The sequence below is a fragment of the Streptomyces sp. JW3 genome (assembly GCF_052216785.1).
Lineage (GTDB): Bacteria > Actinomycetota > Actinomycetes > Streptomycetales > Streptomycetaceae > Streptomyces.
The window spans coordinates 1-56,891 of the sequence record NZ_JBQOUX010000029.1 but is presented as its reverse complement, the minus strand read 5'-3'; the positions used below and the strand labels follow the sequence as shown (position 1 = coordinate 56,891).

The following is a 56,891-nucleotide window of genomic DNA, read 5'->3' as shown; positions in this document are numbered from 1 at the left end:
CGGCGGTGCGAGTGCGAGATGTTGTTGCCGAAGCCCGGCCCCTTGCCGCAGACGTCGCAGTTGGCAGCCACGGGTCACTCCAAAGACTTCAGATGCACTTACGGTTGATCCCGGCATGCCGGGATCAAGGTCTCGGAGCTCTTGCGAGCGGCCGTGATCTGAGTGGCGGTGCCAGGGGGAATGGCCCGATCGGGATCGGGCAACCGGAGCAGCATACAACGACTGCGTCCGTACAACGAAACTACCACGGCAGCTCACGGCCCTGTCCCCGGCCCTGTTCCCGGCCCTGTCCCCGGCCCTGCTCAGGCCCTGTTCCGGCGGGTACCGCCCCGGGGTCTACGCTGCGTGCCACGTCCAGCAGCTCAGGGAGGCGCAGGTGCCGCAGGAGTTCTTCGACGCGGTGGCGGTGCGCACCTGGTGCGGCCTGGCGCTCGGCGCGCTGGGGCGGGCCCGCGAGGAGATCGACGCGATCAACGTGTACCCGGTCGCCGACGGGGACACCGGCACCAACCTGTATCTGACGGTGGAGTCGGCGGCGGCGGCGGTGGAGGCGGTGTTCTCGGCGCATGAGGCGGGCGGCGCCGGTGCCGGACCCTCGCTCGCCGAGGCGGTACGGGCGATGGCGCACGGCGCGCTGATCGGCGCCCGGGGCAACTCCGGGACGATTTTGGCGCAGCTGCTGCGCGGCATGGCCCAGGTGCTCGCCGAGCAGGGAGAGGGCGTGCCCGTCGAGGGACTCGGGCTGCGGCGCGCGCTGCGCCGCGCGGCCGACTCCGCGCGGCAGGCCGTCGCCCACCCGGTCGAGGGCACCGTGCTGACCGTCGCCGCGGCCGCCGCCGACGCGGCGCACCGCGCGGAGGGCGGTTGCGCCGCCGTCGCCCGCGCGGCGCACGAGGGCGCCCGGACGGCGCTGGCCGCGACCCCGGGACAACTGCCCGCCCTGAAGCGCGCCGGAGTGGTGGACGCGGGCGGGCACGGCCTGGTGACGGTCCTCGCGGCGCTGGTGGAGACGCTCACGGGGGAGGTGCCGTCGGCGGCACCGGGGTCGTACACACGTGTGGGGGGCACGGCGGGCGAGGAGGTGTGCCCGCCGGACGCGGGCGGACCCGCCTTCGAGGTGATCTATCTCCTGGAGGCCGACGACACGGCCGTCGCCCGGCTGCGGCAGCGGCTGGACGCCCTCGGGGACTCCCTGGTGGTGGTCGGCGGCGACGGCCTGTGGAACGTCCATGTGCACGTCGACGACGCGGGGGCCGCCGTGGAGGCGGGCGTCGAGGCGGGCCGGCCGTACCGGATCCGGATCACCCACTTCGGGCAGGGCGACGCGCACACCGGCGGAGCCGGCCGGCCGGCCCGGGAGCGGGTCCAGCGGGCCGTGGTGGCGGTGGTGCCCGGCGAGGGGCTGGCCGGGCTCTGTGCCCAGGCCGGCGCGACGGCCGTGCTGGCCCGCCCCGGGGAGCCGCCCGCCAGCGCGGAACTGGCCGAGGCGGTGCGCCGCGCGCACGCGCACGAGGTGGTGCTGCTGCCGAACGACGCCGAACTGCGGCACACCGCCGCCGCGGCCGCCGACCAGGCCCGGGCGGCGGGCGTGCGGGTCGCCCTCATCCCGACCCGCTCCGCGGTCCAGGGCCTCGCCGCGCTCGCCGTGCACGAACCCGGACGGCGCTTCGACGAGGACGTCGTGGCGATGACCTCGGCGGCCGGCGCCACCCGGTACGCCGAGGTCGCCGTCGCCGAACGCCAGTCCTGGACCACGGCCGGCATCTGCCAGGCCGGCGACGTCCTCGGCCTGGTCGACGGCGACGTGGCGGTGATCGGCTCCGACGTCACCGCCACCGCGACGACCGTGCTGGACCGGATGCTCGCGGCCGGCGGCGAACTGGTCACCCTGGTCCTCGGCGACGACGCCCCCGAGGACGTCGCCGAGCACCTGGCGGCCCGGGTCAGGGAGGCGTACCTCGCCGTGGACACCGTGGTCTACCGGGGCGGCCGGCAGGGCGCGCTGCTGCTGATCGGCGTCGAGTAGCGGGGTTCCGCCGGGCCGCGCGCGGCCATTGTCAGTGCCGTGGTGTGCAATGGATCTCGTGCCCGGACTGCGAGAACCCCTGCATCAGCCGCTGAAGTCGGTGCTCGGCCCCGCCACCGCGAAGGTGATGGCCGAGCACCTCGGCCTGCACACGGTCGGCGACCTGCTCCACCACTACCCGCGCAGATACGAGGAGCGCGGGCAGCTCACCCACCTCGCCGACCTGCCGATGGACGAGCACGTCACGGTGGTCGCCCAGGTCGCCGACGCCCGGCTGCACACCTTCGCCTCGGCCAAGGCCCCGCGCGGCAAGGGACAGCGCCTGGAGGTGACCATCACCGACGGCAGCGGCCGGCTCACCCTGGTCTTCTTCGGCCACGGCGTCCACAAACCCCACAAGGACCTGCTGCCGGGCACCCGCGCGATGTTCGCCGGCAAGGTCTCCGTCTTCAACCGACGGCTGCAACTGGCCCATCCGGCCTACGAGTTGCTGCGCGGCGACGCCGAGGAGACGGTGGAGAGCTGGGCCGGCGCCCTCATCCCGCTCTACCCCGCCACCGCCAAGCTGGAGTCCTGGAAGCTGGCCAAGGCGATCCAGACGGTGCTGCCCGCCGCCGAGGAGGCCGTCGACCCGCTCCCCGCGTCCCTGCGCGAGGGACGCGGACTGCTCTCCCTCCCCGAGGCCCTGCGCAAGATCCACCGCCCGCACACCCAGGCCGACATCGCCGCCGCCCGCGCCCGGCTGAAGTGGGACGAGGCGTTCGTCCTCCAGGTCGCCCTGGCCCGCCGCCGGCACGCCGAGACCCAGCTGCCCGCGGTCCCGCGCCGGCCCCGGCCCGACGGCCTGCTGACCGCCTTCGACGACCGTCTCCCCTTCACCCTCACCGAGGGCCAGCAAAAGGTCTCCCGCGAGATCTTCGACGACCTGGCCACCGAGCACCCGATGCACCGGCTGCTGCAGGGCGAGGTCGGCTCGGGCAAGACGATGGTCGCCCTGCGCGCCATGCTCGCCGTGGTCGACGCCGGCGGCCAGGCCGCGATGCTCGCGCCCACCGAGGTGCTCGCCCAGCAGCACCACCGGTCGGTCACGGAGATGATGGGCGAACTGGCCGAGGGCGGCATGCTCGGCGGCTCCGAGCACGCCACCAAAGTGGTGCTGCTCACCGGCTCGATGGGCACCGCCGCCCGCCGCCAGGCCATGCTCGACCTGGCCACCGGCGAGGCCGGCATCGTCATCGGCACCCACGCGCTGATCGAGGACAAGGTCCAGTTCCACGACCTCGGCCTGGTCGTCGTCGACGAACAGCACCGGTTCGGCGTCGAGCAGCGCGACGCCCTGCGCGGCAAGGGAAAGCAGCCCCCGCACCTGCTCGTCATGACCGCCACGCCCATCCCGCGCACGGTCGCCATGACCGTCTTCGGCGACCTGGAGACCTCCGTCCTGGACCAACTCCCGGCCGGCCGCTCCCCGATCGCCAGCCATGTCGTCCCGGCCGCCGACAAACCGCACTTCCTGGCCCGCGCCTGGGAGCGGGTGCGCGAGGAGGTGGAGAACGGCCACCAGGCGTACGTGGTCTGCCCCCGCATCGGCGACGAGGACGAGACACCGAAGAAGAAGGGCAGACCGGCCGAGGGCGAGGGCGACAAACGGCCCCCGCTCGCCGTCCTGGACGTCGCCGACCAGCTCGCCAAGGGCCCGCTGAGCGGCCTCGGGGTCGAGGTCCTGCACGGCCGGATGCAGCCCGACGGCAAGGACGCCGTGATGCGCCGCTACGCCGCCGGCGAGACCGACGTCCTGGTCGCCACCACTGTCATCGAGGTCGGCGTCAACGTCCCCAACGCCACCGCCATGGTGATCATGGACGCGGACCGCTTCGGCGTCTCCCAGCTGCACCAGCTGCGCGGCCGGGTCGGCCGCGGCTCGGCCCCCGGTCTGTGCCTGCTGGTCTCCGAGATGCCGGAGGCCAGTGCGGCCCGTCAGCGGCTCAACGCCGTGGCCGCCACCCTGGACGGCTTCGAGCTCTCCCGCATCGACCTCGAACAGCGCCGCGAGGGCGACGTCCTGGGCCAGGCCCAGTCCGGCGCCCGCACCTCCCTCAAGGTCCTCGCCGTCATCGAGGACGAGGAGATCATCGCGGAGGCGAGAGCGGAGGCGACGGCGGTGGTGGCAGCGGACCCGGAGCTGACCGGGTTGCCCGGCCTACGAACGGCTTTGGACGCCCTCTTGGACGAGGAACGGGAACAGTACTTGGAAAAGGGGTGAGGGAAGTTACCCAGGGGCGCGAGGAACTGCGCGACCAGCCACACTGAAACCTGAAGCCGCCCACCACCAAGGACCCAAGATGACCCGCGTAATCGCCGGCGAAGCCGGCGGACGACGCCTCGCGGTGCCGCCAGGCAACGGCACCCGCCCCACCTCCGACCGCGCCCGCGAGGGCCTCCTCTCCACCTGGCAGTCCCTCCTCGGCGGCCCCCTGGACGGCGAACGCGTCCTCGACCTGTACGCCGGCTCCGGCGCCGTCGGCCTGGAAGCCCTCTCCCGGGGCGCCGGCCACGTCCTCCTCGTGGAGGCCGACGCGCGCGCCGCCCGCACCGTCCGGGAGAACGTGCGGACCCTCCGGCTGCCCGGCGCCGAGGTCCGCGCGGGCAAGGCCCAGCAGATCATCCAGACCCCGCCGGACGACCCGTACGACCTGGTCTTCCTGGACCCGCCGTACGCCGTCACCGACGACGATCTTCGGGAGATCCTGCTCACACTCCGCACTCAGGGCTGGCTCGCGGACGATGCCCTCGTCACCGTGGAGCGCAGCACCAGAGGCGGGGAGTTCCGGTGGCCGGAGGGTTTCGACGCGCTCCGGGCCCGTCGCTACGGCGAGGGAACGTTTTGGTACGGTCGCGCCGCCTCTACGTGCGAAGACGCACGATGACCGGACTCGAGAGCGAGGGATCTCAAGTGCGCCGCGCCGTCTGTCCCGGGTCGTTCGACCCGATCACCAATGGCCATCTGGACATCATCTCCCGTGCCTCCAGGCTGTACGACGAGGTCTACGTCGCGGTGATGATCAACCAGTCGAAGAAGGGCCTGTTCGCCGTCGAGGAGCGCATCGACCTCATCGGCCGGGTCACCGCCGAGTACGGCAACGTCCGCGTCGAGTCCTTCCACGGCCTCCTCGTCGACTTCTGCAAGGAGCGCGAGATCCCGGCCATCGTCAAGGGCCTGCGCGCGGTCAGCGACTTCGACTACGAACTGCAGATGGCCCAGATGAACAACGGCCTCTCGGGCGTGGAGACCCTCTTCATGCCCACCAACCCGACCTACAGCTTCCTGTCCTCCTCGCTGGTCAAGGAGGTCGCCACCTGGGGCGGCGACGTCTCCCACCTGGTGCCCCCGATGGTCCACGACGCGCTCACCGAGCGGCTGCGCAAGGACTGAGCGCCGGGCGGTGTCCGGCGCCCGCCCCGGAGCCGTACAGTCGTCCCGTCCGTCTCCAACACAGCTGTAGAGAGTGGCGAGCACACGGTGGACGTGCAGAAGAAGCTGGACGAGATCGTCTCGACGGTCTCCGGCGCCCGGTCCATGCCCATGTCGGCCTCCTGCGTGGTCAACCGCGCGGACCTGCTCTCCCTGCTGGAAGAGGTGCGGGCCGCGTTGCCCGGCTCCCTCGCCCAGGCCCAGGAGCTGATCGGCGACCGCGAGCAGATGGTGGAGCAGGCCCGCCAGGAGGCGACGCGGATCATCGAGACCGCGCACGCCGAGCGCGGCTCGCTGATCTCCGACATGGAGGTCGTGCGCCGCTCCCAGGCCGAGGCCGACCGCATCCTCACCGAGGCCCGCCGGGAGGCCGAGGAGATCCGCGCCGAGGCCGACGACTACGTCGACTCCAAGCTCGCCAACTTCGAGGTCGTCCTCACCAAGACGCTCGGCTCGGTCGGCCGCGGCCGCGAGAAACTGCTCGGCACCGGCCCCGGCATCGACGAGAACGGCTACGAGGACGAGGACGCCCCCGAGCGCAGCCACGACCCCGAGACCCTGCGCCGCGACGCCGACGCCTACGTCGACGTCAAGCTGGGCGCCTTCGAGGCGGTGCTGGCCAAGACCCTGGAGGCGGTCGGCCGCGGCCGGCAGAAGCTGCACGGCCGGATCGCCTCCGACGACCTCGGCGCCCTCGCCGACGACACCACCACCCGGCAGCACTCCAGCGACGCCGACTACCTCGCCGACCTGGCCGCCCTCGCCGACAGTGACGCCGCCGCCGAGCAGTCCCGGCAGCGGGACTACACCGAGCAGCAGCAGCAGCAGCAACAACAGCAGCAGCCGCAGCCGGCGGTGGCCCAGGCGGCACCGGCCGACCAGACCGCGTACGGCTACGCCCAGCAGCAGCCCGACCCGTACGGCGGCTACCCGCAGCAGACCTACGCCGGCCAGCGGGACGCGTACGGCTACCAGCAGGCCGACCCCTACGCCTACCAGGGCTACGACGCCCAGCAGCAGGGGTACGAGGGGCAGCAGCCCGCCTACGACCCCCAGCAGCTGGCATACGACCCGCAGCAGCAGGCCCAGGGCCTCGACGAGACCAGCCTCTTCGACACCAGCATGATCAGCGCGGAGCAGCTGAAGGCCTACGAACAGGGCCGGGGACTGTAGTTTCCACCGGCTCCGGCACCGGATTGGGCCGTGCGGGAAAGCTCCAGTATCCTGGCTCTTCGGTCGTGTGTAACCGCACGATCAGCGCTGCCCGCAGTACGAAGTACGACGCTCGAAGACCGAAAGTTGGAATGGCCCTGAACGCCCACCTCGACCACCGCAACCCCCTCGTGTTCGACACACACGAGCTGGGCCGGCGGCCCGGTGCGCAACAGCGCCTGACCCGCACGGTCGACGCTCCCCAGGACCTCGGTATCAAGGGAGTCATCGGAGTGCCGGAAGGCGCCCCGGTGGAGCTGGCGCTCCGGCTGGAGTCGGTCATGGAAGGGGTGCTCGTCACAGGCACCGCCCGTGCCGCGGCCGAGGGGGAGTGCGTAAGGTGTCTGGAGCCGGTCGAGCTCGAGCTCGAAGCGGACTTCCAGGAGATGTTCTCGTACCCTGACGCCGACGACCGGGGCCGTGTGAAAGCGGAACCGGCCGACGACGCCGAGGAAGACGAGGACCAGCTCTTTCTCGAGGACGGCCTGTTCGACCTCGAACCCGTGCTGCGCGATGCGGTGGTGCTCGCACTGCCGATGCAGCCGGTGTGCCGGGAGGACTGTCCGGGACTGTGCGTCGAGTGCGGCGTACGCCTGGCGGACGACCCGGACCACCACCATGACGCCGTCGACATCCGTTGGGCGGCACTGCAGGGACTCGCCGGTTCACTCGGAGACGGCGAGAAGGACGAGATGAGCGGCGCCGAAGCAGGCGCCGACGAGAAGCAGGAGAAGTAGCCGTGGCTGTTCCGAAGCGGAAGATGTCGCGCAGCAACACGCGCCACCGCCGGTCGCAGTGGAAGGCTGCGGTCCCCACCCTGGTTGCGTGCGAGCGCTGCCACGAGCCCAAGCAGCAGCACATCGCGTGCCCGTCGTGCGGCACTTACAACAAGCGCCAGGTCCTCGAGGTCTGAGCGGCTGGTGAGAGGCACTGTGTCCACGCCGAAGAAAAACGCTGCGGAGCACCAGGCCTCGTCCCACACGCTTCTGGAAGGGCGGCTCGGGTATCAGCTCGAGTCCGCCCTTCTGGTGCGCGCGCTGACCCACCGTTCCTACGCGTACGAGAACGGCGGTCTGCCGACGAACGAGCGGCTGGAGTTCCTCGGGGACTCCGTGCTCGGTCTCGTCGTCACCGACACGCTGTACCGCATCCACCCCGACCTGCCCGAAGGCCAGCTGGCCAAGTTGCGGGCCGCGGTGGTCAACTCGCGTGCGCTGGCGGAGGTCGGTCGCGGGCTGGAACTGGGCTCCTTCATCCGGCTCGGCCGCGGTGAAGAGGGCACGGGCGGCCGGGACAAGGCATCCATCCTCGCCGACACCCTCGAAGCGGTGATCGGCGCCGTCTATCTCGACCAGGGCCTGGACGCGGCGGCGGAGCTGGTGCACCGCCTGTTCGATCCCCTGATCGAAAAGTCCTCCAATCTCGGTGCCGGCCTGGACTGGAAGACCAGTCTCCAGGAGCTGACCGCGACCGAAGGGCTCGGTGTCCCCGAGTACCTGGTCACGGAGACCGGCCCCGACCACGAGAAGACCTTCACTGCTGCCGCCCGCGTCGGAGGCGTCTCGTACGGCACCGGCACCGGCCGCAGCAAGAAGGAAGCGGAGCAGCAGGCCGCGGAATCCGCGTGGCGGTCCATCCGGGCCGCGGCGGACGAGCGCGCCGAGGCGGCCGAGGCCGCCGCGGAGACCGCCGACATACCGTCGGCCTCCGCCTGATCCGCTTCATCCCGCTCTTCGCAGAGAGGCGCTCCGAGCGCCCGCCCCTGCCCGGGGCGGGCGCTCGTCGTCGTCACACCGTCCCGCAGTGGGGGAACGCATGCCCGAGTTGCCCGAAGTAGAGGTCGTCCGGCGCGGTCTGGAGCGGTGGGTCGCCCACCGGAGCGTCGCCGACGCCGAGGTCCTGCACCCCCGCGCGGTACGCCGGCACCCGGCCGGTGCCGACGACTTCGCCCAGCGGCTCAAGGACCACCGGATCGGGGTGCCGAGCAGGCGCGGCAAGTACCTGTGGCTGCCGTTGGCGGACAGCGGGCAGGCGGTCCTCGCCCACCTCGGGATGAGCGGCCAGCTGCTGGTCCAGCCGCACGAGGCGCCGGTCGAGAAGCATCTGCGGGTCCGGGTCCGCTTCGCCGACGCCCTCGGCACCGAGCTGCGCTTCGTCGACCAGCGCACCTTCGGCGGGCTGTCGCTGCACGACACCTCGCCCGACGGGCTGCCCGACGTCATCGCGCACATCGCCCGCGACCCGCTCGACCCGCTCTTCGACGACGAGGCGTTCCACCAGGCCCTGCGCCGCAAGCGCACCACCATCAAACGGGCCCTGCTCGACCAGTCCCTGATCAGCGGCGTCGGCAACATCTACGCGGACGAGGCGCTGTGGCGCGCCCGCCTGCACTACGAGCGCCCCACCGCCACCCTCACCCGTCCGCGCACCCAGGAACTCCTCGGCCATGTACGGGACGTGCTGAACGCGGCCCTCTCGGTCGGCGGCACCAGCTTCGACAGCCTGTACGTCAACGTCAACGGGGAGTCGGGCTACTTCGACCGGTCGCTGGACGCGTACGGCCGCGAGGGACTGCCCTGCGGCCGCTGTGCCACGCCGATGCGCCGCCGGCCGTGGATGAACCGGTCCAGCTACTTCTGCCCGAAGTGCCAGCGCCCGCCGCGCGTCACGCCCTAGCCGGCTGCCCGGTGCCGGTCCGCTCGGCGTCGTAGCGCTCGCGGGCCGCCAGCACCTCGTCCATGCTGCCTTCGAGGTACTCGATGAGGGCGAGCAGCCGCCGGGCCGTCTCCCGGCCGAGCGGGGTCAGTTCGTAGTCGACCCGGGGCGGGTTGGTCGGCTGGGCCTCGCGGTGCACCAGGCCATCGCGCTCCAGCGCGTGCAGCGTCTGGGAGAGCATCTTCTCGCTGACGCCGTCCACCCGGCGGCGCAGTTCGTTGAAGCGGAACGAGTGCTCGTACAGGGCGCCGAGCGTGAGCGCGCCCCAGCGTCCGGTGACATGCTCCAGCGTGCCTCGCGAGGGGCAGTCCCGGGAGAACACGTCGTACGGAAGGTCCCGCTCTTCCGTGCACTCCTGCGTGGTCGACATGTCTCCAGCGTACGTGAGCACAGCGCGGTCCCGCAGGCCGCGCGGAGCGGTGGAAAGCCCGCGCGGGGTGCGGTCCCCAGCAGTTTCTAGTAGCCGAAGTCCTGGGTCCACCAGGGGCCGCCGGAGCCGAAGTGCACGCCGACGCCCAGGGTCTTGAAGTCGCAGTTCAGGATGTTGGCCCGGTGGCCCTCGCTGTTCATCCAGGCGTCCATCACCGCCGCCGCGTCCGCCTGGCCGCGGGCTATGTTCTCGCCGCCGAGGTTGGTTATCCCGGCCGCCTCGGCCCGGTCCCAGGGGGTCGCGCCGCTGGGGTCGGTGTGGTCGAAGAAGTCCTGCGCGGCCATGGCCGCGCTGAAGTCCTCGGCCAGTGAGGTCAGCGCGCTGTTGGCGGCGACGGGGGTGCAGCCCACCTTGGCCCGCTCCTCGTTGACGAGCGTGAGCACCTGGGCCTCGGCGGCGGCCGCCTCGGAGACCGCGACGGACCCGCCGGCCGGCTCCTTCGTCTGCGCCGGCTCCTCGGTGGCCGTGCGCGACGGGGTGGGCTCGGTCTTCTCGCTGGGGGTGGCCGCCGGCTTCTTCTTCTCCTGCTTGCCCGGCGTCTTCGACGGCGCGGAGGAGGAGGGTGACGCGGACGGCTTCTTCGACGCCGACGCGGACGCGGAGGGCGAGGCCGAACCGTCGTCGGCGGACTCGTCGGCGCCGCCGTCGACGGCGCCCGAGGTGCCGCCCTGCGCGCTGGGCGTGCCGGACGGCGAGTCCGCCGCCTGCACGTTGTCGCCGCCGCCCGGGCCCCCGCCGATCCGCAGGCCGTCCAGGCCGGGCACCGCGCCCGTGGCCACCGCGACCGCGCCGAGGGCGACGGCGGCCGAGGCCCCCAGCAGGCCGGTACGGACCGGCACGGAGGCCGTCTTCTTGCGGCGGCGGGACCCGGACCGCCGGGGAGCGGCCACGGGAGGGCCGGCCGGGGTGTCCGTGCCGCCCGTCCCGCCCGTCCCGTACAGGTACGCCTCGCTCCTCGCCTGCGCCTCCGCGTACGCCTCGGGGTTCAGATAGGGCGCGGTCCCGGTGACGGGACCGCTGGCGGGGCCGGCGGCGGAGCGTCGGTGGCGTCCCATGTACTGGCCTTCCTCGTCCTCGCGGTGCGAACTCGTCTCTTGATCAACAAGGCAACGCTTGATCAACACGAAACCCACACGATCGAGTGAGTTTCGTATGAGATTCGTTGGACCGGGACGGTACCGCATGGCGCCAGGGGAGGAAGTGCCCGCAGGGACATCGGCCCGTTAGGTTGCCCCCATGAACGAGGATGTACGGCTGGTCGCCTGGGTGCGCGGACATGTGCAGGGCGTGGGATTCCGCTGGTTCACCCGGGCGCGGGCACTGGAGCTGGGCGAGCTGAGTGGTTTTGCTCTCAATCTGGGCGACGGGCGGGTGCAGGTGGTCGCGGAGGGGCCCAAGGAGCGGTGCGCGGCACTCCTCGACTGGCTGCACGGCGACGACACGCCCGGCCGCGTGGACGGTGTCACCGAGATCTGGGACACACCCCGCGGCGGCTACGACGGCTTCGCCATCCGCTGACCCGGGGTCGCCGGCGGCCCGGCGAAGGGCCGCCCGGCCCGCCGGCCGGACGCCGCCCGGAACGGAAACGAGCAGGTGGTTGCCGAGAATCGCTTGCCATAACGGGTCCCGCACGGCAGGATCGGCGCCACGCCCCGAGGGGCCCGCAGGAGTCGCAGCGCCGCCGTTTCCCGGCCGCGCGCCCCGGGCCGTGCGCCAATACGGGGCGTGATCGTGTTGACCGTCAAACATTTTGGTGAGACTCTGAAAGCCCCGCGCACCTTAGCTGTTTGGCATGGTTGAACGGCAGCAAAAACTCCAAAGTGCCAAGCACCGCGGGTGCGAATCCCTCACGACCCACACCGCATCGGTCGGTCACTCATTGTGGAGGACCATCCATCATGGCAAAGGCGCTTCTCGGTTACGTCGGCGGCTCCGACCCTCGACTCCTCGCCGAGATGCGACGGCTCCAGCAGCGCGTCCAGGACCTGGAATCCGAGCTCGGACGAATCCAGGCGGAGAACGACGCGCTCGCGGCTGCCGCTTCTCACGACAGGATCATGGAGAGCGTTGACGCACACCAGGCGGAGCCTGCGCTGACCTGATCACTGCATCGCTCCACGCACAGCCCACGCACAGCACCACCGCAGTGGAGCAGCACCAGCAGTGGTCGGGCCGCCTGTACAGCCGCTCGGTTGCTCAGAGTTGCAAGGGACGCTTCGGCGTCCCTTCTTTCTTGCCTCCCCCGCGGACCCCTCAGCTTCTTTAACGTCTGATGTGCCCTGCACGTTCAACGGCGAAACCGCAGGGGTCCAAGCGTTCATGGAGTGAGACCGCACCGGGAGGTAAAGTCCGGCGGCGTGCACCTGAAGGCCCTGACCCTGCGCGGGTTCAAGTCGTTCGCCTCGGCGACCACGCTCCGGTTCGAGCCGGGCATCACCTGCGTCGTCGGACCGAACGGCTCGGGCAAGTCCAACGTCGTGGACGCGCTCAGCTGGGTCATGGGCGAGCAGGGCGCCAAGTCGCTGCGCGGCGGCAAAATGGAGGACGTCATCTTCGCCGGCACCACCGGCCGCCCGCCGCTGGGCCGCGCCGAGGTGTCGCTGACCATCGACAACTCCGACGGCGCGCTGCCCATCGAGTACGCCGAGGTCACCATCACGCGGATCATGTTCCGCAACGGCGGCAGCGAGTACCAGATCAACGGCGACACCTGCCGCCTCCTCGACATCCAGGAACTGCTCTCCGACTCCGGCATCGGCCGCGAGATGCACGTCATCGTCGGCCAGGGCCAGCTCGACTCCGTGCTGCACGCCGACCCGATGGGCCGCCGCGCCTTCATCGAGGAGGCGGCCGGCGTCCTCAAGCACCGCAAGCGCAAGGAGAAGGCGCTGCGCAAGCTGGAGGCGATGAAGGCCAACCTGGCCCGCGTCCAGGACCTCACCGACGAGCTGCGCCGCCAGCTCAAGCCGCTGGGCCGGCAGGCGGCGGTGGCGCGCCGGGCCGCCGTCATCCAGGCCGATCTGCGCGACGCCCGCCTCCGTCTGCTCGCCGACGACCTGGTGCGGCTGCGCGAGGCGCTGGCCGTCGAGATCGCCGACGAGGCCGCCCTGAAGGAACGCAAGGAGGCCGCCGAACGGGACCTCGGCAAGGCCCTGCGGCGCGAGGCGGACCTGGAGGACGAGGTGCGCCGGCTCACCCCGCGGCTCCAGCGCGCCCAGCAGACCTGGTACGAGCTGTCCCAGCTGGCCGAACGGGTGCGCGGCACGATCTCGCTGGCCGAGGCCCGGGTGAAGAGCGCCACCGCCGCGCCCGAGGAGGAGCGCCGCGGCCGGGACCCCGAGGACCTGGAGCGCGAGGCCGCCCGGGTCCGCGAGCAGGAGGCCGAACTGGAAGCCGCCCTGGAAGCGGCCCAGCGCGCACTGGAGGACACGGCCGCGCACCGCGCGGAGCTGGAACGCGAGCTGGCCGAAGAGGAACGCCGCCTCAAGGACGCCGCCCGCGCCATCGCCGACCGCCGTGAGGGGCTGGCCCGGCTCAGCGGCCAGGCCGGCGCCGCCCGCTCCCGGGCCGCCGCCGCGCAGTCGGAGACCGAGCGCCTGGCCGCCGCCCGCGACGAGTCCCAGGACCGCGCCGTCGCCGCCCAGGAGGAGTACGAGGCGCTGAAGGCCGAGGTCGACGGCCTCGACGCCGACGACCACGAACTCGCCGAGCGGCACGAGGCGGCCAAGCGACAGCTCGCCGCCGCCGAGACCGCCCTGACCACCGCCCGCGAGGCGGCCACCGCGGCCGAGCGGGCCCGGGCCGCCACCCGGGCCCGGCACGACGCCCTCGCCCTGGGCCTGCGCCGCAAGGACGGCACCGGCGCGCTGCTCGCCGCCCGGGACCGGCTGGCCGGACTGCTCGGCCCGGCCGCCGAACTGCTGACCATCACCCCGGGCCACGAGGTGCCGCTCGCCGCCGCGCTCGGCGCCGCCGCCGACGCCCTCGCCGTGACCTCCCCGTCCGCCGCCGCCGACGCCATCCGCCTGCTGCGCAAACAGGACGCCGGCCGGGCCGCGCTGCTGATCGACGGCGCCGGTGACGACGTACCGCTCGCACCGCGCGGGGACGGGCCGCCGTACGCCGCCGATCTGGTGCGCGGGCCGGCCGGACTGCTGCCCGCGGTGCGGCGGCTGCTGCGCGGGATGGTCGTCGTGGAGAGCCTGGAGGACGCCGAGGAACTGGTCTACGCGCGGCCGGAGCTGACCGCCGTCACCGCCGACGGCGACCTGCTCGGCGCGCACCTCGCGCACGGCGGTTCGGCCGGCGCGCCCAGCCTCATCGAAGTACAGGCGTCCGTCGACGAGGCCGCCGCCGAGCTGACGGAGCTGGACACGCGGTGCGCGGAGCTGGCGAGCGCCCAGCAGGCCGCCGGGGAGCGGCGCCGGGAGTGCGCGGCACTGGTGGAGCGGCTGGGGGAGCGGCGCCGGGCCGCCGACCGGGAGAAGTCGGCCGTCGCCCAGCAGCTCGGGCGGCTCGCCGGGCAGGCCCGGGGCGCGGCCGGCGAGGCCGAGCGGGCCGCCGCCGCGGCCGGCCGGGCGCAGGAGGCGCTGGACAAGGCGCTGCTGGACGCCGAGGAACTGGCCGAGCGGCTGGCCGTCGCCGAAGAGATGCCGGTCGACGAGGAGCCCGACACCGCCCGGCGGGACCGGCTGGCCGCCGACGGGGCCAACGCCCGGCAGACCGAGATGGAGGCCCGCCTCCAGGCCCGTACCCACGAGGAACGGGTCAAGGGACTGGCCGGACGGGCCGACTCGCTGGACCGGGCCGCCCGGGTGGAACGTGAGGCACGCGCGCGTGCCGAGCAGCGGCGGGCCCGGCTGCGCCACGAGGCGTCGGTCGCCGGGGCGGTCGCCGCCGGCGCCCGGCAGCTACTGGCGCACGTCGAGGTCTCCGTGACCCGCGCGGCGGCGGAGCGCACCGCCGCCGAGGCCGCCAAGGCACTGCGGGAACAGGAGCTGGCCGCCGCCCGCACCGCGGGACGTGATCTCAAGGCCGAGCTCGACAAACTCACGGATTCAGTTCACCGGGGTGAGGTACTCGGCGCCGAGAAACGGCTGCGGATCGAGCAGCTGGAGACCAAGGCGCTGGAGGAACTCGGTGTGGAACCGACAGCACTGGTGGACGAGTACGGGCCGCACCAGACGGTGCCGCCCTCGCCCCCCGCCCAGGGCGAGGAGCTGCCCGACGACCCGGACCACCCGCGCAACCGGCCCCGGCCGTTCCAGCGGGCCGAGCAGGAGAAGCGGCTGAAGGCGGCCGAGCGGGCCTACCAGCAGCTCGGCAAGGTCAATCCGCTGGCCCTTGAGGAGTTCGCGGCGCTGGAGGAGCGGCACCAGTTCCTCAGCGAGCAACTGGAAGACCTGAAGAAGACCCGGGCCGATCTGCTCCAGGTCGTCCGAGAGGTCGACGAGCGCGTCGAGCAGGTCTTCACCGAGGCGTTCCGGGACACCGCCCGCGAGTTCGAGGGCGTGTTCGGCCGGCTGTTCCCCGGCGGGGAGGGGCGGCTGCTGCTGACCGATCCCGACCACATGCTCACCACGGGCGTGGACGTCGAGGCCCGGCCGCCGGGCAAGAAGGTCAAGCGGCTGTCGCTGCTGTCCGGCGGGGAGCGGTCGCTGACCGCCGTCGCGCTACTGGTGTCGATCTTCAAGGCGCGGCCGAGCCCGTTCTATGTGATGGACGAGGTCGAGGCGGCGCTGGACGACACCAACCTGCAACGGCTGATCCGGATCATGCAGGAGCTCCAGGAGGCGTCCCAGCTGATCGTGATCACGCACCAGAAGCGGACGATGGAGGTCGCGGACGCGTTGTACGGCGTGTCCATGCAGGGCGATGGCGTGTCGAAGGTCATCAGCCAGCGGCTGCGGTGACTTCATTTCTTGAATGCAGGAGAAGGCGCGTAGGGGTGGCGTGGAGGTATATCTAGTCATCGACGTCTTGTACGTCACACTTCTGTCTCTTTGACTTCGAAACTTGAAGGCATAGTCTCTGCAACGTTGCTTTTACCTTCAGGAACCTTGAGATGGTCCTAGAAGGGTGAACCACCCCGGCGGCGTTGCCGGTGGCCCGAGGAGTACACGTGACCAGCACTGCTGAGGCACCCAAGTCAGGAGCCAGAACGGCTCACCCCGATCATCTCGGGCACGTCATCTTCATCGCGGCGGCGGCCGCGATGGGCGGCTTCCTGTTCGGCTACGACAGTTCCGTGATCAACGGCGCCGTCGAGGCGATCCGGGACCGCTACGACGTCGGTTCCGCGCTGCTGGCCCAGGTCATCGCGATCGCGCTGATCGGGTGCGCGATCGGCGCCGCGACCGCCGGCCGGATCGCCGACCGGATCGGCCGGATCCGCTGCATGCAGATCGCCGCGGTGCTGTTCACCATCAGCGCGGTCGGCTCGGCGCTGCCGTTCGCGCTGTGGGACCTGGCCATGTGGCGGGTCATCGGCGGCTTCGCCATCGGCATGGCCTCGGTGATCGGGCCGGCCTACATCGCCGAGGTCTCCCCGCCCGCCTACCGCGGCCGGCTCGGCTCCTTCCAGCAGGCCGCGATCGTCGTCGGCATCGCGGTCTCCCAGCTGGTCAACTGGGGTCTGCTGAACGCCGCCGGCGGCGACCAGCGCGGCAAGCTGATGGGCCTGGAAGCCTGGCAGGTCATGCTCGGCGTCATGGTCGTCCCGGCCGTCCTCTACGGCCTGCTGTCCTTCGCCATCCCCGAGTCCCCCCGCTTCCTGATCTCGGTCGGCAAGCGCGACAAGGCCCGCAGGATCCTCGAAGAGGTCGAGGGCCGCAACGTCGACTTCGACGCCCGCATCAACGAGATCGAAACCGCGATGCACCGCGAGGAGAAGGCCAGCTTCAAGGAGCTGCTCGGCGGCAGCTTCTTCTTCAAGCCGATCGTCTGGATCGGCATCGGTCTCTCCGTCTTCCAGCAGTTCGTCGGCATCAACGTCGCGTTCTACTACTCCTCGACGCTGTGGCAGTCGGTCGGCGTCGACCCCACCGACTCGTTCTTCTACTCGTTCACCACGTCGATCATCAACATCATCGGCACCGTGATCGCGATGATCTTCGTGGACCGGATCGGCCGCAAGCCGCTCGCCATCATCGGCTCGGTCGGCATGGTGGTCGGCCTGGCCCTGGAGGCGTGGGCGTTCTCCGCCCACCTGGTCGACGGCAAGCTGCCGGCCACGCAGGGCTGGGTCGCGCTGATCGCCGCCCACGTCTTCGTCCTCTTCTTCGCCCTGTCCTGGGGCGTCATCGTCTGGGTCATGCTCGGCGAGATGTTCCCCAACCGGCTGCGCGCCGCGGCTCTGGGCGTCGCCGCCTGTGCGCAGTGGATCGCCAACTGGGCCATCACCGCGAGCTTCCCGTCGCTGGCCGACTGGAACCTCTCCGGCACGTACGTGATCTACACGGTCTTCGCCGCGCTCTCCATCCCGTTCGTCCTGAAGTTCGTCAAGGAGACGAAGGGCAAGGCGCTGGAGGAGATGGGCTGAGCCTCGCACCGAGGCCCCTGAACTCGAGGAGCCGGGCCAAGTCCCCGCTGCCCGCTCCTCGATACCCCCACAGACGTACCGCCCCGGTCCGCCGCGTCGCCCGAAGACGCGCGCACCGGGGCGGTACGTCGTTCCTGGCGGGGTCCGCGCCCCGCTCCGCCGGGACGGTCTTTGCCGGCTTCGGCAGTACCGCGTGCGGCAGGCCGGACAGCACGATCGTCGCCACCCAGCCGAGGCCGTACTCGCCGACGACGTTGTCGCCGGCCGGCGGGCCGGTGAACCAGTCGGACGTGGTGAACAGCAGGCCCGCCGCCGGACCCACCGCCCAGGCGGTCACCGCGGCGGGGGAGAAGCCGCCCCGGTACCAGTACGCGCTGGTGCGCCCCGTGTCGGCCAGGGCCGCGCCGTCGTACTCCCGCCCGGTGCAGCATGTCCGCGCCGAAGACGCCCACCCAGGACGGGAAGGCCACCGCCGGCAGCGACAGGAACGCGCTCGTGCGGGGGTCCGGCGCCAAGACAGGTGTGCCGCCGGACCGTGCCCGGCGGGCCCCATGACTGATACTGGAGCCGTTATGGACATCGTCATCCTTGCTGTAGTCATCGCCGTGGTCGTGATCGGCGCGATCGGCGGGCTGGTCGTCGGCAGCCGCCGCCAGAAGCAGCTGCCGAAGCCGCCGCCCGCCGCCCCCGACATCACCGCCCCTCCGGCCGAACCGCACGTCGGCGACGAGGCCGAGACATCGCGCGACGAAACGCGCCGGACGATAGAGGAGGTCGACCTCCCGGACGGGGGCGGCGCCACCATCGCCGAGCCGCCCGTCGTCGAAGAGCTCGAAGTACCTCAGCTGGAGGTGCCCGAGCCCACCGCCGGCCGGCTGGTCCGGCTCCGCTCCCGCCTCTCCCGTTCGCAGAGCACGCTCGGCAAGGGCCTGCTCACGCTGCTCTCCCGGGAGCACCTCGACGACGACACCTGGGAGGAGATCGAGGACACCCTCCTCACCGCCGACGTCGGCGTGCAGCCCACCCAGGAACTGGTCGAGCGGCTGCGCGAGCGGGTCCGCGTGCTGGGCACCCGCACCCCCGAGGAACTGCGCGGCCTGCTGCGCGACGAGCTGATCACGCTGGTCGGCCCCGAGATGGACCGTGCGGTCAAGACCGAGCCGCCCGCCGGCAAGCCCGGCATCGTCATGGTCGTCGGCGTCAACGGCACCGGCAAGACCACCACCACCGGCAAGCTGGCCCGGGTCCTGGTCGCCGACGGCCGCAGCGTGGTGCTGGGCGCCGCCGACACCTTCCGCGCCGCCGCCGCCGACCAGCTCCAGACCTGGGGCGAGCGGGTCGGCGCCCACACCGTGCGCGGCCCCGAGGGCGGCGACCCGGCCTCGGTCGCCTTCGACGCGGTCAAGGAGGGCAAGGAGACCGGCTCCGACGTCGTCCTCATCGACACCGCCGGCCGGCTGCACACCAAGACCGGCCTGATGGACGAGCTGGGCAAGGTCAAGCGGGTGGTGGAGAAGCACGCCCCGCTGGACGAGGTGCTGCTCGTGCTCGACGCCACCACCGGACAGAACGGCCTCATCCAGGCCCGGGTCTTCGCCGAGGTCGTGGACATCACCGGCATCGTCCTCACCAAGCTGGACGGCACCGCCAAGGGCGGCATCGTCGTCGCCGTCCAGCGCGAGCTGGGCGTACCGGTCAAGCTGATCGGTCTGGGCGAGGGCGCCGACGACCTGGCGCCGTTCGAGCCCGAGGCGTTCGTGGACGCGCTCATCGGTGACTGAACGGTTATCGGTGACTGAACGGTTCCTCACCACCCGCGCGGAAGCGCCCGACCCCCTCGGGGACGGGCGCTTCCGGCGTTCGGGACCCTGCTGCGGGCTGCGGGCCTACGCCCGCGACCGGTGCGCCACATACGCCAGCGTGCCCAGCAGCAAGCGGGCCTCGGGCGGGCGGACCGCCGAGTCCAGGGCCGGCGGACGCAGCCAGCGCACCGGGCCCCGGCCGCCGCGGTCGGAGGGCGGGGCGGTGATGTACGTACCCCGGCCCAGGCCCCGCAGGTCCAGGGCGGACGGCGCGTCCCAGCCCATCCGGTAGAGCAGCCGGGGCAGTTCGGCGGCGGCGCCGGGGGCGACGAAGAAGTGGGCGCGGCCCTGCGGGGTGGCGGTGACCGGGCCGACCGGCAGCCCCATGCGCTCCAGCCGGGCCAGCGCCCGGCAGCCCACCGGCTCGGCCACCTCGATCACGTCGAAGGTCCGGCCGGCCGGCAGCAGCACCGCGGCACCCGGGAACCGCGCCCACGCCTCGCTCACCTCGCCCAGCGTCGACCCGGCGGGCAGCTCCGGCGCGAAGTCCAGCGGGTGCGCGCCCGGTGCCGGGCAGTCGCCGCGTCCGCAGGAGCAGGCACCCGCGGCGGCCCGCGCCCCCGGCACCACGTCCCATCCGCACAGGCCGGTGAACTCGGCCACCGCCGTGCACTCCGACGAGCGGCCGCGGCGCCGCGCTGCGGACCGGAGGTCGCGGATCCCCCGACTGCTGCCGAGACTGCTGCCGATCGTGAAGCCCATGCCCCCTCCAACGGGTTCGGCGCACCGATGGTTACGAAGCGGGCGCGCGCGGTGACTCTGTGTTTCCACCTCCCCAGTGCCGAGCGTTTCAGACGGCGCCTGGAAGCCCGCGGGGTGGTGTGTCCGGCGGCACACGCCCCTGTCGTGCTCCGTCACACCCACTCTCAAGTGGCTTATGTCAAGTGAATCGCGAGTGTGACGCCCTGTGTTCATCCGAAGGGGTGGCGAATGGTGGCGCTTCTGGAATCGCCATGGCCGCACGCGTGATCGTAGGATTACTTTGTGTGCATGAACTCGGCGGGCGCATGCGCGTGTGGGTATGCCGGAGGCAACTCGGCTTTCCGTTCGAAGAGTGACAAGCGTGGGACGGACGGTCCGAACACCGGCATTCTGATAGGGCTTGGCGCACTCGGCGGCAAGCGGTCTTGAGGGATGGGGGCGTTCCAGTGAGCGGCAACGGTGGTGGCGGAACGAGCGCTGGACACGTCGGACCCCCCGGCCCCGCCGACAAGCGCCCCAACGAGCTGCTCACCTCCTGGTTCGTACGCAGCGGCTGGTCCAAGGGCGAGCTGGCCCGCCAGGTCAACCGCCGGGCCCGCCGGCTGGGCGCCAACCACATCTCCACCGACACCTCCCGGGTGCGCCGCTGGCTGGACGGCGAGAACCCGCGCGAGCCGATCCCGAAGATCCTCTCGGAGCTGTTCTCCGAGCGCTTCGGCCTCGTCGTCTCCGTCGAGGACCTGGGCCTGCGGGCCGGCCGGCCGGTCCCCTCCGCGACCGGCGTCGACCTGCCCTGGACGGGCCCGCAGACGGTGGCCCTGCTCAGCGAGTTCTCGCGCAGCGACCTGATGCTGGCGCGGCGCGGCTTCCTCGGGACCTCGCTGGCGCTGTCCGCGGGCCCGTCCCTCATCGAGCCCATGCAGCGCTGGCTGGTGCCCACGCCCCCGCCCGCGCCGGAGCCCGAGCCGCTGCCCGCCGGGCGGGCGCGCGGGCGGCTGTCCCAGCCCGAGCTGGACCTGCTGGAGTCCACCACCGTGATGTTCCGGCGCTGGGACGCCCAGTGCGGCGGCGGCCTGCGCCGCAAGGCGGTCGTCGGCCAGTTGCACGAGGTGACCGACCTGCTCCAGGAGCCCCACCCCGGAGCCACCCGGGCCAGGCTGTTCAAGGTCGCCGCCGAGCTGGCCGAGCTGGCCGGCTGGATGTCGTACGACGTCGGGCTCCAGCCCACCGCGCAGAAGTACTTCGTGCTCGCCCTGCACGCCGCCAAGGAGGCCGGGGACCGGCCGCTCGGCTCCTATGTGCTGTCCAGCATGAGCCGCCAGATGATCCACCTCGGGCGGCCCGACGACGCGCTGGAACTGATCCATCTCGCGCAGTACGGCAGCCGGGACTGCGCGAGCCCGCGCACCCAGTCCATGCTGTATGCGATGGAGGCCCGCGCCTACGCCAACATGGGGCAGCCGGGCCGGACCAAACGGGCGGTGCGGATGGCCGAGGACATCTTCGCCGAGGCCACCGAGTGGGACGAACCGGACCCCGACTGGATCCGCTTCTTCTCCGAGGCCGAACTGCACGGCGAGAACAGCCACTCCTTCCGCGACCTCGCCTACGTGGCCGGCCGCAGCCCCGCCTACGCCTCGCTGGCCGAGCCGCTGATGAGCCGGGCCGTCGAGCTGTTCGCCGCGGACGACGAGCACCAGCGGTCGTACGCGCTCAACCTGATCGGTCTGGCCACCGTGCACCTGCTGCGGCGCGCGCCCGAGCAGAGCACCGCCCTGGCCACCGAAGCCATCCGCACCGCCAAGAAGGTCCGCTCCGAACGCGTCAACACCCGCATCCGCAAAACCGTCGACACGGCCGTACGCGATTTCGGCGAACTGGCCGAGGTCGTCGACCTCACCGAACTGCTCGCCACCGAACTCCCGGAGTCCGCCGAGGCGGTCTGAGACCCAGGAACCCCCCCCAGAACCCCGGCCGCGGCCGGCCCTCCCGAACTGCCCGACTCGGCTCCCCCCACGCCAGGTCACCGGAGGACCGGTCGCGGTCGGCCTGTACAGGTTGCGTCACGATAACGATCGTCCTCGCGGAGATCAGGCAGTTCATCGACGCGTAACACGCACGGTGTCTTCGTCACGGCGGCGAAACAACGAGGGGCGTCCAACGAAACCGCGCTGCGCCAGTCTCTGGCGCATAACCGGCCCACCCCTCATTCCGCTCAGGCTTCCGCCCGCACGGGGCCGTACCAACGACGAGGAGACGCCGATGGCACCAGCCATCACCCTTGCCGCAGATGCGCCGACGCTGTCTGCCGCCAACACAGGGTTCATGCTCATCTGTTCCGCCCTGGTGATGCTCATGACGCCGGGCCTGGCCTTCTTCTACGGAGGCATGGTCCGGGTCAAGAGCACCCTGAACATGCTGATGATGAGCTTCATCAGCCTCGGGATCGTCACCGTCCTGTGGGTGCTGTACGGCTTCTCCATGGCGTTCGGCACGGACTCCGGCTCGATCGTCGGCTGGAACTCCGACTGGCTGGGCCTGAGCAACATCGGCCTGACCGAGCTGTGGGACGGGTACACGATCCCGGTCTTCGTCTTCCTGGTCTTCCAGCTGATGTTCGCGATCATCACCCCGGCCCTGATCAGCGGCGCCCTCGCGGACCGGGTGAAGTTCTCGGCGTGGGCGCTGTTCATCGCCCTGTGGGTCACGATCGTGTACTTCCCGGTCGCCCACTGGGTCTGGGGCGCGGGCGGCTGGGCCTTCGAACTGGGCGTGATCGACTTCGCCGGCGGCACGGCCGTGCACATCAACGCCGGTGCCGCGGCGCTCGGCGTGATCCTCGTCATCGGCAAGCGGGTCGGCTTCAAGAAGGACCCGATGCGCCCGCACAGCCTGCCGCTGGTCATGCTCGGCGCCGGTCTGCTGTGGTTCGGCTGGTTCGGGTTCAACGCCGGCTCCTGGCTCGGCAACGACGACGGCGTCGGCGCGCTGATGTTCCTCAACACCCAGGTCGCCACCGCCGCCGCGATCCTCGGCTGGCTCGCCTACGAGAAGATCCGGCACGGCGCCTTCACCACCCTCGGCGCCGCCTCCGGCGCGGTCTCCGGCCTGGTCGCCATCACCCCGTCCGGCGGCGCCATCTCCCCGCTCGGCGCCATCGCCATCGGCCTGATCGCCGGTGTGGTCTGCGCCATGGCGGTCGGCCTCAAGTACAAGTTCGGCTACGACGACTCCCTGGACGTGGTCGGCGTCCACCTCGTCGGCGGTGTCCTCGGCTCCCTGCTGATCGGCTTCTTCGCCACCGGCAAGGGCCAGTCCGACGTCGCGGGCCTCTTCTACGGCGGCGGCCTCGACCAGTTCTGGAAGCAGTGCGCCGGTGTCTTCGGCGTCCTCGCCTACTCCCTGGTGGTCTCCGCGGTCCTCGCCTTCCTGCTCGACAAGACCATCGGCATGCGGGTCTCCGAGGACGCCGAGGTGGCCGGCATCGACCAGGCCGAGCACGCCGAGACCGCATACGACTTCAGCGGCGCCGGCGGCGGTGCCGCCCGCACGACCGCCGCCCCCGCCCCCGTCGCCGGCGCCGAGAGCAAGAAGGTGGACGCATGAAGCTCATCACCGCCGTCGTCAAGCCGCACCGGCTCGACGAGATCAAGGAAGCCCTCCAGACCTTCGGAGTGCAGGGCCTGACCGTCACCGAGGCCAGCGGCTACGGCCGGCAGCGCGGCCACACCGAGGTCTACCGGGGCGCCGAGTACACCGTCGACCTGGTGCCCAAGATCCGTATCGAGGTGCTGGTCGAGGACGACGACGCCGAACAGCTCATCGAGGTCGTCGTCAAGGCGGCCCGGACCGGCAAGATCGGTGACGGCAAGGTCTGGGCGGTCCCCGTCGAGACGGCCGTCCGGGTCCGCACCGGCGAGCGCGGCCCGGACGCCCTCTGACACGACAGACGAACAGGAGTCGCTGGGTGACGAGTACGGACGTGACGAAAGAAGCAGAGGACTCGGGACCCAGCGGCTACGCGGCGGCCCGGCTGCGCCTCCTCACCGAGGGGGCGCGGTCCGGGCCGCCGCGCCGTTCCGCCCTCTCCGAACTGACGGACGACTGGCTCACCGGCCTCTTCGACTCCGGCGCCGAGGGACTGCGGCTCAGAGGCGTGGCGCTGGTCGCCGTCGGCGGCTACGGCCGCGGCGAACTCTCCCCGCGCAGCGACCTCGACCTGCTCCTGCTGCACGACGGCGGCGACGACAAGGCGGTCGCCGCCCTCGCCGACCGCCTCTGGTACCCGGTCTGGGACCTCGGCCTCGCCCTCGACCACTCGGTCCGTACGCCCGCCGAGGCCCGCAAGACCGCGGGCGAGGACCTCAAGGTGCACCTCGGCCTGCTGGACGCCCGGCACCTCGCCGGCGACCTCGGCCTGACCGCCGCCCTGCGCACCACCGTCCTCGCCGACTGGCGCAACCAGGCCCCCAAGCGCCTGCCCGAACTCCAGGAACTCTGCGCCGAGCGCGCCGAACGCCAGGGCGAGCTCCAGTACCTCCTGGAACCCGACCTCAAGGAGGCCCGCGGCGGACTGCGCGACGCCACCGCGCTCCGTGCCGTCGCCGCCTCCTGGCTCGCCGACGCCCCCCGCGAGGGCCTCGCCGACGCCCGCCGCCGGCTCCTCGACGTCCGCGACGCCCTGCACCTGGCGACCGGCCGCGCCACCGACCGGCTCGCCCTCCAGGAACAGGACCAGGTCGCCGCCGAACTCGGCCTGCTCGACGCCGACACCCTGCTCCGCCAGGTCTACGAGGCCGCCCGCCTCGTCTCCTACGCCAGCGACGTCACCTGGCGCGAGGTGGGGCGGGTGCTGCGGGCGCGGTCGGTACGGCCGAGGCTGCGCGCCATGCTGGGCGGCGGCAAACCGGCCCCCGAGCGCTCCCCGCTCGCCGAGGGCGTCGTCGAGCAGGACGGCGAGGTGGTGCTCGCCCGCGCCGCCCGCCCCGAACGCGACCCCGTCCTCCCGCTGCGCGCCGCGGCCGCCGCCGCGCAGGCCGGTCTCCCGCTCTCCCTGCACGCCGTGCGCCGCCTCGCCGCCACCGTGCGCCCGCTGCCCTCGCCCTGGCCCGCCGAGGCCCGCGAGCAGCTCGTCACCCTGCTCGGCTCCGGCCGGCCCACCGTCGAGGTCTGGGAGGCGCTGGAGGCCGAGGGGCTGATCACCCGGCTGCTGCCCGACTGGGAGCGGGTGCGCTGCCGCCCGCAGCGCAACGCCGTGCACGTGTGGACCGTCGACCGGCACCTCATCGAGACGGCGGTGCGGGCCGCCTCGTTCACCCGCCGCGTGCACCGCCCCGACCTGCTGCTGGTCGCCGCCCTGCTGCACGACATCGGCAAGGGCTGGCCCGGCGACCACTCGGTGGCCGGCGAGATCATCGCCAAGGACGTGGCCGTCCGCATCGGCTTCGACCACGCCGACGCCGCCGTCCTCGCCACCCTGGTCCGCCACCACCTGCTGCTCGTCGAGACCGCCACCCGGCGCGACCTGGACGACCCGGCCACCGTGCGCGCGGTCGCCGAGGCGGTCGGCGGCCAGAGCACCCTGGAACTGCTGCACGCCCTCACCGAGGCGGACGCCCTGGCCACCGGGCCCGCCGCCTGGTCCGCCTGGCGCGGCTCACTCGTCGCCGACCTGGTCGGGCGGGTCTCGGCGGTGCTCTCCGGGGACCTGATGGAGGACCCGGAGGCCGCCGCGCCCACCGCCGAGCAGGAGCGGCTCGCCCTGGAGGCGTTCCGCACCGGCGGCCCGGTGCTGTCGCTGCGCGCGCAGACCGAGGCGCCGGCCGAGACGGCGGACGAACAGCCGGACGCGCAAGAGCCACTCGGTGTCGAGCTGCTGATCGCCGTCCCCGACCAGACCGGCGTGCTGCCCGCCGTGGCCGGCATCCTGGCCATGCACCGGCTGACCGTCCGCACCGCCGAGCTGCGCTCCCTGCCGCTGCCGGACGGCGTCGACGGCTCCGCGCTGCTGCTGGACTGGCGGGTCGCCGCCGAGTACGGCTCGCTGCCGCAGGCCGCCCGGCTCCGCGCCGACCTGGTCCGCGCACTGGACGGCTCACTGGACATCGCCGCCCGGCTCGCCGAACGCGACGCCGCCTACCCGCGCCGCCGGGGCGTGATCGCGCCCCCGCCCCGGGTCACGGTCGCCCCGGCCGCCTCCCGCTCCGCGACGGTCATCGAGGTCCGCGCCCAGGACGCCCCCGGGCTGCTGTTCCGCATCGGCCGGGCCCTGGAGGAGGCGGGCGTACGGGTCCGCAGCGCCCACGCGTCGACCCTCGGGTCGAACGCCGTCGACGCCTTCTACGTCACCGGGGCGACGGGCGCCCCGCTGCCGGAGGGCGAGGCGGTGGCGGTGGCACGGAAGCTGGAGGAGTTGCTGCGGGGGTGACTTTCCGGTCGCGTTGTGCGTTGACCGGGTGTGCTCCCTGCCCATGCGGGGATGGCCCGCCCGCTCAGCACATCCTGAAGATGGTCAATGCGTGCTCCCCGCCGCAGCGGGGATGATCCGCCCCCGCCCGCTGGCTCAGCAGGCGGGGGCGGATCGCTTGCCGGGCCGGATACCCTGGAGGGCGACCCACACCACCGCCGACGCGAGGACCTACGCCGCCGTGTTCGATACTCTCTCCGATCGCCTCTCAGCGACTTTCAAGAACCTGCGTGGCAAGGGGCGGCTCTCCGAAGCTGATATCGACGCCACGGCCCGCGAGATCCGCATCGCGCTCCTCGAAGCGGACGTGGCCCTCCCTGTCGTCCGCGCGTTCATCAAGAAGGTCAAGGAGCGTGCCCTCGGCGCCGAAGTGTCGAAGGCGCTCAACCCTGCCCAGCAAGTGGTCAAAATCGTTCATGACGAGTTGGTCACGATCCTCGGCGGCGAGACCCGCCGGCTCCGGTTCGCCAAGAACCCGCCCACCGTGATCATGCTGGCCGGTCTCCAGGGCGCCGGCAAGACCACCCTCGCGGGCAAGCTCGGCCACTGGCTGAAGGGGCAGGGCCACTCGCCGCTGCTGGTCGCCGCCGACCTCCAGCGCCCCAACGCCGTCAACCAGCTCAGCGTCGTCGCCGAGCGGGCCGCCGTCGCGGTCTACGCCCCCGAGCCGGGCAACGGCGTCGGTGACCCGGTCAAGGTCGCCAAGGACTCCATCGAGTTCGCCAAGGCCAAGGTCCACGACATCGTCATCGTCGACACCGCCGGCCGCCTCGGCATCGACGCCGAGCTGATGCGGCAGGCCGCCGACATCCGCGACGCGGTCAGCCCCGACGAGATTCTCTTCGTCGTCGACGCGATGATCGGCCAGGACGCCGTCAACACCGCCGAGGCGTTCCGCGACGGCGTCGGCTTCGACGGCGTGGTCCTCTCCAAGCTGGACGGCGACGCCCGCGGCGGCGCGGCCCTGTCGATCGCCTCGGTGACCGGCAAGCCGATCATGTTCGCCTCCAACGGCGAGAAGCTCGACGACTTCGACGCCTTCCACCCGGACCGGATGGCTTCCCGCATCCTCGACATGGGTGACCTGCTCACCCTGATCGAGCAGGCGGAGAAGACGTTCAGTCAGGAAGAGGCCGAGAAGATGGCCTCCAAGCTGGCGTCCAAGAAGGGCCAGGACTTCACCCTGGACGACTTCCTGGCCCAGATGGAGCAGGTCCGGAAGATGGGCAGCATCTCCAAGCTGCTCGGCATGCTGCCCGGCATGGGCCAGATCAAGGACCAGATCAACAACCTGGACGAGCGGGACGTCGACCGCACGGCCGCCATCATCAAGTCGATGACCCCGGCCGAGCGCCAGGAGCCGACGATCATCAACGGCTCGCGCCGGGCCCGGATCGCCAAGGGGTCCGGGGTCGACGTCAGCGCGGTGAAGAACCTGGTCGAGCGGTTCTTCGAGGCCCGCAAGATGATGTCCCGGATGGCTCAGGGCGGCGGGATGCCCGGCATGCCGGGGATGCCGGGCATGGGCGGCGGTCCGGGCCGGCAGAAGAAGCAGCAGAAGAAGGCCAAGGGCAAGCAGCGCTCCGGCAACCCGATGAAGCGCAAGCAGCAGGAGCAGGAGGAGGCCGCCCGCCGCGCCGCCGCCGCGGAGAACGGCGGCGCGTTCAACCTGCCGCAGCAGGGCGGCAAGGACTTCGAGCTGCCGGACGAGTTCAAGAAGTTCATGGGCTGACGGTCCGCCGTGGGTACGTCATCGGGGGGTGCCCCCGGTGACGTACACGCACGGGCGTGCGTGGCTTTCCTGTCGTAACGTCCGGGTATGACCAATCCCTCCCCGCCGCGCAAGGCCCCTGAGCCGCCCTGGCGTACCGAGGGCACGCCCGACGAGCCGCCGAAGCCGTCCGGCGGCGGGTGGCGGCCGCGCGGGGGCTGGTGGAGCCTGGTCCTGACCGCGCTGGTCGTCTATCTGATCGCCAACCTGGTGCTGTCGTTCTTCGACGGCGGCGACGAGCCGACCCTCTCCTACACGGAGTTCAGCAAGCAGGTCGACGAGGGCAACGTCAGCAAGATCTACGCCAAGGGCGACGCGATCCAGGGGCAGCTGAAGGAGAAGCGGGACAACCCCGAGGGCGACGGGACGTACACCAAGTTCCAGACCGAGCGGCCGACGTTCGCCGACGACCAGTTGTGGTCGGACCTGACCAAGAACAACGTCACCGTGACCGCCGAACCGGTCGTCCAGCACCGCAGTACCCTCGCCAACCTGCTGATCTCACTGGCGCCGATGCTGATCATCGTCGTGCTGTGGGTGTTCGTCGCGCGGCGGATGCGCGGGGCGCTGGGCGGTGGCGCGGGCGGCATGCTGGGCCGCAAGGCGCCGCCCAAGCCGGTCGAGCTGGAGCCCGGCCAGGAGCGCACCACCTTCGCGGACGTGGCCGGCATCGACGAGGTGGAGGGCGAGCTGAGCGATGTCGTCGACTTCCTGAAGAACCCGGACGCCTACCGGCGGATGGGCGCCAAGATGCCCCGGGGCGTGCTGCTGTCCGGGCCGCCCGGCACCGGCAAGACGCTGCTGGCGCGGGCGGTCGCGGGGGAGGCGGGGGTGCCGTTCTTCTCGGCGTCGGCCTCCGAGTTCATCGAGATGATCGTCGGGGTGGGCGCCTCCCGGGTGCGGGAGCTGTTCGCGGAGGCCCGCAAGGTGGCGCCGTCGATCATCTTCATCGACGAGATCGACACCATCGGCCGGGCCCGGGCCGGCGGCTCCGGCATGGGCGGCCACGACGAGCGCGAGCAGACGCTGAACCAGATCCTCACCGAGATGGACGGCTTCTCCGGCGCCGAGGGCGTGATCGTGGTCGCCGCCACCAACCGCGCCGACATCCTCGACCCGGCCCTGACCCGCCCCGGCCGCTTCGACCGGGTCGTCACCGTCTCGCCGCCCGACCGGGCCGGCCGGGCCGCCATCCTGCGCATCCACACCCGCGAGATCCCGCTCGCCGCCGACGTGGACCTCGAGCAGGTGGCCCGCACCACCCCGGGCATGACCGGCGCCGAACTCGCCAACCTGGCCAACGAGGCCGCCCTGCTCGCCGTCAAGCGGCAGCAGGACCGGGTGACGCGCACCGACCTGTCCGACGCCCTGGAGAAGGTGCAGCTCGGCGCGGAACGGCCGCTGGTGATGCCCGAGGAGGAGCGGCGGCGCACCGCGTACCACGAGAGCGGGCACGCGCTCCTTGGCATGCTCCAGCCCGGCGCCGACCCGGTCCGCAAGATCACCATCGTGCCGCGCGGCCGGGCGCTCGGCGTCACGCTGTCCACGCCGGACTCGGACAAGTACGCGTACACCGAGGAGTATCTGCGCGGCCGGATCATCGGCGCGCTCGGCGGCATGGCGGCCGAGCACGTCGTCTACGGCGTGATCACCACCGGCTCGGAGAGCGACCTGGAGCAGGTCACCCGGATCGCGCGCGGCATGGTCGGCCGCTGGGGCATGAGCGAGAAGGTGGGCCGCCTGTCCGCGCTGCCGGACGACGCCCAGCAGGCGTACGGACTGGCGGCCGCCCCGGAGACCCTCGACGTCATCGACGGCGAGATGCGACGCGTCGTCGACGCCTGCTACGCGGAGGCGTGCCGCAAGCTGCGCGACCACCGCGGGCAGCTCGACGCGCTGGCCGAGGCGCTGCTCGCGAGCGAGACGCTGGACGAGCCGGACGCCTACCGGATCGCCGGGATCACCCGTCCGGTCAGGGACAAGGAGAGCTGACGCTCAGGGCGTGCGGGCGATCAGGTACCTGAAGACGTTCGGCATCCACACCGTGCCGTCCGCCCGCTGGTGCGGATGGAGCGCCTCCTTGACCTCCTTGTCCACCTGCGCCTGGTCGGTCGCGCCGATCGCCGCGTCGAACAGGCCGGTCGACAGCAGGCCGCGCAGCGCGCTGTCCGCGTCGGCGTACCCGAAGGGGCAGGCCACCCGGCCCGAGCCGTCCGGGACCAGCCCGGCCCGCTGGGCGACCTCCTCCAGGTCGTCCCGGAGCGCGGGCCGCCAGACGCCCGGGCTGCGCAGCGGTTCCGCGAGCTTGGTGGCGACCCGCAGCACGGACGAGGTGGCGCAGCGCTCCGGCGGCCCCCAGCCGGCCAGCACCACCGACGCCCCGCGCTCGGCGAGCGGGGTGGCCTCCGCGAGCAGCTCGACCAGGCCCTCCGCGTCGCCCGCGAGGCAGCCGATCGGTTCGAACGCCGTGACCAGGCCGAACGCCGGTACGCGCGCGTGCCGCACGTCCCGGGGCGAGCCGTCGACCAGGAGGTGGGCGTCGCCGGGGGCCGGCGGCTCCCACGCCCGTGGCAGCAGCCGGTCGCGCGCGAGGGCCAGCCGCTCGGCCCGGCCGGCGTCCACCCCGGTGACCGCCGCGCCCCGGGAGGCGGCCATCAGCAGGGCCAGTCCGGAGCCGCAGCCCAGGCCGAGGAGCCGGGTGCCGGACCCCACGGCCAGCCGCTCGTAGACGGCCTCGTAGAGCGGTACGAGCATCCGCTCCTGGATCTCGGACCAGTCACGCGCGCGTGCTCGCAGGTCCACGCGGGGTTTGGGACCCGCGTGAGGCAGGTTCTGCCGCACGAGCGTAGGTGTCATAGGTAAGCGCCCCAATCGCCGAGAGTTGCCGCTGTGCCGAATCGCTCCGCATACAGGCCCCCGTGAGTCGCGCTCGCGCTCCCCCCGTATGCCAGGAAACTCCGGGCTCGCCGTGGCGTCCAGTGGTAGAGGGCCCCGGTTTGGCCCGATCCCCGGGAACATGGCGAGATTTCACATTCCGGTAACCGCAGGGCACCGCGTCGGGTCGACGGGACGATTCCGGTCAAGGTCCGCGGGCGGCGACCGGCGGCCGTGCGGCGTACGGTGTCCGGCCGGCCGACGGGGGCGGTGCCGAACGCCGGTGACGCACCAGGTAACTTGGCCGTCATCGCGCGGGCATACTGAGGCACGTCCTTCCGGCGCGAGGGCGGCCGAAAGGTCTCTTGCGCCCGCGCACACCCCACGCACCCCGGCGTCTGGACCTGGCCTACCCGCCGGTGCGTACGGTGGGCTACGCACCACCTTGGTATGAGCTGTGAGGCTTCTCCGCAGATCAGCGCACCCGTCGTCGTCGTAACGCATCAACGGATACTGACGGGTACGAGCAAATTATTTGGGATGCCCCGGAATAGGAACACAGGGGCACCCCGGCTCGTTGCCATTACGTGAGCACGACACCACCTGTTCTCGCCGCAGAGCTGGCGCAGGCGTGGGCCGATATTCAGCGGCACCACCCCGAGCTGCCCGATCTTGCCGCGCCCGAGTCCCTGATCGGAGAGTCGTCGTCCGCCTGCGGGCACGAGCTCTCCTTCGAACGACTGCTCCATGAGGCAGTCCACGGCGTCGCCGCCGCGCGCGGCGTCCGCGACACATCCCGTGCCGGCCGTTACCACAACCGCAGATTCCTCGCGATCGCCGAGGAGCTGGGCCTGGACCATCCGGAGGAGCCGCACCCGAGCAGCGGTTTCTCCCTGGTCACGCTCACTCCCGACGCCAAGCGCCGCTACCGCCCGACGATCGAGCGCCTCCAGCGCGCACTGAAGGCGCACACGGCGGCGACCGCGACCGACTCCGTCCGCACCTTCCGCGGCCCGGCCGCCCGGCACGGCTCCTCCGGGGGCGGTGTGCGGGTCAAGGCGGTCTGCGACTGCGGGCGCAACGTACGGGTCGTCCCGTCCGTTCTCGCCCAGGCCCCGATCGTCTGCGGCGGCTGCGGCAAGCCGTTCCGGATCCCGGAGGTGGTGGGCGCCGCGGCGGGCTGAGCGCGCCGGGTGCTTCCGGCCGTCCCCCGTGGCCGGAAGCGCCCCGCCGGGTGTGGCACAATGGCTAGCTGTACTCGACAGCCGCACAGGACCCCTCTCTCCTCCGGCTGACGCGTCCGTCGGGCACTCGGGTACCGCAACCCCACGCGGCAACTCCGCCGTGCCCAACTCACGTCAATTCCAGGAGAACCCACTCCCGTGGCAGTCAAGATCAAGCTGAAGCGTCTGGGCAAGATCCGTTCGCCTCACTACCGCATCGTCGTCGCCGACTCCCGTACCCGCCGTGACGGCCGGGCCATCGAGGAGATCGGCAAGTACCACCCGACGTACAACCCGTCGGTGATGGAGGTCGACGCCGAGCGCGTGGCGTACTGGCTCGGTGTCGGCGCCCAGCCGACCGAGCCCGTGCTCGCCATCCTCAAGAAGACCGGCGACTGGCAGAAGTTCAAGGGCGAGCCCGCCCCGGCTCCGCTGCTGGTGGCCGCCGAGAAGCCGGCCCGTCCGACCTTCGAGGCGTTCGGTGGCGAGGACGACGGCAAGGGTGAGGCCATCACCCAGAAGAAGAAGGCCGACAAGAAGGACGAGGCCCCCGCCGAGTCCGCCTCGTCCGAGGCCTGAGCATGCTCGAGGAGGCTCTCGAGCACCTCGTGAAGGGCATCGTCGACAACCCTGACGATGTGCAGGTCGCCTCGCGCGACCTGCGCCGCGGACGGGTGCTCGAGGTCCGGGTGCACCCCGACGACCTCGGCAAGGTGATCGGCCGCAACGGCCGCACCGCACGCGCCCTGCGCACCGTCGTGGGCGCCATCGGCGGCCGCGGCATCCGCGTCGACCTCGTCGACGTGGACCACGTCCGCTGACGTCGCGCAACGCAGCACCGGCTCGGGCCGGGGAAGGCCGCTCAGCGGCCGTCCTCGGCCCGCAGTCGTGTCCGGCACCGGTGCCGGTGCCGTCCGGCGTCAGTGCCGTCCGTCATCAGTCGTAGCCGACAACCGACATCAGGAGATCAAGCACCGTGCAGCTGGTAGTCGCTCGCATCGGCCGCGCCCACGGCATCAAGGGCGAGGTCACCGTGGAGGTCCGCACCGACGAACCGGAGCTGCGGCTCGCGCCCGGCGCCGTGCTGGCCACCGACCCCGCCGCCACCGGGCCGCTCACCATCGCCACCGGCCGGGTGCACAGCGGCCGGCTCCTGCTGCGCTTCGAGGGCGTCACCGACCGCACCGGCGCCGAGGCGCTGCGCAACACCCTGCTGATCGCCGAGGTCGACCCCGACGAGCTGCCCGAGGAGGAGGACGAGTACTACGACCACCAGCTGATGGACCTGGACGTGGTGCTCGCCGACGGCACCGAGGTCGGCCGGATCACCGAGATCTCCCACCTGCCGACCCAGGACCTGTTCGTGGTGGAGCGGCCGGACGGCAGCGAGGTGTACGTGCCGTTCGTCTCCGAGATCGTCACCGAGATCGACCTGGAGCAGCAGCGGGCCGTCATCGATCCGCCGCCCGGCCTGATCGACGACCGGGCCGAGATCGCCTCCGCGCGGGACGAGGACGCCGACGCATGAGGCTGGACGTCGTCACGATCTTCCCCGAGTACCTGGAACCGCTGAACGTCTCCCTGGTCGGCAAGGCACGCGCGCGCGGGCAGCTCGACGTCCATGTGCACGACCTGCGTTCCTGGACCTACGACCGGCACAACACCGTCGACGACACCCCCTACGGCGGCGGCCCCGGCATGGTGATGAAGACCGGGCCCTGGGGCGACGCCCTGGACACCGTGCTCGCCGACGGCTACGAGGCCGGCTCCCGCGCGCCCGCCCTGATCGTGCCCACGCCCAGCGGCCGGCCCTTCACCCAGGAACTCGCCGTCCACCTCTCCGAGCGCCCCTGGCTGGTCTTCACCCCCGCCCGCTACGAGGGCATCGACCGCCGCGTCATCGACGAGTACGCGACCCGGATGGACGTCTACGAGGTGTCCATCGGCGACTACGTGCTGGCCGGCGGCGAGGCGGCCGTCCTGGTCGTCACCGAGGCGGTGGCCCGGCTGCTGCCCGGGGTGCTGGGGAACGCCGAGTCGCACCAGGACGACTCCTTCGCGCCCGGCGCGATGGCCCACCTCCTGGAGGGCCCCGTCTACACCAAGCCCCCGCACTGGCGCGGCCGGGAGATCCCGGACGTGCTGGTCAGCGGCCACCACGGGAAGATCGCCCGCTGGCGCCGGGACGAGGCGCTGAAGCGCACCACCGCCCACCGGCCCGATCTGATCGAGGGCGCGGACCCCGAGGGCTTCGACAAGAAGGACCGGGAGATGCTCTCCATCCTGGGCTGGGAACCGGACCCGGCGGGGGAGCCGTACGGCCGATTTTGGCGCAAGGCGCCCGACGTGGAAGAATAGGCGGCTGTTGTGCGCTCGACCGGCGTGCGCCCCTGCCACAGGGGGAGACGACGCCCGCCCGGCTCGCACGGCACTCACTCATCGAAACACCTAGTTTCCGCTGATGACCTGTGGCATCAGCGAGGAAAGCAGACGAAATGTCCCACCTGCTCGACACCGTCGACGCCGCGTCGCTGCGCACCGACATCCCGGCCTTCCGTCCGGGCGACACGGTCAACGTGCACGTCCGCGTCATCGAGGGCAACCGCTCGCGTGTGCAGCAGTTCAAGGGCGTCGTGATCCGCCGCCAGGGTTCCGGCGTGCGCGAGACCTTCACGGTCCGCAAGGTCTCCTTCTCGGTCGGCGTCGAGCGCACCTTCCCGGTGCACACCCCGATCGTCGAGAAGATCGAGCTCGTCACCCGCGGTGACGTCCGTCGCGCCAAGCTGTACTACCTGCGCGAGCTGCGCGGCAAGGCCGCGAAGATCAAGGAGAAGCGCGACAACTGACCGCGCTGACGGGGCCTTGCCTGACCGGGCCCCTACCGGAGCCGGATAACATCTGGCTCCGATGGACACCGAAGCACAGCCGACGGAGCGCGACCGCTCCTCCCATCCCTGCGAACCCGGGCATCCCCCGGACGCGGCGGCCCGGGAGGGACGGTCGCGTTCCGCGTATCCGGCCACCGTCGCCGGCTGGGTCCCCGGCGGCCGGATCACCCTGACCCTGCTGGTCTGCCTGGTGTTCCTGCTGCTGCTCTCCGTCTTCGTGCTCCAGCCGTTCCGGATTCCCAGCGGTTCCATGGAGCGCGGATTGAGGATCGGCGACCGCGTTCTCGTAAACAAGTTGGCGTACCGTTTCGGTGCCGGGCCGCAGCGGGGCGACATCGTGGTGTTCGACGGCACCGGGACCTTCGGCGCCGGTGACTACATCAAACGGGTCGTGGGCGTGGGCGGGGACCACGTGGTCTGCTGCGACGAGGAGGGGAGGGTCCAGGTGAACGGCCGGTCGGTCGACGAGTCGGCCTTCCTGTACCCCGGGAACAGCCCCTCCACGGTCCGCTTCGACGTCGAGGTGCCGGACGGCACCCTCTTCGTCCTCGGCGACCACCGCGCCGACTCCAGCGACTCCCGCGACCACCTCGGCTCGCCCGGCGGCGGCATGGTCCCGGTGGACGACGTGATCGGCCGCGCCGACTGGATCGTCTGGCCCTTCGGCCATCTCACCGGCTTCGACCGGCCCGGTGCGTACGCGCGGGTACCCGACGGCGAGGACGCGGATGGGTAGCCGCGGCAAACCCCGCGGGGCGCCCAGCAGCCCCGCGGAGAACCTGCTGCCGACCGGCTCACGGCGACCGGCCGGCCGGTCCGGCGGCGGCCGCAGCCGGGCCGAGCGGCGCAAGCTCCAGCGCAAGGTCAAGCGGCGCCGCCGGCGCGGCGCCGTCAAGGAGATACCGCTCCTGGTCGGGGTCGCCGTGGTGATAGCGCTGGTCCTGAAGACGTTCCTGGTGCAGGCCTTCGTGATCCCGTCGGGCTCGATGGAGCAGACCATCCGGATCGGCGACCGGGTGCTGGTGGACAAGCTGACCCCCTGGTTCGGCTCCGAGCCCGAGCGCGGCGACGTGGTGGTCTTCCGCGACCCCGGCGGCTGGCTCCAGGACGAGCAGACCAGCACGAAGGACGACCCCGTCGTCGTCAAGCAGGTCAAGGAGGCCCTGGTCTTCATCGGCCTGCTGCCGTCCGACGACGAGAAGGACCTGATCAAACGGGTCGTCGGGGTCGGCGGCGACCGGGTCAAGTGCTGCGACACCCAGGGCCGGATCACGGTCAACGGCGTGCCCCTGGAGGAGGACGACTACCTTTATCCCGGCAACACCCCCTCCGACACCCGGTTCGACGTGACCGTCCCCAAGGGGCGGCTGTGGGTGATGGGCGACCACCGGGCCAACTCCGCCGACTCCCGCTACCACCAGGACACCGACTTCGGCACGGTCTCCCTGGACGAGGTGGTCGGCCGGGCCAGGGTGATCGCCTGGCCGTTCGGGCACTGGAGCACCCTGAAGGAGCCGGCGACCTTCGCCTCCGTGGCCGACGCGGGCGCCGGAACGACCGCCGCCACCGCCCGGTCGCATAGTGTGGCCCCCGAAGATTCGAACGAGATGATCCAGCTCCCGAGCCCTGCGGAACTCCCGCTCGTTATGGGAGTGGTGGGCCTGCACCGTGCGCGGGGCAGGCGGCGGCACGGAGTAAGGAGTTGGCGTGGGGGATGTGGCGGTGGGCGCACGGTCCGGACACGGTGGCGAGGAGGACCGCGGGCGCCCCGTGGATGCGGCCCCCCCGACGGCGGACGGCGGCCCGGACCCCCGGAGTGACGCCGGGGCGGGCCCGGACGGCGGCGCGGTGACGGCCGGTCGGGAGGCGGCAGAGGGCCCGAGTGGTCCGCACGGCCCGGCCGGTCCGCACGGCCCGGACGGGATCGGTGGCCGGCGGCCGGGCGGCGCGCCGCCTCCGCCCGCCAAACCGGCCAGGAAACAGCGCTCCTTCTGGAAGGAGCTGCCCATCCTGATCGTCATCGCGCTGGTGCTCGCGCTGGTGATCAAGACCTTCCTGGTGCAGGCCTTCTCGATCCCCTCCGCGTCGATGCAGAACACCCTCACCATCGGTGACCGGGTCCTGGTCGACAAGCTCACGCCGTGGTTCGGCTCCGAGCCCGAGCGCGGCGAGGTCGTCGTCTTCCACGACCCGGCCGACTGGCTGGCCGGCGAGCCGGTGGCCGAGCCGAACGCCCTCCAGACGGTCCTCAGCTGGGTCGGCCTGATGCCGTCCGCGGAGGAGAAGGACCTCATCAAGCGGGTCGTCGGCGTCGGCGGCGACACCGTCGAGTGCAAGGGCACCGGCCCGCTCAAGGTCAACGGCACGGCGCTGGACGAGTCGTCGTACGTCTACGCCGGCAACACCCCGTGCAGCGCCGACGACCAGGGCGGCCAGTTCAAGGTCAAGGTGCCCGAGGGCTACCTCTGGGTGATGGGCGACCACCGGCAGAACTCGCGGGACTCCCGGTACAACGCGTCCGACAAGAACAACGGCATGGTCCCGGTGGACGAGGTCATCGGCCGCGCCATCGTGGTCGCCTGGCCGGTCAACCACTGGAGCACGCTGCCGGTGCCGGACACCTTCGACCAGAGCGCGGTGAACGACCAGTCGTCGGCGGCCGGTGCGCTGTCCGTGGCACCCCAGGGCCTGGCCCTCGCCGGGGCCGTGCCGTTCGTCCTGTGGCGGCGTCGGCGGGTGCAGGCCGGCGGGACCCGCTGAGGGCCACGCGCTCCACGGGGTTGGATCCACGGGGGCTGCCGGGGCTGACCTCCCCGGGTACCGCCGGGTAGGGTGCGGATCCATGGGTGGCGAGAGCACGACAGGTACGGCCCCGCGCGGGGGCGCCACGACCACGGGCCAGGCGGGCAGCCGGACCGGGCAGCGACTGTCCTCACTGGCCGTCGCGCTGGGTCTGGTGCTGTTCCTCGGCGGGTTCGTCTGGGGCGCGGTGGTCTACCGGCCGTACACCGTGCCCACCGACTCGATGACCCCGACCATCGGCGTCGGCGACCGGATACTGGCGCAGCGCGTCGACGGCAGCGAGGTGCGCCGCGGTGACGTGGTCGTCTTCAAGGACGCGGCCTGGGCCAACGCCCCCATGGTCAAGCGGGTGGTCGCGGTCGGCGGCGACACCGTCTCCTGCTGCCAGGACGGCCGGCTCGAGGTCAACGGCAAGGAGATCGACGAGCCGTACCTGCCCGCCGGTACGGCCGCCGAGAGCAGCCACTTCGCCGGTGTCACCGTTCCTGAGGGACGCCTGTTCCTGCTCGGCGACGAACGCCGCACCTCGCTGGACTCCACCGCCCACCTGACCGACGCGGCCGGCGGCACCGTGGCCCGCTCCGCCGTGGACGCCCGGGTGGACGCCGTGGTCTGGCCGCTGGACGGCATGCTGCCCCGCCCGACCGGCTTCGCCGAACTCGGCGCCCTGTCCGAACCAGGGCCGCTGCGCCTCGTCCTGTGGGCGGTGACCGGCGGGGTGGTGCTGATCCTCGCCGGGGCCGGGTACGGACCGGTGGCCAAGTGGGCGGCCCGCTCCCGGGCCCGGACCGGGCCGGCCGATGCGAGCTGAGACGGGCCCGGTGGGAGAGGGCCCGGACCTGCCGGTGCCCGCTGCGGACACCTACACCGGAGGCCTGCGCAGGGTCGCCCGGGTCGTGCTCCTCGATCCCGAGGACCGGATCCTGCTGCTGCACGGCCACGAGCCGGACGATCCCGCCGACGACTGGTGGTTCACCCCGGGCGGCGGTGTCGAGGGCGACGAGACCCGCGAGCAGGCCGCCCGCCGGGAGCTCACCGAGGAGACCGGCATCACCGAGGTCGACCTCGGACCGGTGCTGTGGCGGCGCCGCTGCTCCTTCCCGTTCGCCGGCCGCCGCTGGGACCAGGACGAGTGGTACTACCTGGCCCGCACCACCCAGACCGCGACCGCCGCCACCGCCCTGACCGAGCTGGAGCGGCGCAGCGTGGCCGGAGCACGCTGGTGGACGTGCCGGGAACTGGCCCGGGCCCATGAGACGGTGTATCCGACCAGACTCGCCGAGCTGCTGCGCACGCTGCTCGACGAGGGTCCACCGGCCGGGCCGGTGACCCTTGACACCGAAATCGTCTAGCGGCTCACGGACCTGGCGCACAATGGTGGGATCGCACGGCTGAAGGGGAACATGCCATGAGCGCCGAGGACCTCGAGAAATACGAGACCGAGATGGAGCTGAAGCTCTATCGGGAGTATCGAGACGTCGTCGGTCTGTTCAAATACGTGATCGAGACCGAGCGGCGCTTCTATCTGACCAACGACTACGAGATGCAGGTGCACTCGGTCCAGGGTGAGGTGTTCTTCGAGGTGTCCATGGCGGATGCCTGGGTGTGGGACATGTACCGGCCGGCCCGCTTCGTGAAGCAGGTCCGGGTCCTCACGTTCAAGGACGTGAACATCGAGGAGCTGAACAAGAGCGACCTGGAGCTTCCCGGGGGCTAATTCACCCGCAAGGGTGACGGAGTTGTCCACAACCGGTGAGTAACCCACCATGATCAACATGGTCGGCCGGCCTGCGTGACCGTTGGCACCGGAGGTGGTGCCGACATGAACGCACGCAGTGCGATGGGCAGGTACGGCGAGACGCTCGCCGCCCGCAGGCTGGCCGAGGCCGGCATGGAGGTCGTGGAGCGCAACTGGCGCTGCGGCCGGACCGGAGAGATCGACATCGTGGCCCGGGACGGGGACGTCCTGGTCGTCTGCGAGGTGAAGACCCGCAGGGCCGGCTCCTTCGAGCACCCGATGGCCGCGGTGACCCCGGAGAAGTCGCAGCGACTGCGCGACCTCGCCCAGCGCTGGATCCAGTCCCACGGCGGGGCACCGCCCGGCGGCGTCCGCATCGACCTGGTGGGTGTGCTGCTGCCACGCCGCGGCGCACCCGTCGTCGAGCACGCGCGGGGGGTGGCGTGATGGCGTTCGCCCGTACCTGCTCGGTGGCCCTGGCCGGAGTCGAGGGCGTGGTGGTCGAGGTGCAGGCCGACCTGGAGCCTGGCGTCGCGGCCTTCACCCTGGTGGGGCTGCCCGACAAGAGCCTGACGGAGAGCCGGGACCGGGTCAGGGCCGCGGTGGTCAACTCCGGCGTCCAGTGGCCGCAGAAGAAACTCACCGTGGGGCTCAGCCCGGCCTCCGTGCCCAAGAGCGGCAGCGGCTTCGACATCGCGGTGGCGGCGGCCGTCCTCGGCGCCGCCGAGCGGATCGACCCCCGGGTGCTCGCCGACCTCGTCATGATCGGGGAGCTGGGTCTGGACGGCCGGGTCCGGCCGGTACGCGGCATCCTCCCGGCGGTGCTGGCCGCCGCGGACGCCGGGTACGAACAGGTGGTGGTGCCGGAGAGCGCCGCCGCCGAGGCGTCCCTGGTGCCCGGCATCTCGGTGCTCGGGGTGCGCAGCCTGCGCCAGCTGATCGCCGTGCTCGCCGACGAACCCGTACCGGACATGGAACCCGACCAGCAGGGCCGGCCCGATTCCCTGCTGTCCGGACTGCGGGCGCCGGGCGCCGGCGCGGTCACCGGGATGCACGGAGCCGGACCGTCCGACCAGGACCACGACCTCGCCGACGTGGTGGGCCAGCCGGCGGCGCGCACCGCCGTGGAGATCGCCGCGGCCGGCGGCCACCACCTGTTCCTGGAGGGCCCGCCCGGCGCCGGCAAGACGATGCTCGCCGAGCGGCTGCCCGCGATCCTGCCCCCGCTCACCCGCCAGGAGTCGCTGGAGGTGACGGCGGTGCACTCGGTGGCCGGACTGCTGCCCATGAACAGGCCGCTGATCGGCACCGCCCCCTACTGCGCACCGCACCACTCGGCGACCATGCAGTCCCTCGTCGGCGGCGGTGGCGGCATCGCCCGGCCCGGCGCGGTGTCGCTCTCGCACCGAGGCGTCCTCTTCCTGGACGAGACCCCGGAGTTCAGCGGCCAGGCCCTCGACGCCCTGCGCCAACCGCTGGAGAGCGGGCACGTGGTCATCGCGCGCAGCGCCGGAGTCGTGCGCTTCCCCGCCCGGTTCCTGATGGTGCTCGCCGCCAACCCCTGTCCCTGCGGGCGCTTCTCGCTCAAGGACCAGTTCTGCGAGTGCCCGTCTCCAGTGATCCGCCGCTACCAGGCCCGGCTGTCCGGACCGCTGCTGGACCGGGTCGACCTGCGGGTCGAGGTGGACCGCGTCACCCGCGCCGGGCTGGCCGCGTGCGGCACCCCGGGCGAGTCCACCGCCACGGTCGCCGACCGGGTGCGCGCGGCCAGGGAACGGGCCGCGGCCCGCCTCGCCGGCACCCCCTGGCGCACCAACAGCGAAGTCCCCGGACGCGAGCTGCGCCGCCGTTGGTACGCCGTGCCCGGCGCGCTGGACGAGGCGGAACACAGCCTGGACCGGGGCGCCCTCACCGCCCGCGGCCTCGACCGCGTGCTGCGGGTCGCCTGGACCGTGGCCGACCTGGTCGGACACGACCGGCCGGACGCCGGAGACGTGGCCCTGGCCCTGCATCTGCGCACCGGCGTGCCGCGCGGTACGCCCATGACGATCGGGGCGATGACGTGAGCGCGGCCGAGGAGCGGAACGGGGCGACCGGAGAAGAGCGGGGTGCGGAACTGCTCGACCGGGTCTTCCTCACCCGGGTCGTCGAACCCGGCGACGAGACCGGCGGGCGGTGGGTGCGCGAACACGGAGTCCGGGAGGTGGCCCGACGGCTGCGGACGGGCCGGCCGCTCCTGCCGGGCGTGACCGACCGGCGCTGGGCGGGACTGCGGGCCCGCGCCGAACAGGCCGACCCGCACCGCGACCTGGACACCGCCGGGGCGGCGGGGGTGCGGTTCGTCGCGCCGGGGCAGGCCGAGTGGCCGGGGCAGCTCGACGACCTCGGGGACGCCCGGCCGCTGGGACTGTGGGTGCGGGGCCGGCCCAGCCTGCGGATGTGGGCGCTGAAGTCCGTCGCCCTGGTCGGCGCCCGGGCCTGCACCGCGTACGGGGCGCACATGGCGGCCACCCTCGCCGCCGACCTCGCCGAGCGCGGCTGGGTGGTGGTGTCAGGCGGGGCCTACGGGGTGGACGGCGCCGCCCACCGGGGCGCCCTCGGGGCCGGCGGGGCCACCGTCGCCGTGCTGGCCTGCGGCGTCGACCGGCCCTACCCGCGCGGCCACGCCGAGCTGATCAGAAGGATCGCCGAACAGGGACTGGTGGCCGGCGAACTGCCGCCCGGCGAGCATCCGACACCGAGCCGATTCATCCTGCGCAACCGGGTGATCGCCGCGCTCACCCGGGGCACGGTCGTCGTCGAGGCCGCCCACCGCAGCGGCTCGCTCGTCACGGCCCGGGCGGCCGGGCGGCTGGGCCGGCACACCATAGGGGTGCCCGGGCCCGCCACCAGCGCCCTGTCCGCCGGCGTCCACGAACTGCTGCGCGGCGACGCCGTCCTCGTCACCGACGCCGCCGAGATCGTCGAGCTGGTCGGTGACATGGGCGAGCTGGCCCCGGACCGGCGCGGCCCGGTGCTCCCCACCGACCTGCTGGAGCCCGGCGCCCGGCAGGTACTGGCGGCGCTCCCGGCCCGCGGGACCGCGGCGCCCGCCGGGATCGCGCGCCGCGCCCAGACATCGCAGGACGACGCGATCGCGAGACTGTACGAGCTTCGAGCACTCGGTTACGTCGAACGACACGACGACGGCTGGAAGTTGACACGCCAGGCGATGATCTCCGCCCGAGCCGCTCGCGACCCGTGCTGACCGAGCGTGTTCGGCCGTCCGGGGGAACCCCTACGCCCTTGGGAATTCCCGTAGTTGAGGTATTCGAGTGATCACGCTGTGCGATCGCGATGTATCGGGAGAGCGTCAAGCGGAACGTATCTGCGCACCGTCGGGGGTCTTCTCTTCGCGCACCGCGACAGCTCAGTCACGCTACGCTCACGAAGACTTCCCTGTAGACCCCCACGCAGACAGGCGCCATCCAGACAGCGGACCGACAGTCCACAGACGGCACCAGAACACGGCAGAACGGCACAAGGCGACGAATGCCCCAGCACACCTCCGGGCCCGGACGGGCGGCGGTCCCCCCAGCCGCCCGCGACGGTGGCAGCGTGCGGCCGCCCGCCCCCTCGACGCTCGACGAGCTGTGGCGGTCGTACAAGACGACGGGGGACGAACGGCTGCGGGAACAGCTGATCCTGCACTACTCGCCCCTGGTGAAGTACGTGGCGGGCCGGGTGAGCGTGGGGCTGCCGCCCAACGTCGAGCAGGCGGACTTCGTGTCGTCCGGGGTGTTCGGGCTGATCGACGCGATCGAGAAGTTCGACCTGGGCCGGGAGATCAAGTTCGAGACGTACGCGATCACCCGGATCCGGGGCGCGATGATCGACGAGCTGCGGGCGCTGGACTGGATCCCGCGTTCGGTGCGGCAGAAGGCGCGGAGCGTGGAGCGGGCCTACGCCACCCTGGAGGCCCGGCTGCGGCGGACCCCCTCCGAGGGGGAGGTGGCCGACGAGATGGGGATCGCGGTCGAGGAACTGCACTCGGTCTTCAGCCAGTTGTCGCTGGCCAACGTGGTGGCGCTGGAGGAGCTGCTGCATGTCGGCGGGGAGGGCGGGGACCGGCTCAGCCTCATGGACACGCTGGAGGACACCGCCGCCGACAATCCGGTGGAGGTGGCCGAGGACCGGGAACTGCGCCGGTTCCTGGCACGGGCGATCAACACGCTCCCGGAGCGTGAGAAGACCGTCGTCACGCTCTACTACTACGAGGGACTCACCCTCGCCGAGATCGGCAATGTGCTGGGGGTCACCGAGAGCCGGGTCAGCCAGATCCACACCAAGTCGGTGCTGCAACTGCGCGCGAAACTGGCCGGATTCGGGCGTTGACCCGGCCGTCCCCGCCGCGACCGGCCGGGGCGCCGCTCGGCCGGACGGGGACGGCGTCTCCCGTCCGGGGCGGTGCGTCCGTAAAGTGGTTGACGTGCCAAGGATTCGAGCGGCCTCTGTGGCCGAGCACCGGTCGATGCAGCGTGCCGCCCTGCTGGACGCGGCACGCTCCCTGCTGTCCGAGGGCGGGACGGAGGCGCTGACCTTCCCCGCCCTCGCCGAGCGGACGGGCCTCGCGCGGTCCTCCGTGTACGAGTACTTCCGGTCGCGGGCCGCGGTCGTGGAGGAGCTGTGCGCGGTCGACTTCCCGGTCTGGGCGGCCGAGGTGGAGGCCGCGATGGCCGCCGCCGGGCGCCCGGACGCCAAGGTCGAGGCGTATGTGCGCAAGCAACTGGAACTGGTCGGTGACCGGCGCCACCGGGCCGTGGTCGCGATCTCGGCCAGCGAGCTGGACGCCGGGGCCCGGGAGAAGATCCGGGCGGCGCACGGCGGACTGGTCGCGATGATCGTCGAGGCGCTCGGCGAGATGGGGCACCGGGAGCCGCGGCTCGCGGCGATGCTGCTCCAGGGCGTGGTCGACGCGGCGGTGCGGCGGATCGAGCTGGGCGCGGCGGAGGATCCGACGGTGATCACGGACGCGGCGGTGTCGATGGTGCTGCGGGGTGTACGGGGCTGATGGGCTCCGGGCGGGCGGGGCGTACCGGGTGCGGCCTCGTGCGGGGCGTGCCGGGTGCGGCCTGGTGCCTCCGGTGCTGCCTCCTGCGCGGTGGTGACACCCGCATCGGCTTCCACCACCATGGTGACACCCGCATCGGCTTCCACCACCATGGGGCCATGAACCCGCCCGGCACCGCATGGATCACCGTCGCCGCGTACGAGAACCTGCCGGACCGCCCGACTCCGGCTCCGCTGGCGGCGGTCCGCGCTTGACTGCGTGAGCGCGGCATCGACTGGATGCCGTTCGGGCCGGGCACGACTGGTTCGGCGTACAGGTGCGGGCCGGTGCGCTGCGGAGCCTCGGGCTCCACCCCGACCAGCCCTCTTCCGCCGCCGTGGGACCGTCTCCGCCCGGCTGGTGGCACGCCGCCGCCGAACGCCGGGCCCGGCACCTGGGCCGCTCCTGACGAGTACCGGTGCGAGCCGGGGCGCGGGCAGGCGGTGGTACCCCCGTACGTGCGGCCCGGCGCAGGTCAGGGGAGTGGTACTCCCAGCACCGGCAGCAGTCGGGACGGGCCGCCGTTCAGCAGCCACGGGGGCAGCAGAGACAGTGGGTTCAGGTAGGTGTCGGCGCTGCGCAGGCCCCAGTGGAGGCAGCCGGCCGGGCAGTGGGCGCTTGGTGCCTCCACCGTGCCGACCGGGTCGCCGGCCGCCACCTCGTCGCCCTTGGCCACCGAGGCCCGTACCGGTTCGTAGGTCGTGCGCAGCGGCGGCGTGCCGGTGCCCGCCAGTTCCACCGAGACGACGCCCCGGCCCGCCACCCGCCCGGCGAACGTCACCCGGCCCGCCGCCACCGCCCGCACCGCGGCACCGGGCGCGGCCGCCAGGTCCACCCCGCGGTGGCCCGGCCCGTACGGCGTCGCCGGCGGCGCCCAGCCCCGCAGGACGGCGGGCCGCCCACCGGTCGGCCAGGTCCGGGCGACGGCCGGGACGGCCGCGGAGTCGGACGCCGTGGCCACCTCCTGTATCGACATCGACATCGACATCGACATCGGCATCGACATCGGAGAAACCGGCAGGGCCAGAAGCAGGGCCAGGAAAAGGACCGGCACCAGCCATCGCCGCCGCCACGCCCGCGCAGGCATCCATCGCGCCATCCATCGCGCCACCCATCGTCTCGCTCGCATGCGAGAACCGTCCCCGGAACGGCCGGTCCGCGCCGGGGCCTGTGGACTACTCGCCGGTTGTGGACAGCGGCGTCACCCGGTGCTCCCCGGGTCCCGTACACTTCTGGTGGCGACCCGGGTGACCGGGTCGACTTCGCACGCCCCGGCACGAGACAGCACCAAGCCTCGGGTCAGCGCCCCTCGGTCCTCAGTGGCACGGCGCACAGCGGGCGTCAGGCGCGGAAGCCGTCCGGCATCCGCGGCACAACCGAGAACTTCAAGGAGATACGGCCATGGCCGTCGTCACGATGCGGGAGCTGCTGGAAAGCGGCGTCCACTTCGGTCACCAGACCCGTCGCTGGAACCCGAAGATGAAGCGCTTCATCTTCACCGAGCGCAACGGCATCTACATCATCGACCTGCTCCAGTCGCTGTCGTACATCGACCGCGCCTACGAGTTCGTCAAGGAGACCGTCGCCCACGGCGGCACGGTCATGTTCGTCGGCACGAAGAAGCAGGCGCAGGAGGCCATCGCCGAGCAGGCCACCCGCGTCGGCATGCCCTACGTCAACCAGCGCTGGCTGGGCGGCATGCTCACCAACTTCTCGACCGTCTACAAGCGCCTGCAGCGCCTCAAGGAGCTCGAGCAGATCGACTTCGAGGACGTCGCCGCGTCCGGTCTGACCAAGAAGGAGCTTCTCGTGCTCTCGCGCGAGAAGGCCAAGCTGGAGAAGACCCTCGGCGGTATCCGCGAGATGTCCAAGGTGCCCAGCGCCGTCTGGATCGTGGACACCAAGAAGGAGCACATCGCGGTCGGTGAGGCCCGGAAGCTCAACATTCCGGTCGTCGCCATCCTCGACACCAACTGCGACCCCGACGAGGTCGACTACAAGATCCCCGGCAACGACGACGCGATCCGTTCCGTCACGCTGCTCACCCGGGTGATCGCCGACGCGGTCGCCGAGGGCCTCATCTCCCGCTCCGGTGTCGCCACCGAGGGCAAGGGCGACAAGGCCGCGGGCGAGCCGCTGGCCGCGTGGGAGCGCGACCTGCTCGAGGGCGAGAAGAAGGCCGAGGAGGCGCCCGCCGCCGACGCCGAGAAGCCGGCCGAGGCCGCTGCCGAGGCTCCGGCCGCGGAGGCGCCCGCCGCCGAGGACGCCCCGGCTGCCGAGGCCCCCGCCGCCGAGGCCACCGAGGCTCCGGCCACCGAGGCCCCCGCCGCGGACGCCGAGCAGGCCTGACCCCTCACCACCTTCGGGTTCTGAACGGCGGGGGCCCACGAAGCCCCCGCCGTTTCGGCCCGTAGATCTTCAGACTTCGAGAGAGATTCCTGAATCATGGCGAACTACACCGCCGCCGACGTCAAGAAGCTCCGTGAGCTCACGGGCGCCGGCATGATGGACTGCAAGAAGGCGCTGGACGAGGCCGAGGGCAGCGTCGACAAGGCCGTCGAGGCGCTCCGTATCAAGGGCCAGAAGGGCGTCGCCAAGCGCGAGGGCCGCTCCGCCGAGAACGGCGCGGTCGTCTCGATCATCGCCGACGACAACTCCTCCGGTGTCCTCGTCGAGCTGAAGTGCGAGACGGACTTCGTCGCCAAGGGTGACAAGTTCCAGGCCGTCGCCACCGCGATCGCCGAGCACGTCGCCAAGACCGCCCCGGCCGACCTGGAGGCGCTGCTCGCCTCCGAGATCGAGGCCGGCAAGACCGTCCAGGCGTACGTCGACGAGGCCAACGCCAACCTCGGCGAGAAGATCGTCCTGGACCGCTTCGCGCAGTTCACCGACGGCTACGTCACCGCCTACATGCACCGCACGATGCCCGACCTGCCGCCGCAGATCGGTGTCCTCGTCGAGCTGGACAAGCCCAACGCCGAGATCGCCAAGGGCGTCGCCCAGCACATCGCCGCGTTCGCGCCGAAGTACCTCTCCAAGGACGACGTGCCGGCCGAGGTCGTCGAGTCCGAGCGGCGCATCGCCGAGGAGACCACCCGCGCCGAGGGCAAGCCCGAGGCCGCCCTGCCGAAGATCGTCGAGGGTCGCCTCAACGGCTTCTTCAAGGACGCCACGCTGCTCGGCCAGCCGTACGCGCTGGACAACAAGAAGTCGGTCCAGAAGGTCCTGGACGAGGCCGGTGTCAGCCTGAAGCGCTTCTCGCGCATCAAGGTCGGCATCTGAGTCCGCACCGCGACGGACGCCCGGCCCCGGTAGGGTCGGCAGCAGTCGTCCGCGCACCCGCGTGTGGCGGACGACCGCAGATCTGACGAGGAGGCCATTGCCGCGCAGGGATGAACCCACCCCCCGGCAATGGCCTCCTTCGTATGTGTGACCCACGTAAAAGAGGCGAGATCTCCATGACCACCACCAAGGCCGAGAAGAGCGACGACGGCAAAGTGAGCGGCCGGTTTCTGCTGAAGCTGTCCGGAGAGGCGTTCTCCGGCGGCGGGGGCCTGGGCGTCGACCCCGACGTGGTGCACGCCATCGCGCGCGAGATCGCGGCCGTCGTCCGGGACGGCGCGCAGATCGCGATCGTCATCGGCGGCGGGAACTTCTTCCGCGGCGCCGAACTCCAGGTGCGCGGCATGGACCGGGCCCGCTCCGACTACATGGGCATGCTCGGCACCGTGATGAACTGCCTCGCCCTCCAGGACTTCCTGGAGAAGGAGGGCGTCGACTGCCGGGTGCAGACCGCCATCACCATGGGCCAGGTCGCCGAACCCTACATCCCGCTGCGCGCCGTGCGGCACCTGGAGAAGGGCCGCGTGGTCATCTTCGGCGCCGGCATGGGCATGCCGTACTTCTCCACCGACACCACCGCCGCCCAGCGCGCCCTGGAGATCGACGCCGAGGCGCTGCTCATGGGCAAGAACGGGGTGGACGGGGTGTACGACTCCGACCCGAAGACCAACCCGGACGCGGTCAAGTTCGACGCCCTCGGCTACGGCGAGGTCATCACCCGGGACCTGAAGGTCGCCGACGCCACGGCGGTCACCCTCTGCCGTGACAACAAGCTCCCGATCGTCGTCTTCGAACTCCTGAAGGCCGGCAATATCGCCCGAGCCGTCAAGGGTGAGAAGATCGGCACGCTCGTGGGCGACGGGGCCGACCGCAACTGACCCCCGGGCCGGGGGATGGACAATGTCCTGCCGGTCGGGAACCGTGCAGGAACAAGACGCGACGCAGCCGGCCGCCGCCCCTACGAGGAACCGCAGCCGGGCCTACTCAAGACACGCAGGAGCAAGTGGTGATCGAAGAGAGCCTCCTCGAAGCCGAGGAGAAGATGGAGAAGGCCGTCGTGGTCGCCAAGGAGGACTTCGCCGCGATCCGCACCGGACGTGCGCACCCGGCGATGTTCAACAAGATCGTGGCCGACTACTACGGCGCGCCGACGCCGATCAACCAGCTGGCCTCGTTCTCCGTGCCCGAGCCGCGGATGGCCGTGGTCACGCCGTTCGACAAGACCGCGCTGCGCAACATCGAGCAGGCGATCCGTGACTCCGACCTGGGCGTCAACCCGAGCAACGACGGCAACATCATTCGCGTGACGTTCCCGGAGCTGACCGAGGAGCGCCGCCGCGAGTACATCAAGGTGGCCCGGAGCAAGGGCGAGGACGCCAAGGTCTCGATCCGTTCGGTGCGCCGCAAGGCCAAGGACTCCATCGACAAGCTGGTCAAGGACGGCGAGGTCGGCGAGGACGAGGGCCGCCGCGCGGAGAAGGAGCTCGACGACACCACCGCGAAGTACGTCGCGCAGGTGGACGAGCTCCTCAAGCACAAGGAAGCGGAGCTGCTCGAGGTCTGATGAACGACTCTTCCTGGGGGGCGCCGCCACAAGCCGGGTACTGGGGGCCGTCCGAGCAGGGACCTGTCCAGGGGGCTGCCCCGGCGGGTCCCGCCTACGATGCGCCGTACGCGCAGCAGACTCGGCCCATGCCCATCGTGCCCGACGACGTACCCGGCTTCGGCGGAGACCAGGATGACGACCGGGGGGCCGCCGCTCGGCAGGGCGGTCCCTTGTTCCGCGACCCGACCGCGCCGACCGCGCCGCAGAATCCGGAGCCCATGCCCGCCGCCGCCCCGCAGCCGGCGCCCCCGCCGCAGAAGAAGAGCGCGGGGCGCGACCTGGGTGCGGCCATAGGGGTCGGGGTCGGGCTCGGCGCGGTGATCGTCGCGTCGCTGTTCTTCGTCAAGGCCGTCTTCGTGGGCGTCGTCGTGGTCGCCGTGGTGGTCGGGCTGTGGGAGCTGACCAAGCGGCTGGACGAGCGCAAGGGCATCCACGCGCCGCTGGTGCCGCTCGCGGTCGGCGGCGCGGCGATGGTGATCGCCGGGTATGTGAAGGGCGCCGACGGCGCGTGGGTCGCCATGGCGCTCACCGCGCTCGCCGTCCTGGTCTGGCGGATGACGCGGCCGCCGCAGGACTATCTGCGGGACGTCACGGCGGGCGTCTTCGCGGCGTTCTACGTGCCGTTCCTGGCCACGTTCGTCGCCATGATGCTGGCGGCCGACGACGGTCCGTGGCGGGTGCTGGTCTTCCTGATACTGACGGTCGTCAGCGACACCGGCGCCTACGCGGTCGGCTGGCGCTTCGGCAAGACCAAGCTGGCGCCGCGCATCAGCCCCGGCAAGACCCGCGAGGGTCTGGTCGGCGCGGTGACCTTCGCGATGGCGGCGGGCGCGCTGTGCACGCACTTCCTGATCGACGGCGGCACCTGGTGGCAGGGCCTGCTGCTGGGCCTGGCCGTCGCGGTCAGCGCCACACTGGGCGACCTCGGCGAGTCGATGATCAAGCGCGATCTCGGCATCAAGGACATGGGCACGCTGCTGCCGGGGCACGGCGGAATCATGGACCGGCTGGACTCGCTGTTGCCCACGGCGCCGGTGGCCTGGCTGCTGTTGGTGATCTTCGTCGGATCGGGCTGACCTGCGGTTTGTGCGTTGAGGGGCCCGTTGTCCACAGGGTGGCGGGCTCCTCTTCGTATGTCTGCGACACTGGATGAGCTATGCCTGCACCCGGAGAACTCACATTCGTCGCCCCGCGCGGAGCCAAGAAGCCGCCGCGGCATCTCGCCGACCTCACGCCCGCCGAGCGCAAGGAGGCGGTCGCCGCGGCCGGTGAGAAGGCGTTTCGCGCCAAGCAGCTCTCGCAGCACTACTTCGCGCGGTACGCGCACGAGCCGGAGCAGTGGACCGACATCCCGGCCGGTTCGCGGGAGAAGCTGCGCGAGGCGCTGCTGCCCGAGCTGATGACCGTCGTACGGCATCTGTCGACGGACGAGGGGACCACCCGCAAGACGCTGTGGCGGCTGTTCGACGGCACGCTCGTCGAGTCGGTGCTCATGCGCTACCCGGACCGGGTGACCATGTGCATCAGTTCGCAGGCGGGCTGCGGCATGAACTGCCCGTTCTGCGCCACCGGGCAGGCCGGGCTGGACCGGAACCTGTCGACCGCCGAGATCGTGCACCAGATCGTGGACGGTATGCGGGCGCTCAGGGACGGGGAGGTCCCTGGGGGCACCTCCCAGGCCGGAGGCTCTGGGGGAGGGCCGGCGCGGCTGAGCAACATCGTCTTCATGGGGATGGGCGAGCCGCTCGCCAACTACAACCGGGTGGTGGGCGCCATCCGGCGGCTGACCGACCCCGAGCCGGACGGCGTGGGGCTGTCGCAGCGCGGCATCACCGTGTCGACGGTCGGTCTCGTGCCGGCCATCCACCGCTTCTCCGACGAGGGTTTCAAGTGCCGGCTCGCGATCTCGCTGCACGCCCCCGACGACGAGCTGCGCGACACCCTCGTGCCGGTCAACACCCGGTGGAAGGTGCGCGAGGTGCTGGACGCAGGGTTCGCGTACTCCGCGCGGTCGGGGCGCCGGCTGTCCATCGAGTACGCGCTGATCCGGGACATCAACGACCAGGCCTGGCGCGGTGACCGGCTCGGCCGGCTGCTCAAGGGTAAGCCGGTGCACGTCAACCTCATCCCGCTGAACCCGACGCCGGGCTCCAAGTGGACCGCCTCGCGGCCCGAGGACGAGAAGGCGTTCGTCGAGGCCATCGCGGCGCACGGGGTGCCGGTGACCGTCCGGGACACGCGCGGGCAGGAGATCGACGGGGCGTGTGGCCAGCTCGCCGCCAGCGAGCGGTAACCTGACCGACGTAAGAACACATCTTCATATTCCGACAGGGGAGCGCCACAGCGCTGAGAGTGCGGCACCGGCCGCAGACCCTCCGAACCTGGCCCAGGTCATTCTGGGTAGGGAGATCGGTCATCACTCGAGCTGTTGCGCCCTGCCCGGGACCCGCGAGGGACCCGGGCAGGGCCGCGTCTTCTCCTGGACGTCCCAGGAGGAATCAGTGAGCATCACCGGCATCACCGGCATCACCAAGAAGAGCGTGGCCGCGGCGGCCGTCGGGCTGGGGCTGGTCGCGCTGTCCGCGTGCGGGTCGTCGTCCGAGGAGGCGGCGGGCGGGGACAGCAAGACCGTCACGCTCGTCAGCCATGACTCGTGGGCCGCGTCGAAGAGTGTCATCGCCGCCTTCGAGAAGGAGTCCGGGTACCAGGTCAAGGTCCTGGAGGACGGCGACGCCGGGCAGGCCGTCAACAAGGCGATCCTGACCAAGGACAACCCGCAGGGCGACGTCTTCTTCGGCGTCGACAACACGCTGCTCTCCCGCGCCCTCGACAACGGGCTGTTCCAGCCGTACGAGGCGAAGGGCCTGGACCGGGTCGACGAGCAGTACCAGCTGGACGCCGGCCAGCACCGGGTCACGCCGGTCGACTACGGCGACATCTGCGTCAACTACGACAAGGCGTACTTCAGCGAGCACAAGATCGACCCGCCGGCCTCCTTCGCCGACCTGGTCAAGCCCGCGTACAAGAACCTGCTGGTGACGGAGAACGCCGGTACGTCCTCGCCGGGGCTCGGGTTCCTGCTCGGGACCGCCGCCGCGTACGGGGACGGGGGCTGGCAGGCGTACTGGAAGAAGCTCCGGGCCAACGGCGTCAAGGTGGTCGACGGCTGGGAGCAGGCGTACAACGAGGAGTTCTCCGGGTCGGCCGGCGGGAAGAAGGCCGGCGGGGACCGGCCGCTGGTCGTGTCCTACGCGTCCTCGCCGCCGGTCGAGGTCGTCTACGCCGACCCGCAGCCGAAGACCGCGCCCACGGGGGTCGCGACCGGCACCTGCTTCCGGCAGACCGAGTTCGCCGGGCTGCTGAGCAACGCGCAGAACCCGGCGGGCGGCAAGGCGTTCCTCGACTTCCTGATCAGCAAGAAGTTCCAGGAGGACATGCCGCTCAACATGTACGTCAACCCGGTCGTCGACGACGCCGAGCTGCCTGCCGTGTACGCGGACAACACGCCCACCGTGGAGAACCCCGAGACGATGGCGCCGGCGAAGATCGCGGCCGGCCGGGACGACTGGGTCAAGTCGTGGACCTCGCTCGTACTGAAGTGACGGGCGCGCGCCGGGGGAGCGTCGCGCGGCTCGGGCTGATGGCCGTGCCGGTGGCGTTCTTCGCCGTCTTCTTCGCCTGGCCGGTGGCCGCGATCGTGGCGCGCGGGCTGAAGGACGACAGCGGCTGGCACCTCGGCCGGATCGCCGACGTGGCCGGCTCCGCCGACGTCCGGCACGTGCTGTGGTTCACCACCTGGCAGGCGCTGGCCTCCACCGCGCTCACCCTGCTGATCGCGCTGCCCGGCGCGTACGTCTTCGCCCGGCTGGACTTCCCCGGCAAGCAGGCGCTGCGGGCCGTGGTCACGGTGCCGTTCGTGCTGCCGACCGTCGTGGTCGGTACGGCGTTCCTGGCGCTGGTCGGGCGCGGCGGGCTGCTCGACGACCTGTGGGGCCTGCGGCTGGACACCACCGTGTGGGCGATCCTGCTCGCGCACGTCTTCTTCAACTACGCCGTCGTGATCCGCACCGCCGGCGGCCTGTGGGCGCAGCTCGACCCCCGGCAGGAGGAGGCGGCGCGGATGCTCGGGGCGTCGCCGTTCGCCGCCTGGCGGCGGATCACGCTGCCGGCGCTGGCGCCCGCCGTGGCCGCCGCCGCGCTGATGGTGTTCCTGTTCACCTTCACCTCCTTCGGCGTCGTACAGATCCTCGGCGGACCCGCCTTCGCCACCCTGGAGGTGGAGATCTACCGGCAGACCTCGCAGTTGTTCGACCTGTCCACGGCGGCCGTGCTGACCCTGGTCCAGTTCGGCGCGGTCGCCGCGATCCTCGCCGTGCACGCCTGGACGGTACGGCGGCGGGAGACCGCGCTGCGGCTGGTGGACGCCTCGACGACCGCGCGCCGGCCGCGCGGGGCCGGGCAGTGGGGGCTGCTGGCCGGGGTGCTGGCCACCGTCGCCGTACTGGTCGTGCTGCCGCTGGCGGTGCTGGTGCGGCGGTCGCTGGACGGCGGGTTCGGCTACTACCGGGCGCTCACCCACGAGGACGGCGGCACCTTCCTCGTCCCGCCGATCGACGCGATCGGCAACTCACTCCAGTACGCCGTCGCCGCCACCGCGATCGCCATGGTGATCGGCGGGCTCGCGGCCGCCGCGCTGACCCGGCGGGACGCGGGCCGGCTGGTGCGCGGCTTCGACGCGCTGCTGATGCTGCCGCTCGGGGTGTCGGCGGTGACGGTCGGGTTCGGGTTCCTGATCGCGCTGGACGAGCCGCCGCTGGATCTGCGGTCGTCCTGGATTCTCGTACCGCTCGCGCAGGCGCTGGTCGGGGTGCCGTTCGTGGTGCGGACCATGCTGCCGGTGCTGCGCGCGGTGGACGGGCGGCTGCGGGAGGCGGCGGCCGTGCTCGGGGCGTCGCCCTGGCGGGTGTGGCGGGAGGTGGACCTGCCGATGGTGCGGCGGGCGCTGCTGGTGGCGGCCGGGTTCGCGTTCGCGGTGTCGCTCGGGGAGTTCGGGGCGACGGTGTTCATCGCGCGGCCCGACAACCCGACGCTGCCGGTGGCGGTGGCCCGGCTGCTGGGCCGCCCCGGCGACCTGAACTACGGCCAGGCGATGGCCCTTTCGACGATTCTGATGCTGGTGTGCGCGGTGGCCCTGCTGGTGCTGGAGCGGCTGCGGACCGACCGGAGCGGGGAGCTGTGAGCATGCTGAGCCTGCGCGAGGTGACCGTCCGCTTCGGCGGGCGGGCCGTGCTGGACGCCGTCGATCTCGACGTCGCCGAGCACGAGGTGGTGTGTGTGCTCGGGCCCAGCGGCAGCGGCAAGTCGACGCTGCTGCGGGTGGTCGCCGGGCTCCAGGTGCCGGCCGCCGGGCGGGTGCTGCTCGACGGACGGGAGCGGACCGGCGTACCCGCGCACCGGCGCGAGGTCGGCCTGATGTTCCAGGACCACCAGCTGTTCCCGCAGCGGGACGTGGCCGGAAACGTCGCCTTCGGACCCCGGATGCGGGGTGCCACGCGCGCCGAACAGCGGGAACGGGTCGCGGAGTTGCTGGCGCTGGTCGGGCTGCCGGGCGCCGGGCGGCGGTCGGTGGCCGCGCTGTCCGGCGGCGAGCAGCAGCGCGTCGCGCTGGCCCGGGCGCTGGCGGCCCGGCCCCGGCTGCTGATGCTGGACGAGCCGCTCGGCCAGCTCGACCGCTCACTGCGGGAGCGGCTTGTGGTGGAACTGCGGGAGCTGTTCGGCCGGTTGGGGACGACCGTGCTGGCGGTCACGCACGACCAGGGCGAGGCGTTCGCGCTGGCCGACCGGGTGGTGGTGATGCGGGACGGGCGGATCGCCCAGCAGGGCACGCCCCTTGAGGTGTGGCAGCGGCCCGCCGACGCGTTCGTCGCCCGGTTCCTCGGCTTCGACAACGTGGCCCCGGCGACCGTCGCCGGGGCGGTCGCCGACACCCCCTGGGGCAAGGTGCCGGTGCCCGAGGGCAGCGCGCAGGGCGCCCGGCCGGTACTGGTCCGCCCGGCCGGTGTCCGGCTGGTCGCCGCCGACGCGGGACTGCCCTGCACGGTCACCGCCCGCACCTTCAGGGGCACCCATGTCGCCGTGCGCCTCCAGCCGGCGGGGGACGCGGAGCTGCCCCGGCTGGAGGCGGCCTGTGCGCTGCGGGCCGCGCCGGAGGTGGGTGAGCGGGTCGGGGTCGAGTTCGACGCGGCGGAAATCGTCGTGCTCGGGTGATCGTCCGCTCATAAGGTGCGGGCATGACGCTGCTCGCACATGACCGGTACTGCGACGAGATCACCCACCAGGCGGGGCAGTTGCGGGAGCTGCTGACCGCCGGCGCCGACCTGGGCGCCACCGTGCCGACCTGCCCCGAATGGACCCTGGAGGACCTGGTGCGGCATGTCGGCCGCGCCCTGCGCTGGACCGGGCACCTGGTGCGCACCCGGGCCTCGGCCGAGGTCCCCATGGACCAGGTGGCCGGCGTGGCGGGGCCCGCCGGGCGGGGGGACGCCGCCGCGCTGGACGAGTGGTTCGCCGAGGCCGCCTCGCTCGTCGTCGGTGCGCTGCGGGCGGCCGGACCGGACGGGTACGCCTGGTCCTGGATGGGCCGGAACGACGCCGGGTTCTGGGCCCGCCGGATGTGCCACGAACTGGTCGTGCACGGCGCGGACGGGGCGCTCGCGGCGGGCCGGGCCCCGTGTCCGGTCGCGGCCGAGGTGGCCGCCGACGCGCTCGACGAGTGGTTGGAGATCGTCCAGTTCGTGCAGCGCGCGCTGCCCGACGGGTCGGCCAAGGACCTGCGGGCACCCGGGCGGAGCATCCATCTGCACGCCACCGACACCGACCCGGGGCTGAACGCCGAGTGGCTGATCGAGCTGCCCGAGGAGGGCGTCAGCTGGCGCCGCGGTCACGAGAGGGCGACGGTGGCGCTGCGCGGGCCGCTCACCTCCGTGCTGCTCGCCTTCTACCGGCGGCTGCCGCCCAACGCGCCGGAGCTCCAGGTGATCGGCGACCCCGAGGTGCTGCGCTTGTGGCTGGACGCGGCGAAGTTCGGCTGACATGACGGTGGCCCGTCCCCCGCACCAGGTGCGGGGGACGGG

General features: G+C 72.1%; 53 protein-coding genes, 1 pseudogene and 1 riboswitch (1 of these 55 running past the window's edge). Of the genes and pseudogenes, 47 read left to right on the top strand and 7 right to left on the bottom strand.

The window, feature by feature from the left end; translation table 11 throughout:
- Positions 1 to 71, bottom strand: the 5' portion of a protein-coding gene (gene rpmB / locus ACTT8P_RS14755; protein ID WP_003993230.1) for a 50S ribosomal protein L28. 115 nt of this gene lie to the left of the window's left edge; 71 of the gene's 186 nt are visible here — the first part of the coding sequence; the start codon lies at positions 69 to 71; its stop codon lies beyond the left edge, outside the window.
- A 305-nt stretch (positions 72 to 376) separates the two neighbouring features.
- Here rpmB and ACTT8P_RS14750 point away from each other — a divergent pair, with 305 nt between their 5' ends.
- From ACTT8P_RS14750 to mutM, 9 genes are all read left to right on the top strand, one after another.
- The gene (locus tag ACTT8P_RS14750; RefSeq protein WP_442832074.1) at positions 377 to 2,026 is read left to right on the top strand and encodes a DAK2 domain-containing protein; all 1,650 of its coding nucleotides are present in this window, start codon (positions 377 to 379) and stop codon (positions 2,024 to 2,026) included.
- A 49-nt stretch (positions 2,027 to 2,075) separates the two neighbouring features.
- Positions 2,076 to 4,289 carry an ATP-dependent DNA helicase RecG gene (recG, locus tag ACTT8P_RS14745; protein WP_442832073.1) on the top strand — a complete coding sequence of 738 codons (2,214 nt, stop codon included), beginning with the start codon at positions 2,076 to 2,078 and terminating at the stop codon, positions 4,287 to 4,289.
- 43 nt (positions 4,290 to 4,332) lie between these two features.
- The gene (rsmD, locus tag ACTT8P_RS14740) at positions 4,333 to 4,953 is read left to right on the top strand and encodes a 16S rRNA (guanine(966)-N(2))-methyltransferase RsmD (RefSeq protein WP_442832098.1); all 621 of its coding nucleotides are present in this window, start codon (positions 4,333 to 4,335) and stop codon (positions 4,951 to 4,953) included.
- Between the two features lie 26 nt (positions 4,954 to 4,979).
- A complete protein-coding gene (gene coaD, locus ACTT8P_RS14735) occupies positions 4,980 to 5,459 on the top strand; it encodes a pantetheine-phosphate adenylyltransferase (protein WP_442832097.1) in 480 nt (159 codons plus the stop codon).
- 87 nt (positions 5,460 to 5,546) lie between these two features.
- A complete protein-coding gene (locus tag ACTT8P_RS14730) occupies positions 5,547 to 6,671 on the top strand; it encodes a cell division initiation protein (RefSeq protein WP_442832072.1) in 1,125 nt (374 codons plus the stop codon).
- A 131-nt stretch (positions 6,672 to 6,802) separates the two neighbouring features.
- On the top strand, positions 6,803 to 7,447 hold the full coding sequence (locus tag ACTT8P_RS14725) for a YceD family protein (RefSeq protein WP_442832071.1): 645 nt from the start codon (positions 6,803 to 6,805) through the stop codon (positions 7,445 to 7,447).
- Between the two features lie 2 nt (positions 7,448 to 7,449).
- Positions 7,450 to 7,623, top strand: coding sequence for a 50S ribosomal protein L32 (gene rpmF, locus ACTT8P_RS14720; RefSeq protein ID WP_003951102.1), 174 nt, complete (start codon positions 7,450 to 7,452; stop codon positions 7,621 to 7,623).
- A gap of 7 nt (positions 7,624 to 7,630) precedes the next feature.
- Positions 7,631 to 8,425 carry a ribonuclease III gene (gene rnc, locus ACTT8P_RS14715; RefSeq protein WP_442832070.1) on the top strand — a complete coding sequence of 265 codons (795 nt, stop codon included), beginning with the start codon at positions 7,631 to 7,633 and terminating at the stop codon, positions 8,423 to 8,425.
- A gap of 100 nt (positions 8,426 to 8,525) precedes the next feature.
- Positions 8,526 to 9,386, top strand: a complete 861-nt coding sequence (mutM, locus tag ACTT8P_RS14710) for a bifunctional DNA-formamidopyrimidine glycosylase/DNA-(apurinic or apyrimidinic site) lyase (RefSeq protein WP_442832069.1) — start codon at positions 8,526 to 8,528, stop codon at positions 9,384 to 9,386.
- On the opposite strand, the gene ACTT8P_RS14705 is transcribed toward mutM, so the two are convergent.
- Entirely contained in the window at positions 9,376 to 9,795 is a 420-nt protein-coding gene (locus ACTT8P_RS14705) for a winged helix-turn-helix transcriptional regulator (RefSeq protein ID WP_442832068.1), read from the bottom strand. The genes mutM and ACTT8P_RS14705 overlap by 11 nt on opposite strands.
- 86 nt (positions 9,796 to 9,881) lie before the next feature.
- The gene (locus ACTT8P_RS14700) at positions 9,882 to 10,910 is read right to left on the bottom strand and encodes a CAP domain-containing protein (protein WP_442832067.1); all 1,029 of its coding nucleotides are present in this window, start codon (positions 10,908 to 10,910) and stop codon (positions 9,882 to 9,884) included.
- Positions 10,911 to 11,091: 181 nt separating this feature from the next.
- Here ACTT8P_RS14700 and ACTT8P_RS14695 point away from each other — a divergent pair, with 181 nt between their 5' ends.
- The 4 genes from ACTT8P_RS14695 to ACTT8P_RS14680 all read left to right on the top strand — a co-directional run bounded on the left by ACTT8P_RS14695 (position 11,092) and on the right by ACTT8P_RS14680 (position 17,395).
- Entirely contained in the window at positions 11,092 to 11,373 is a 282-nt protein-coding gene (locus ACTT8P_RS14695) for an acylphosphatase (RefSeq protein WP_442832066.1), read from the top strand.
- 380 nt (positions 11,374 to 11,753) lie between these two features.
- Positions 11,754 to 11,957, top strand: a complete 204-nt coding sequence (locus ACTT8P_RS14690) for a hypothetical protein (RefSeq protein ID WP_228898360.1) — start codon at positions 11,754 to 11,756, stop codon at positions 11,955 to 11,957.
- A 255-nt stretch (positions 11,958 to 12,212) separates the two neighbouring features.
- The gene (smc, locus tag ACTT8P_RS14685; protein ID WP_442832065.1) at positions 12,213 to 15,767 is read left to right on the top strand and encodes a chromosome segregation protein SMC; all 3,555 of its coding nucleotides are present in this window, start codon (positions 12,213 to 12,215) and stop codon (positions 15,765 to 15,767) included.
- A 209-nt stretch (positions 15,768 to 15,976) separates the two neighbouring features.
- Complete coding sequence (locus ACTT8P_RS14680; RefSeq protein WP_442832064.1) at positions 15,977 to 17,395, top strand: sugar porter family MFS transporter; 1,419 nt, start codon at positions 15,977 to 15,979, stop codon at positions 17,393 to 17,395.
- A gap of 136 nt (positions 17,396 to 17,531) precedes the next feature.
- On the opposite strand, the pseudogene ACTT8P_RS14675 reads toward ACTT8P_RS14680, so the two are convergent.
- A pseudogene (locus ACTT8P_RS14675) lies at positions 17,532 to 17,886 on the bottom strand (cytosine permease); the annotation flags it as partial.
- 81 nt (positions 17,887 to 17,967) lie between these two features.
- Between ACTT8P_RS14675 and ftsY the strand changes: the two are divergent.
- Entirely contained in the window at positions 17,968 to 19,176 is a 1,209-nt protein-coding gene (gene ftsY, locus ACTT8P_RS14670; protein WP_442832063.1) for a signal recognition particle-docking protein FtsY, read from the top strand.
- A gap of 105 nt (positions 19,177 to 19,281) precedes the next feature.
- On the opposite strand, the gene ACTT8P_RS14665 is transcribed toward ftsY, so the two are convergent.
- Complete coding sequence (locus tag ACTT8P_RS14665) at positions 19,282 to 19,959, bottom strand: bifunctional DNA primase/polymerase (RefSeq protein WP_442832062.1); 678 nt, start codon at positions 19,957 to 19,959, stop codon at positions 19,282 to 19,284.
- Positions 19,960 to 20,405: 446 nt separating this feature from the next.
- Between ACTT8P_RS14665 and nsdA the strand changes: the two genes are divergently transcribed.
- The 6 genes from nsdA to ftsH all read left to right on the top strand — a co-directional run bounded on the left by nsdA (position 20,406) and on the right by ftsH (position 30,188).
- The gene (nsdA, locus tag ACTT8P_RS14660; protein WP_442832061.1) at positions 20,406 to 21,905 is read left to right on the top strand and encodes a transcriptional repressor NsdA; all 1,500 of its coding nucleotides are present in this window, start codon (positions 20,406 to 20,408) and stop codon (positions 21,903 to 21,905) included.
- 316 nt (positions 21,906 to 22,221) lie between these two features.
- Positions 22,222 to 23,565, top strand: coding sequence for an ammonium transporter (locus ACTT8P_RS14655; protein ID WP_442832060.1), 1,344 nt, complete (start codon positions 22,222 to 22,224; stop codon positions 23,563 to 23,565).
- On the top strand, positions 23,562 to 23,900 hold the full coding sequence (locus ACTT8P_RS14650; RefSeq protein ID WP_320781195.1) for a P-II family nitrogen regulator: 339 nt from the start codon (positions 23,562 to 23,564) through the stop codon (positions 23,898 to 23,900). The genes ACTT8P_RS14655 and ACTT8P_RS14650 overlap by 4 nt, the downstream gene beginning before the upstream one ends.
- Positions 23,901 to 23,926: 26 nt before the next feature.
- Positions 23,927 to 26,386 (top strand): [protein-PII] uridylyltransferase, encoded by a 2,460-nt coding sequence (locus ACTT8P_RS14645; RefSeq protein WP_442832059.1) that lies wholly within the window; start codon positions 23,927 to 23,929, stop codon positions 26,384 to 26,386.
- 220 nt (positions 26,387 to 26,606) lie between these two features.
- Positions 26,607 to 28,157, top strand: a complete 1,551-nt coding sequence (ffh, locus tag ACTT8P_RS14640; protein WP_442832058.1) for a signal recognition particle protein — start codon at positions 26,607 to 26,609, stop codon at positions 28,155 to 28,157.
- 87 nt (positions 28,158 to 28,244) lie between these two features.
- Positions 28,245 to 30,188, top strand: a complete 1,944-nt coding sequence (gene ftsH, locus ACTT8P_RS14635) for an ATP-dependent zinc metalloprotease FtsH (RefSeq protein ID WP_442832057.1) — start codon at positions 28,245 to 28,247, stop codon at positions 30,186 to 30,188.
- Between the two features lie 3 nt (positions 30,189 to 30,191).
- Here the strand turns inward: ftsH and ACTT8P_RS14630 are convergent, their stop codons facing one another.
- Complete coding sequence (locus tag ACTT8P_RS14630) at positions 30,192 to 31,052, bottom strand: SAM-dependent methyltransferase (RefSeq protein WP_442832056.1); 861 nt, start codon at positions 31,050 to 31,052, stop codon at positions 30,192 to 30,194.
- Between the two features lie 605 nt (positions 31,053 to 31,657).
- Here ACTT8P_RS14630 and ACTT8P_RS14625 point away from each other — a divergent pair.
- From ACTT8P_RS14625 to ACTT8P_RS14545, 17 genes are all read left to right on the top strand, one after another.
- Positions 31,658 to 32,254 (top strand): hypothetical protein, encoded by a 597-nt coding sequence (locus ACTT8P_RS14625; protein WP_361163194.1) that lies wholly within the window; start codon positions 31,658 to 31,660, stop codon positions 32,252 to 32,254.
- A 198-nt stretch (positions 32,255 to 32,452) separates the two neighbouring features.
- Complete coding sequence (rpsP, locus tag ACTT8P_RS14620) at positions 32,453 to 32,872, top strand: 30S ribosomal protein S16 (RefSeq protein ID WP_442832055.1); 420 nt, start codon at positions 32,453 to 32,455, stop codon at positions 32,870 to 32,872.
- 2 nt (positions 32,873 to 32,874) lie between these two features.
- Positions 32,875 to 33,114 (top strand): RNA-binding protein, encoded by a 240-nt coding sequence (locus ACTT8P_RS14615; protein ID WP_031100565.1) that lies wholly within the window; start codon positions 32,875 to 32,877, stop codon positions 33,112 to 33,114.
- A gap of 155 nt (positions 33,115 to 33,269) precedes the next feature.
- Positions 33,270 to 33,821, top strand: a complete 552-nt coding sequence (gene rimM / locus ACTT8P_RS14610; protein ID WP_442832054.1) for a ribosome maturation factor RimM — start codon at positions 33,270 to 33,272, stop codon at positions 33,819 to 33,821.
- Positions 33,818 to 34,651 carry a tRNA (guanosine(37)-N1)-methyltransferase TrmD gene (gene trmD, locus ACTT8P_RS14605; protein ID WP_442832053.1) on the top strand — a complete coding sequence of 278 codons (834 nt, stop codon included), beginning with the start codon at positions 33,818 to 33,820 and terminating at the stop codon, positions 34,649 to 34,651. Before rimM ends, trmD begins: the two co-directional genes overlap by 4 nt.
- 137 nt (positions 34,652 to 34,788) lie before the next feature.
- Positions 34,789 to 35,139, top strand: coding sequence for a 50S ribosomal protein L19 (rplS, locus tag ACTT8P_RS14600; RefSeq protein WP_184970369.1), 351 nt, complete (start codon positions 34,789 to 34,791; stop codon positions 35,137 to 35,139).
- A 61-nt stretch (positions 35,140 to 35,200) separates the two neighbouring features.
- Positions 35,201 to 35,917: a signal peptidase I gene (gene lepB / locus ACTT8P_RS14595; RefSeq protein ID WP_442832052.1), complete on the top strand. Its 717-nt coding sequence runs from the start codon at positions 35,201 to 35,203 to the stop codon at positions 35,915 to 35,917.
- On the top strand, positions 35,910 to 37,001 hold the full coding sequence (gene lepB / locus ACTT8P_RS14590; protein WP_442832051.1) for a signal peptidase I: 1,092 nt from the start codon (positions 35,910 to 35,912) through the stop codon (positions 36,999 to 37,001). Before lepB (ACTT8P_RS14595) ends, lepB (ACTT8P_RS14590) begins: the two co-directional genes overlap by 8 nt.
- Positions 36,889 to 37,941, top strand: a complete 1,053-nt coding sequence (gene lepB, locus ACTT8P_RS14585) for a signal peptidase I (RefSeq protein ID WP_442832050.1) — start codon at positions 36,889 to 36,891, stop codon at positions 37,939 to 37,941. The genes lepB (ACTT8P_RS14590) and lepB (ACTT8P_RS14585) overlap by 113 nt, the downstream gene beginning before the upstream one ends.
- A gap of 82 nt (positions 37,942 to 38,023) precedes the next feature.
- A complete protein-coding gene (gene lepB / locus ACTT8P_RS14580) occupies positions 38,024 to 38,794 on the top strand; it encodes a signal peptidase I (RefSeq protein WP_442832049.1) in 771 nt (256 codons plus the stop codon).
- On the top strand, positions 38,784 to 39,335 hold the full coding sequence (locus ACTT8P_RS14575; protein WP_442832048.1) for an NUDIX hydrolase: 552 nt from the start codon (positions 38,784 to 38,786) through the stop codon (positions 39,333 to 39,335). Before lepB (ACTT8P_RS14580) ends, ACTT8P_RS14575 begins: the two co-directional genes overlap by 11 nt.
- A gap of 56 nt (positions 39,336 to 39,391) precedes the next feature.
- Entirely contained in the window at positions 39,392 to 39,700 is a 309-nt protein-coding gene (locus ACTT8P_RS14570; RefSeq protein WP_003965949.1) for a DUF2469 domain-containing protein, read from the top strand.
- Positions 39,701 to 39,805: 105 nt separating this feature from the next.
- Positions 39,806 to 40,168: a YraN family protein gene (locus tag ACTT8P_RS14565; protein ID WP_442832047.1), complete on the top strand. Its 363-nt coding sequence runs from the start codon at positions 39,806 to 39,808 to the stop codon at positions 40,166 to 40,168.
- Complete coding sequence (locus tag ACTT8P_RS14560) at positions 40,168 to 41,787, top strand: YifB family Mg chelatase-like AAA ATPase (protein WP_442832046.1); 1,620 nt, start codon at positions 40,168 to 40,170, stop codon at positions 41,785 to 41,787. Before ACTT8P_RS14565 ends, ACTT8P_RS14560 begins: the two co-directional genes overlap by 1 nt.
- The gene (gene dprA, locus ACTT8P_RS14555; RefSeq protein ID WP_442832045.1) at positions 41,784 to 42,968 is read left to right on the top strand and encodes a DNA-processing protein DprA; all 1,185 of its coding nucleotides are present in this window, start codon (positions 41,784 to 41,786) and stop codon (positions 42,966 to 42,968) included. The genes ACTT8P_RS14560 and dprA overlap by 4 nt, the downstream gene beginning before the upstream one ends.
- Positions 42,969 to 43,252: 284 nt before the next feature.
- Positions 43,253 to 44,095: an RNA polymerase sigma factor WhiG gene (whiG, locus tag ACTT8P_RS14550; RefSeq protein WP_442832044.1), complete on the top strand. Its 843-nt coding sequence runs from the start codon at positions 43,253 to 43,255 to the stop codon at positions 44,093 to 44,095.
- Between the two features lie 118 nt (positions 44,096 to 44,213).
- A complete protein-coding gene (locus tag ACTT8P_RS14545) occupies positions 44,214 to 44,771 on the top strand; it encodes a TetR/AcrR family transcriptional regulator (RefSeq protein ID WP_442832096.1) in 558 nt (185 codons plus the stop codon).
- Between the two features lie 514 nt (positions 44,772 to 45,285).
- Here ACTT8P_RS14545 and ACTT8P_RS14540 read toward each other — a convergent pair.
- The gene (locus ACTT8P_RS14540) at positions 45,286 to 45,804 is read right to left on the bottom strand and encodes a peptidoglycan DD-metalloendopeptidase family protein (RefSeq protein ID WP_442832095.1); all 519 of its coding nucleotides are present in this window, start codon (positions 45,802 to 45,804) and stop codon (positions 45,286 to 45,288) included.
- 407 nt (positions 45,805 to 46,211) lie between these two features.
- Between ACTT8P_RS14540 and rpsB the strand changes: the two genes are divergently transcribed.
- The 10 genes from rpsB (at position 46,212) to ACTT8P_RS14490 (ending at position 56,849) form a co-directional block, all read left to right on the top strand.
- Positions 46,212 to 47,159: a 30S ribosomal protein S2 gene (rpsB, locus tag ACTT8P_RS14535; protein ID WP_442832043.1), complete on the top strand. Its 948-nt coding sequence runs from the start codon at positions 46,212 to 46,214 to the stop codon at positions 47,157 to 47,159.
- Positions 47,160 to 47,255: 96 nt separating this feature from the next.
- Positions 47,256 to 48,092, top strand: a complete 837-nt coding sequence (gene tsf / locus ACTT8P_RS14530; protein ID WP_442832042.1) for a translation elongation factor Ts — start codon at positions 47,256 to 47,258, stop codon at positions 48,090 to 48,092.
- Positions 48,093 to 48,268: 176 nt separating this feature from the next.
- The gene (gene pyrH / locus ACTT8P_RS14525) at positions 48,269 to 49,030 is read left to right on the top strand and encodes a UMP kinase (RefSeq protein WP_442832041.1); all 762 of its coding nucleotides are present in this window, start codon (positions 48,269 to 48,271) and stop codon (positions 49,028 to 49,030) included.
- A 128-nt stretch (positions 49,031 to 49,158) separates the two neighbouring features.
- Positions 49,159 to 49,716, top strand: a complete 558-nt coding sequence (gene frr / locus ACTT8P_RS14520) for a ribosome recycling factor (protein ID WP_442832040.1) — start codon at positions 49,159 to 49,161, stop codon at positions 49,714 to 49,716.
- A complete protein-coding gene (locus ACTT8P_RS14515; protein ID WP_442832039.1) occupies positions 49,716 to 50,834 on the top strand; it encodes a phosphatidate cytidylyltransferase in 1,119 nt (372 codons plus the stop codon). The genes frr and ACTT8P_RS14515 overlap by 1 nt, the downstream gene beginning before the upstream one ends.
- Before the next feature lie 80 nt (positions 50,835 to 50,914).
- On the top strand, positions 50,915 to 52,051 hold the full coding sequence (rlmN, locus tag ACTT8P_RS14510) for a 23S rRNA (adenine(2503)-C(2))-methyltransferase RlmN (protein ID WP_442832038.1): 1,137 nt from the start codon (positions 50,915 to 50,917) through the stop codon (positions 52,049 to 52,051).
- A gap of 26 nt (positions 52,052 to 52,077) precedes the next feature.
- A riboswitch (TPP riboswitch) is annotated at positions 52,078 to 52,183 on the top strand.
- A gap of 76 nt (positions 52,184 to 52,259) precedes the next feature.
- The gene (locus ACTT8P_RS14505; protein ID WP_442832037.1) at positions 52,260 to 53,360 is read left to right on the top strand and encodes a thiamine ABC transporter substrate-binding protein; all 1,101 of its coding nucleotides are present in this window, start codon (positions 52,260 to 52,262) and stop codon (positions 53,358 to 53,360) included.
- 38 nt (positions 53,361 to 53,398) lie between these two features.
- Entirely contained in the window at positions 53,399 to 54,997 is a 1,599-nt protein-coding gene (locus tag ACTT8P_RS14500; RefSeq protein ID WP_442832094.1) for an ABC transporter permease, read from the top strand.
- A gap of 2 nt (positions 54,998 to 54,999) precedes the next feature.
- Positions 55,000 to 56,025, top strand: a complete 1,026-nt coding sequence (locus ACTT8P_RS14495) for an ABC transporter ATP-binding protein (protein WP_442832093.1) — start codon at positions 55,000 to 55,002, stop codon at positions 56,023 to 56,025.
- A gap of 23 nt (positions 56,026 to 56,048) precedes the next feature.
- The gene (locus ACTT8P_RS14490) at positions 56,049 to 56,849 is read left to right on the top strand and encodes a maleylpyruvate isomerase family mycothiol-dependent enzyme (RefSeq protein ID WP_442832036.1); all 801 of its coding nucleotides are present in this window, start codon (positions 56,049 to 56,051) and stop codon (positions 56,847 to 56,849) included.
- Positions 56,850 to 56,891: the final 42 nt, after the last annotated feature.

Coding starts and splice junctions, on each gene's coding strand:
- recG (WP_442832073.1), top strand. CDS start 2,076: ATGGATCTCGTGCCCGGACTGCGAGAACCCCTGCATCAGCCGCTGAAG.
- ACTT8P_RS14725 (WP_442832071.1), top strand. CDS start 6,803: ATGGCCCTGAACGCCCACCTCGACCACCGCAACCCCCTCGTGTTCGAC.
- mutM (WP_442832069.1), top strand. CDS start 8,526: ATGCCCGAGTTGCCCGAAGTAGAGGTCGTCCGGCGCGGTCTGGAGCGG.
- ACTT8P_RS14705 (WP_442832068.1), bottom strand. CDS start 9,795: ATGTCGACCACGCAGGAGTGCACGGAAGAGCGGGACCTTCCGTACGAC.
- ACTT8P_RS14700 (WP_442832067.1), bottom strand. CDS start 10,910: ATGGGACGCCACCGACGCTCCGCCGCCGGCCCCGCCAGCGGTCCCGTC.
- ACTT8P_RS14695 (WP_442832066.1), top strand. CDS start 11,092: ATGAACGAGGATGTACGGCTGGTCGCCTGGGTGCGCGGACATGTGCAG.
- ACTT8P_RS14690 (WP_228898360.1), top strand. CDS start 11,754: ATGGCAAAGGCGCTTCTCGGTTACGTCGGCGGCTCCGACCCTCGACTC.
- ftsY (WP_442832063.1), top strand. CDS start 17,968: ATGGACATCGTCATCCTTGCTGTAGTCATCGCCGTGGTCGTGATCGGC.
- ACTT8P_RS14665 (WP_442832062.1), bottom strand. CDS start 19,959: ATGGGCTTCACGATCGGCAGCAGTCTCGGCAGCAGTCGGGGGATCCGC.
- ACTT8P_RS14655 (WP_442832060.1), top strand. CDS start 22,222: ATGGCACCAGCCATCACCCTTGCCGCAGATGCGCCGACGCTGTCTGCC.
- ACTT8P_RS14650 (WP_320781195.1), top strand. CDS start 23,562: ATGAAGCTCATCACCGCCGTCGTCAAGCCGCACCGGCTCGACGAGATC.
- ftsH (WP_442832057.1), top strand. CDS start 28,245: ATGACCAATCCCTCCCCGCCGCGCAAGGCCCCTGAGCCGCCCTGGCGT.
- ACTT8P_RS14630 (WP_442832056.1), bottom strand. CDS start 31,052: ATGACACCTACGCTCGTGCGGCAGAACCTGCCTCACGCGGGTCCCAAA.
- ACTT8P_RS14615 (WP_031100565.1), top strand. CDS start 32,875: ATGCTCGAGGAGGCTCTCGAGCACCTCGTGAAGGGCATCGTCGACAAC.
- trmD (WP_442832053.1), top strand. CDS start 33,818: ATGAGGCTGGACGTCGTCACGATCTTCCCCGAGTACCTGGAACCGCTG.
- rplS (WP_184970369.1), top strand. CDS start 34,789: ATGTCCCACCTGCTCGACACCGTCGACGCCGCGTCGCTGCGCACCGAC.
- lepB (WP_442832052.1), top strand. CDS start 35,201: ATGGACACCGAAGCACAGCCGACGGAGCGCGACCGCTCCTCCCATCCC.
- lepB (WP_442832051.1), top strand. CDS start 35,910: ATGGGTAGCCGCGGCAAACCCCGCGGGGCGCCCAGCAGCCCCGCGGAG.
- lepB (WP_442832049.1), top strand. CDS start 38,024: ATGGGTGGCGAGAGCACGACAGGTACGGCCCCGCGCGGGGGCGCCACG.
- ACTT8P_RS14575 (WP_442832048.1), top strand. CDS start 38,784: ATGCGAGCTGAGACGGGCCCGGTGGGAGAGGGCCCGGACCTGCCGGTG.
- ACTT8P_RS14570 (WP_003965949.1), top strand. CDS start 39,392: ATGAGCGCCGAGGACCTCGAGAAATACGAGACCGAGATGGAGCTGAAG.
- ACTT8P_RS14565 (WP_442832047.1), top strand. CDS start 39,806: ATGAACGCACGCAGTGCGATGGGCAGGTACGGCGAGACGCTCGCCGCC.
- ACTT8P_RS14560 (WP_442832046.1), top strand. CDS start 40,168: ATGGCGTTCGCCCGTACCTGCTCGGTGGCCCTGGCCGGAGTCGAGGGC.
- whiG (WP_442832044.1), top strand. CDS start 43,253: ATGCCCCAGCACACCTCCGGGCCCGGACGGGCGGCGGTCCCCCCAGCC.
- ACTT8P_RS14540 (WP_442832095.1), bottom strand. CDS start 45,804: ATGTCGATGTCGATGTCGATGTCGATACAGGAGGTGGCCACGGCGTCC.
- rpsB (WP_442832043.1), top strand. CDS start 46,212: ATGGCCGTCGTCACGATGCGGGAGCTGCTGGAAAGCGGCGTCCACTTC.
- tsf (WP_442832042.1), top strand. CDS start 47,256: ATGGCGAACTACACCGCCGCCGACGTCAAGAAGCTCCGTGAGCTCACG.
- pyrH (WP_442832041.1), top strand. CDS start 48,269: ATGACCACCACCAAGGCCGAGAAGAGCGACGACGGCAAAGTGAGCGGC.
- ACTT8P_RS14515 (WP_442832039.1), top strand. CDS start 49,716: ATGAACGACTCTTCCTGGGGGGCGCCGCCACAAGCCGGGTACTGGGGG.
- rlmN (WP_442832038.1), top strand. CDS start 50,915: ATGCCTGCACCCGGAGAACTCACATTCGTCGCCCCGCGCGGAGCCAAG.
- ACTT8P_RS14500 (WP_442832094.1), top strand. CDS start 53,399: ATGGCCGTGCCGGTGGCGTTCTTCGCCGTCTTCTTCGCCTGGCCGGTG.
- ACTT8P_RS14495 (WP_442832093.1), top strand. CDS start 55,000: ATGCTGAGCCTGCGCGAGGTGACCGTCCGCTTCGGCGGGCGGGCCGTG.
- ACTT8P_RS14490 (WP_442832036.1), top strand. CDS start 56,049: ATGACGCTGCTCGCACATGACCGGTACTGCGACGAGATCACCCACCAG.